This window comes from Vibrio sp. 1401 (genome assembly GCF_033340295.1).
Window position 1 is genome coordinate 115,344 of sequence record NZ_JAWOWF010000005.1, and the last position, 57,671, is coordinate 173,014.

Annotated in this window: 53 protein-coding genes (1 of these 53 only partly in view); 33 read left to right on the forward strand and 20 right to left on the reverse strand. The window is 44.4% G+C overall.

Features of this window, described 5'->3' with window-relative positions; genetic code table 11:
- The first annotated feature begins 106 nt into the window (after positions 1-106).
- Positions 107-787: a uracil-DNA glycosylase gene (gene ung, locus R7Z77_RS04590; protein ID WP_005382846.1), complete on the forward strand. Its 681-nt coding sequence runs from the start codon at positions 107-109 to the stop codon at positions 785-787.
- A 113-nt stretch (positions 788-900) separates the two neighbouring features.
- Positions 901-1,452 (forward strand): hemerythrin domain-containing protein, encoded by a 552-nt coding sequence (locus tag R7Z77_RS04595; protein ID WP_005381807.1) that lies wholly within the window; start codon positions 901-903, stop codon positions 1,450-1,452.
- Between the two features lie 236 nt (positions 1,453-1,688).
- Here R7Z77_RS04595 and R7Z77_RS04600 read toward each other — a convergent pair whose 3' ends face one another.
- Entirely contained in the window at positions 1,689-1,874 is a 186-nt protein-coding gene (locus R7Z77_RS04600) for a DUF3545 family protein (protein ID WP_005381805.1), read from the reverse strand.
- A 721-nt stretch (positions 1,875-2,595) separates the two neighbouring features.
- On the opposite strand from R7Z77_RS04600, the gene R7Z77_RS04605 reads away from it, so the two are divergent.
- Positions 2,596-4,029 (forward strand): alanine/glycine:cation symporter family protein, encoded by a 1,434-nt coding sequence (locus R7Z77_RS04605; protein WP_005381800.1) that lies wholly within the window; start codon positions 2,596-2,598, stop codon positions 4,027-4,029.
- Positions 4,030-4,139: 110 nt separating this feature from the next.
- A complete protein-coding gene (gene yaaA, locus R7Z77_RS04610; protein WP_017821506.1) occupies positions 4,140-4,916 on the forward strand; it encodes a peroxide stress protein YaaA in 777 nt (258 codons plus the stop codon).
- A 109-nt stretch (positions 4,917-5,025) separates the two neighbouring features.
- On the opposite strand, the gene srmB is transcribed toward yaaA, so the two are convergent.
- Together srmB and R7Z77_RS04620 are read right to left on the reverse strand one after the other, a co-directional pair.
- Complete coding sequence (srmB, locus tag R7Z77_RS04615; RefSeq protein ID WP_005381797.1) at positions 5,026-6,249, reverse strand: ATP-dependent RNA helicase SrmB; 1,224 nt, start codon at positions 6,247-6,249, stop codon at positions 5,026-5,028.
- A gap of 107 nt (positions 6,250-6,356) precedes the next feature.
- On the reverse strand, positions 6,357-7,076 hold the full coding sequence (locus R7Z77_RS04620; RefSeq protein ID WP_017635070.1) for a tRNA1(Val) (adenine(37)-N6)-methyltransferase: 720 nt from the start codon (positions 7,074-7,076) through the stop codon (positions 6,357-6,359).
- Between the two features lie 330 nt (positions 7,077-7,406).
- On the opposite strand from R7Z77_RS04620, the gene brnQ reads away from it, so the two are divergent.
- Complete coding sequence (gene brnQ, locus R7Z77_RS04625; protein ID WP_005381792.1) at positions 7,407-8,717, forward strand: branched-chain amino acid transport system II carrier protein; 1,311 nt, start codon at positions 7,407-7,409, stop codon at positions 8,715-8,717.
- A gap of 85 nt (positions 8,718-8,802) precedes the next feature.
- Here the strand turns inward: brnQ and fldB are convergent, their stop codons facing one another.
- Positions 8,803-9,321, reverse strand: a complete 519-nt coding sequence (fldB, locus tag R7Z77_RS04630; protein ID WP_005381790.1) for a flavodoxin FldB — start codon at positions 9,319-9,321, stop codon at positions 8,803-8,805.
- 157 nt (positions 9,322-9,478) lie between these two features.
- Between fldB and xerD the strand changes: the two genes are divergently transcribed.
- The 7 genes from xerD to R7Z77_RS04665 all read left to right on the forward strand — a co-directional run bounded on the left by xerD (position 9,479) and on the right by R7Z77_RS04665 (position 18,208).
- On the forward strand, positions 9,479-10,396 hold the full coding sequence (xerD, locus tag R7Z77_RS04635) for a site-specific tyrosine recombinase XerD (RefSeq protein WP_005381788.1): 918 nt from the start codon (positions 9,479-9,481) through the stop codon (positions 10,394-10,396).
- A 59-nt stretch (positions 10,397-10,455) separates the two neighbouring features.
- Positions 10,456-11,244, forward strand: a complete 789-nt coding sequence (gene dsbC / locus R7Z77_RS04640; RefSeq protein WP_213967410.1) for a bifunctional protein-disulfide isomerase/oxidoreductase DsbC — start codon at positions 10,456-10,458, stop codon at positions 11,242-11,244.
- Between the two features lie 43 nt (positions 11,245-11,287).
- Positions 11,288-13,027 (forward strand): single-stranded-DNA-specific exonuclease RecJ, encoded by a 1,740-nt coding sequence (gene recJ / locus R7Z77_RS04645; protein ID WP_225491975.1) that lies wholly within the window; start codon positions 11,288-11,290, stop codon positions 13,025-13,027.
- Positions 13,028-13,200: 173 nt separating this feature from the next.
- A protein-coding gene (gene prfB, locus R7Z77_RS04650; protein WP_100068604.1) for a peptide chain release factor 2 occupies positions 13,201-14,299 on the forward strand; the annotation gives its coding sequence in 2 pieces (ribosomal slippage) (positions 13,201-13,275 and positions 13,277-14,299; 1,098 coding nt in all).
- 34 nt (positions 14,300-14,333) lie between these two features.
- Positions 14,334-15,851 (forward strand): lysine--tRNA ligase, encoded by a 1,518-nt coding sequence (gene lysS, locus R7Z77_RS04655; protein WP_005382861.1) that lies wholly within the window; start codon positions 14,334-14,336, stop codon positions 15,849-15,851.
- A 242-nt stretch (positions 15,852-16,093) separates the two neighbouring features.
- Entirely contained in the window at positions 16,094-17,428 is a 1,335-nt protein-coding gene (gene vpsR, locus R7Z77_RS04660; protein ID WP_017635067.1) for a cyclic-di-GMP-binding transcriptional regulator VpsR, read from the forward strand.
- Between the two features lie 528 nt (positions 17,429-17,956).
- Positions 17,957-18,208 carry a hypothetical protein gene (locus R7Z77_RS04665; RefSeq protein WP_005381776.1) on the forward strand — a complete coding sequence of 84 codons (252 nt, stop codon included), beginning with the start codon at positions 17,957-17,959 and terminating at the stop codon, positions 18,206-18,208.
- Positions 18,209-18,339: 131 nt separating this feature from the next.
- On the opposite strand, the gene R7Z77_RS04670 is transcribed toward R7Z77_RS04665, so the two are convergent.
- A complete protein-coding gene (locus R7Z77_RS04670; protein WP_005381774.1) occupies positions 18,340-19,374 on the reverse strand; it encodes an NADP(H)-dependent aldo-keto reductase in 1,035 nt (344 codons plus the stop codon).
- A gap of 154 nt (positions 19,375-19,528) precedes the next feature.
- Here R7Z77_RS04670 and R7Z77_RS04675 point away from each other — a divergent pair, with 154 nt between their 5' ends.
- Positions 19,529-19,840 (forward strand): DUF6482 family protein, encoded by a 312-nt coding sequence (locus R7Z77_RS04675; protein WP_005381772.1) that lies wholly within the window; start codon positions 19,529-19,531, stop codon positions 19,838-19,840.
- Positions 19,841-19,855: 15 nt separating this feature from the next.
- On the opposite strand, the gene mutH is transcribed toward R7Z77_RS04675, so the two are convergent.
- Positions 19,856-20,536, reverse strand: coding sequence for a DNA mismatch repair endonuclease MutH (gene mutH / locus R7Z77_RS04680; protein WP_017821501.1), 681 nt, complete (start codon positions 20,534-20,536; stop codon positions 19,856-19,858).
- A gap of 620 nt (positions 20,537-21,156) precedes the next feature.
- Between mutH and rppH the strand changes: the two genes are divergently transcribed.
- The 5 genes from rppH (at position 21,157) to R7Z77_RS04705 (ending at position 26,495) form a co-directional block, all read left to right on the forward strand.
- The gene (gene rppH / locus R7Z77_RS04685; RefSeq protein WP_005381953.1) at positions 21,157-21,678 is read left to right on the forward strand and encodes an RNA pyrophosphohydrolase; all 522 of its coding nucleotides are present in this window, start codon (positions 21,157-21,159) and stop codon (positions 21,676-21,678) included.
- Positions 21,679-21,680: 2 nt separating this feature from the next.
- A complete protein-coding gene (gene ptsP / locus R7Z77_RS04690; RefSeq protein ID WP_033906109.1) occupies positions 21,681-23,927 on the forward strand; it encodes a phosphoenolpyruvate--protein phosphotransferase in 2,247 nt (748 codons plus the stop codon).
- A 6-nt stretch (positions 23,928-23,933) separates the two neighbouring features.
- Complete coding sequence (locus R7Z77_RS04695; RefSeq protein WP_005385965.1) at positions 23,934-24,725, forward strand: sulfite exporter TauE/SafE family protein; 792 nt, start codon at positions 23,934-23,936, stop codon at positions 24,723-24,725.
- 87 nt (positions 24,726-24,812) lie between these two features.
- Entirely contained in the window at positions 24,813-25,634 is an 822-nt protein-coding gene (gene lgt, locus R7Z77_RS04700; protein WP_005381948.1) for a prolipoprotein diacylglyceryl transferase, read from the forward strand.
- 9 nt (positions 25,635-25,643) lie between these two features.
- Positions 25,644-26,495, forward strand: coding sequence for a thymidylate synthase (locus R7Z77_RS04705; protein ID WP_005381947.1), 852 nt, complete (start codon positions 25,644-25,646; stop codon positions 26,493-26,495).
- A gap of 70 nt (positions 26,496-26,565) precedes the next feature.
- Here R7Z77_RS04705 and R7Z77_RS04710 read toward each other — a convergent pair whose 3' ends face one another.
- The gene (locus tag R7Z77_RS04710) at positions 26,566-27,708 is read right to left on the reverse strand and encodes a flavohemoglobin expression-modulating QEGLA motif protein (RefSeq protein ID WP_213967407.1); all 1,143 of its coding nucleotides are present in this window, start codon (positions 27,706-27,708) and stop codon (positions 26,566-26,568) included.
- Positions 27,709-27,855: 147 nt separating this feature from the next.
- On the reverse strand, positions 27,856-29,001 hold the full coding sequence (locus tag R7Z77_RS04715) for a Na/Pi symporter (protein ID WP_182016015.1): 1,146 nt from the start codon (positions 28,999-29,001) through the stop codon (positions 27,856-27,858).
- A gap of 386 nt (positions 29,002-29,387) precedes the next feature.
- Between R7Z77_RS04715 and nhaR the strand changes: the two genes are divergently transcribed.
- Together nhaR and R7Z77_RS04725 are read left to right on the forward strand one after the other, a co-directional pair.
- On the forward strand, positions 29,388-30,278 hold the full coding sequence (nhaR, locus tag R7Z77_RS04720; RefSeq protein WP_005381942.1) for a transcriptional activator NhaR: 891 nt from the start codon (positions 29,388-29,390) through the stop codon (positions 30,276-30,278).
- A 288-nt stretch (positions 30,279-30,566) separates the two neighbouring features.
- Positions 30,567-30,875 carry an ArsR/SmtB family transcription factor gene (locus R7Z77_RS04725; RefSeq protein WP_005381940.1) on the forward strand — a complete coding sequence of 103 codons (309 nt, stop codon included), beginning with the start codon at positions 30,567-30,569 and terminating at the stop codon, positions 30,873-30,875.
- 304 nt (positions 30,876-31,179) lie between these two features.
- Here the strand turns inward: R7Z77_RS04725 and rpsT are convergent, their stop codons facing one another.
- Positions 31,180-31,440, reverse strand: coding sequence for a 30S ribosomal protein S20 (gene rpsT, locus R7Z77_RS04730; RefSeq protein ID WP_005381938.1), 261 nt, complete (start codon positions 31,438-31,440; stop codon positions 31,180-31,182).
- 305 nt (positions 31,441-31,745) lie between these two features.
- Here rpsT and murJ point away from each other — a divergent pair, with 305 nt between their 5' ends.
- The 6 genes from murJ (at position 31,746) to ispH (ending at position 39,352) form a co-directional block, all read left to right on the forward strand.
- Positions 31,746-33,308, forward strand: coding sequence for a murein biosynthesis integral membrane protein MurJ (gene murJ, locus R7Z77_RS04735; protein WP_005381936.1), 1,563 nt, complete (start codon positions 31,746-31,748; stop codon positions 33,306-33,308).
- Between the two features lie 69 nt (positions 33,309-33,377).
- The gene (gene ribF, locus R7Z77_RS04740) at positions 33,378-34,313 is read left to right on the forward strand and encodes a bifunctional riboflavin kinase/FAD synthetase (protein WP_005381933.1); all 936 of its coding nucleotides are present in this window, start codon (positions 33,378-33,380) and stop codon (positions 34,311-34,313) included.
- A gap of 64 nt (positions 34,314-34,377) precedes the next feature.
- Complete coding sequence (ileS, locus tag R7Z77_RS04745; protein ID WP_182015940.1) at positions 34,378-37,206, forward strand: isoleucine--tRNA ligase; 2,829 nt, start codon at positions 34,378-34,380, stop codon at positions 37,204-37,206.
- A gap of 73 nt (positions 37,207-37,279) precedes the next feature.
- Positions 37,280-37,786 carry a signal peptidase II gene (gene lspA, locus R7Z77_RS04750; RefSeq protein WP_005385948.1) on the forward strand — a complete coding sequence of 169 codons (507 nt, stop codon included), beginning with the start codon at positions 37,280-37,282 and terminating at the stop codon, positions 37,784-37,786.
- A gap of 144 nt (positions 37,787-37,930) precedes the next feature.
- A complete protein-coding gene (fkpB, locus tag R7Z77_RS04755) occupies positions 37,931-38,362 on the forward strand; it encodes an FKBP-type peptidyl-prolyl cis-trans isomerase (protein ID WP_005381922.1) in 432 nt (143 codons plus the stop codon).
- A 24-nt stretch (positions 38,363-38,386) separates the two neighbouring features.
- Positions 38,387-39,352: a 4-hydroxy-3-methylbut-2-enyl diphosphate reductase gene (gene ispH, locus R7Z77_RS04760; protein WP_017636164.1), complete on the forward strand. Its 966-nt coding sequence runs from the start codon at positions 38,387-38,389 to the stop codon at positions 39,350-39,352.
- Between the two features lie 46 nt (positions 39,353-39,398).
- Here ispH and R7Z77_RS04765 read toward each other — a convergent pair whose 3' ends face one another.
- The 4 genes from R7Z77_RS04765 to R7Z77_RS04780 form a co-directional block, all read right to left on the reverse strand.
- On the reverse strand, positions 39,399-39,872 hold the full coding sequence (locus tag R7Z77_RS04765; RefSeq protein WP_017636163.1) for a low molecular weight phosphatase family protein: 474 nt from the start codon (positions 39,870-39,872) through the stop codon (positions 39,399-39,401).
- Between the two features lie 71 nt (positions 39,873-39,943).
- Positions 39,944-40,672 (reverse strand): two-component system response regulator BtsR, encoded by a 729-nt coding sequence (gene btsR / locus R7Z77_RS04770; RefSeq protein WP_005381917.1) that lies wholly within the window; start codon positions 40,670-40,672, stop codon positions 39,944-39,946.
- A 31-nt stretch (positions 40,673-40,703) separates the two neighbouring features.
- A complete protein-coding gene (locus tag R7Z77_RS04775; protein ID WP_005381915.1) occupies positions 40,704-42,374 on the reverse strand; it encodes a sensor histidine kinase in 1,671 nt (556 codons plus the stop codon).
- 193 nt (positions 42,375-42,567) lie between these two features.
- Positions 42,568-44,052, reverse strand: coding sequence for a carbon starvation protein A (locus R7Z77_RS04780; RefSeq protein ID WP_005381914.1), 1,485 nt, complete (start codon positions 44,050-44,052; stop codon positions 42,568-42,570).
- 280 nt (positions 44,053-44,332) lie between these two features.
- Here R7Z77_RS04780 and R7Z77_RS04785 point away from each other — a divergent pair, with 280 nt between their 5' ends.
- Entirely contained in the window at positions 44,333-44,674 is a 342-nt protein-coding gene (locus R7Z77_RS04785; protein WP_064368998.1) for a DUF2799 domain-containing protein, read from the forward strand.
- Positions 44,675-44,789: 115 nt separating this feature from the next.
- Positions 44,790-45,062, forward strand: coding sequence for a hypothetical protein (locus tag R7Z77_RS04790; protein ID WP_005381911.1), 273 nt, complete (start codon positions 44,790-44,792; stop codon positions 45,060-45,062).
- Between the two features lie 51 nt (positions 45,063-45,113).
- Here the strand turns inward: R7Z77_RS04790 and murQ are convergent, their stop codons facing one another.
- Positions 45,114-46,043 (reverse strand): N-acetylmuramic acid 6-phosphate etherase, encoded by a 930-nt coding sequence (gene murQ / locus R7Z77_RS04795; protein WP_047103912.1) that lies wholly within the window; start codon positions 46,041-46,043, stop codon positions 45,114-45,116.
- A gap of 36 nt (positions 46,044-46,079) precedes the next feature.
- Positions 46,080-47,192, reverse strand: a complete 1,113-nt coding sequence (locus R7Z77_RS04800) for an anhydro-N-acetylmuramic acid kinase (RefSeq protein ID WP_158157247.1) — start codon at positions 47,190-47,192, stop codon at positions 46,080-46,082.
- A 99-nt stretch (positions 47,193-47,291) separates the two neighbouring features.
- Here R7Z77_RS04800 and nagZ point away from each other — a divergent pair, with 99 nt between their 5' ends.
- The 3 genes from nagZ to tyrA all read left to right on the forward strand — a co-directional run bounded on the left by nagZ (position 47,292) and on the right by tyrA (position 50,708).
- On the forward strand, positions 47,292-48,275 hold the full coding sequence (gene nagZ / locus R7Z77_RS04805; protein ID WP_213896347.1) for a beta-N-acetylhexosaminidase: 984 nt from the start codon (positions 47,292-47,294) through the stop codon (positions 48,273-48,275).
- A 207-nt stretch (positions 48,276-48,482) separates the two neighbouring features.
- Positions 48,483-49,559 (forward strand): 3-deoxy-7-phosphoheptulonate synthase, encoded by a 1,077-nt coding sequence (locus tag R7Z77_RS04810; RefSeq protein ID WP_213967406.1) that lies wholly within the window; start codon positions 48,483-48,485, stop codon positions 49,557-49,559.
- A gap of 21 nt (positions 49,560-49,580) precedes the next feature.
- Positions 49,581-50,708, forward strand: a complete 1,128-nt coding sequence (tyrA, locus tag R7Z77_RS04815) for a bifunctional chorismate mutase/prephenate dehydrogenase (RefSeq protein WP_005381901.1) — start codon at positions 49,581-49,583, stop codon at positions 50,706-50,708.
- Between the two features lie 77 nt (positions 50,709-50,785).
- Here the strand turns inward: tyrA and R7Z77_RS04820 are convergent, their stop codons facing one another.
- The 3 genes from R7Z77_RS04820 to ettA form a co-directional block, all read right to left on the reverse strand.
- Complete coding sequence (locus tag R7Z77_RS04820) at positions 50,786-51,787, reverse strand: M23 family metallopeptidase (protein ID WP_005381900.1); 1,002 nt, start codon at positions 51,785-51,787, stop codon at positions 50,786-50,788.
- Between the two features lie 39 nt (positions 51,788-51,826).
- Positions 51,827-52,186 (reverse strand): PilZ domain-containing protein, encoded by a 360-nt coding sequence (locus R7Z77_RS04825; RefSeq protein ID WP_005381897.1) that lies wholly within the window; start codon positions 52,184-52,186, stop codon positions 51,827-51,829.
- Positions 52,187-52,416: 230 nt separating this feature from the next.
- Entirely contained in the window at positions 52,417-54,084 is a 1,668-nt protein-coding gene (gene ettA / locus R7Z77_RS04830; RefSeq protein WP_213967405.1) for an energy-dependent translational throttle protein EttA, read from the reverse strand.
- Between the two features lie 364 nt (positions 54,085-54,448).
- On the opposite strand from ettA, the gene R7Z77_RS04835 reads away from it, so the two are divergent.
- On the forward strand, positions 54,449-56,395 hold the full coding sequence (locus R7Z77_RS04835; RefSeq protein WP_411913197.1) for a transglycosylase SLT domain-containing protein: 1,947 nt from the start codon (positions 54,449-54,451) through the stop codon (positions 56,393-56,395).
- Positions 56,396-56,408: 13 nt separating this feature from the next.
- The gene (trpR, locus tag R7Z77_RS04840) at positions 56,409-56,717 is read left to right on the forward strand and encodes a trp operon repressor (protein ID WP_005381892.1); all 309 of its coding nucleotides are present in this window, start codon (positions 56,409-56,411) and stop codon (positions 56,715-56,717) included.
- A 110-nt stretch (positions 56,718-56,827) separates the two neighbouring features.
- On the opposite strand, the gene yjjX is transcribed toward trpR, so the two are convergent.
- Both yjjX and pheA read right to left on the reverse strand, forming a co-directional pair.
- Positions 56,828-57,361 (reverse strand): inosine/xanthosine triphosphatase, encoded by a 534-nt coding sequence (gene yjjX / locus R7Z77_RS04845; protein WP_005381891.1) that lies wholly within the window; start codon positions 57,359-57,361, stop codon positions 56,828-56,830.
- 24 nt (positions 57,362-57,385) lie between these two features.
- Positions 57,386-57,671 carry the 3' portion of a prephenate dehydratase gene (pheA, locus tag R7Z77_RS04850; RefSeq protein ID WP_017636154.1) on the reverse strand. 893 nt of this gene lie beyond the right edge of the window, so the window shows 286 of its 1,179 coding nt (coding positions 894-1,179); the start codon falls outside the window, past its right edge; the stop codon is at positions 57,386-57,388.

Sequence of the window (57,671 nt, forward strand, 5' to 3'; positions counted from 1 at the left end):
ACAGAAGCATTAGTCTTTTATTACTTGTCTCAAGTTCGTGGTAAGTTTTTGTTTGTTTGAGTTTCGCTCGTTAGAATAGAAGCAAAATTTAGGACAGGAACTTTCCATGAATCAGTCACCCACTTGGCACGATGTGATCGGCGAAGAGAAAAAGCAGAGCTACTTTGTAGACACCTTGAATTTTGTTGAAGCCGAACGCGCCGCAGGCAAAGCTATTTTTCCTCCCGCAAAAGATGTCTTTAACGCGTTTCGTTTTACCGAGTTCAAAGACGTTAAGGTCGTGATTCTAGGACAAGACCCATACCACGGCCCAAATCAGGCGCATGGCCTGTGTTTCTCTGTACTTCCTGGCATTAAAACGCCACCGTCACTGGTTAATATGTATAAAGAGCTGGCGCAAGATATTGAAGGTTTCCAAATCCCTCAGCATGGTTTTTTGCAAAGCTGGGCTGAACAAGGCGTATTGTTACTCAATACGGTATTAACGGTGGAGCAAGGTAAAGCGCATTCACATTCAAAGACAGGTTGGGAAACGTTTACTGATCGAGTGATTGAAGCCATTAATCAGCATCAAGAAGGTGTAGTGTTCCTGCTGTGGGGTTCACATGCACAGAAGAAAGGTCGTTTTATCGATCGCAATAAACACCATGTCTTGGCAGCACCGCATCCATCGCCGTTATCGGCACATCGAGGCTTTTTCGGTTGTAAGCATTTCTCTCAAGCAAACCAGTTGCTTACATCACAAGAAAAAGCACCAATTAACTGGCATTTGCCATTAACGGTATAAATGAAGAGACAGCGATCATGGATGCTATGATCGCTGTTTTTTTGAGCACGCTCGAGGCTGATAGTAAATTTCTCATGTACACTTACTAAAAGTAGGTGTTAAGGAGAGACGCTATGATGATCGAAAGAATTCGACGCGAACATGGTTATATGGTTCGTCTGTTGGCGATACTGCGCCATAAGCTTAATGAGATAAAAAAAGAACGTGTAATCAACTATGCGTTAGTAAGCGAGATTGTTGATTACCTCTCTAATCATTCGGAGAAAGTACACCACCCGAAAGAAGATATCCTCTATCACCACTTTCTTGAACACTATGGTAAGCAACAAACCATGGAAAATTTAGAGAAAGAACATCTAGAGTTAGCGAGTAAAACCAGAGAGTTTTCATCCGTGATAGAGATGATCCTTCAGGATGCTGTTGTGCCACAAGACATGTTTGTCGCTCACCTAGAAGATTTCATAGAATCGCAAAGGCACCACTTGGAGCTAGAAGAGCGAAAAATTTTGCCTCTCATTGAAGAGTTATTTACCACAGAAGATTGGCAGCATGTCGAGAGCTTATGGAGCGTCAGTGAGGATGACCCTGTGTTTGGTGACACGATTGCTGATCGTTATAAGCAGTTGGCCGAACGTGTTCGTCAAAGTGATACTGAGTATGTTTAAGACTGAATGATGAAACCTGAGCGAGCGAAAGTCGTATCTCGGGTTTGTGAGATACATTTCTTATTTATTGGGAATCAACCGAAAATTTCGTGTGCATATTTTTCGGCAAAAAGTACGGAAGATTCTCATTGAGTAATAATGGTATTCATACTTAAACCTTGGTACATAAACTCACGGTGTTTACGGTCACTGTAAACAAAAAACAAAAGGCACCCGTAAGGTGCCTTTTGTTTGAATTAGAGTTTAATGTCTTCCAAGTTATAATCGGTACAGACATCAAGTTCGCGCAGCTCTTTAAGCAAATTGCGTCTGTCGTTCATCTCTTCTATTTCACGCCACTTTCGCTTTACTGGTTTGGCACGAGATTTGGTTGTTGAGGTAGTATCCAGATTAAAAATGTCATCTAGTTGAAAGCCTTCCATAAGCCACCTTTACCTTTCTTAAGCTAAACTGTTGTAACCAGTCCTTGTGGAGTTTTTTAAGTACCACAATAGCCGTGAGAATAACCATGATATATTTCGCATTTGTGTCGGTAGCATGACATTTTCGTGCAAAAATATTCTCAAAATCACACTTTTTATTGCAACGATGTGGATAAAAAATGCACAAACGATCTCAAGAAAACGATTAAATAGAGAGATTTTCTATGTTAATTCGATTTGATGAATGGGTGCACTGCGCAAAGGTTAAAGTTGCATAAAATCAGTTTGATGGAATAGTGTTCAATTAGATGGTAAGTCACTAGCGTAAATTTATGTAACACCTTGTGAATACTAGCTTGTTCTTGTTTATACGGTTTACCATTCCATTTAATGAAGAATAATTATTTATGTTGGCGTTTGGTAATTGAAATGTTGCGCAGTTTGAGTGTTAAGTCTTCTATTTATGTTATTTTTTGGTGACTTTATAGTGAAAAATAACAATGTTATTCTTGTTGTTGCATATTGATTTTTGCGCTCCTAGGTTGCATTATCCGCCCGTCAAAAAATACGCTGGTACGTAAAATGGATGCATGAAGCGACGTTTACGATTCTAGATTGCCCATAAACATTACTTAAAAAGCTAAGCACACTTTGACACTTAGCAGGCAATTTGGTGGATGGCTAGGACGCATAGACTGGCGCAACTCACTTTGAGGTACACATGACAGACTTAATCAATTTGATGAACGATCTCCTCTGGGGCTCGATTCTGGTTTATCTTCTTGTTGGTGTTGGTATTTACTTCACCGTTCGATTAGGGTTCATTCAGTTCCGCCATTTCGGCCACATGTTCTCTGTTCTTAAGAACAGCCGTAAAGCAGACAAAGCTGGTATTTCCTCTTTCCAAGCGCTTTGTACTAGTCTTGCTGCACGTGTTGGTACAGGTAACATGGCGGGCGTTGCAGTTGCATTGACTGCGGGTGGTCCTGGTGCGATCTTCTGGATGTGGCTGATTGCAATGCTTGGTATGGCAACATCGTTTGCTGAGAGCACACTGGCGCAGCTATACAAAACCAAAGATGATGATGGCAACTACCGTGGTGGCCCTGCCTACTACATGGAAAAAGGCCTGGGCATGCGTTGGATGGGCGTGTTGTTCTCAGTTTTCCTAATCATCGCTTTTGGTTTGGTATTCAACGCCGTACAAGCTAACTCAATTGCCAATGCAATGAGCAACGCATTTGGTTGGAATAATCTGTATGTCGGTATTGCCGTTGTTTTACTGTCTGCAATTGTTATTTTTGGTGGCATCAAGCGTATCGCAAGAGTTGCTGAGATGATCGTTCCGATCATGGCACTACTTTATCTAGCTCTAGCGCTGTTCATCATGTTCTCTAACCTAGAGAAATTACCTGATGTATTGATGCTTATCTTTAAGAGTGCATTTGGTCTGCAAGAAGCAGCAGCAGGTGGTCTTGGCTACGCAATTGCACAGGCAATGATTAACGGTATCAAGCGCGGTCTATTCTCGAATGAAGCAGGTATGGGTTCTGCACCTAACGCGGCAGCTTCAGCAACACCTTACCCACCACACCCAGCGTCTCAAGGTTACGTACAGATGCTAGGCGTGTTCATGGATACGATCGTTATCTGTTCTGCAACAGTGGCTATCATCCTGATGTCTGGTGAGTATGTCGGTCAAGCAACAGAAGTGACGGGTATCGAGCTAACTCAGCGTGCATTGAGCTCACAAGTTGGCGATTGGGGCGGCATCTTTGTTGCTGTGGCAATCTTCTTCTTTGCGTTTACTTCAATCATTGCAAACTACTCGTATGCTGAAACGAACTTAATCTTCCTAGAGCACAATCATAAAGCGGGCTTAAGCATTTTCCGCGTTATTGTTCTTGGTATGGTGATGTTTGGTGCACTAGCTTCATTACCAGTCGTATGGTCGCTTGCTGATGTCTCTATGGGTCTGATGGCGATAGTTAACTTAGTGGCTATCATCTTGCTATCTGGCATCGTGATTAAACTGGCCAAAGATTACAACCGCCAGCTTGGTGAAGGCAAAGTGCCAACATTTGATGCGAATGATTTCCCAGAGCTGAAATCTCAGCTTGAAGAAGGCATTTGGTACAACGATAAAAAAGACTAAGTGAGCTATCACTCATAGTTGAAAGCTATTAGTACGATGTAAAAAGCCATGCAGACAATGCATGGCTTTTTTTGTACCCTATTAAAAACAAAATTAGAGAAGGGAAAGTCATGCTTATCGTAGTTTCTCCAGCGAAGACTCTTGATTACGAGTCTCCGTTAGCGACAGAAAAATTTACTCAACCTGAGTTGGTCGAATACTCAAAAGAGCTTATCGATGTTTGCCGCAAACTGACTCCTGCTGATGTTGCCTCTTTAATGAAAGTGAGCGACAAGATTGCCGATTTAAATGTAGGTCGATTCCAAGAGTGGAGTGAAACGTTTACCACTGAAAACTCACGACAAGCCATTCTTGCATTTAAAGGTGACGTTTACACAGGGCTAGACGCCGAAAGTTTATCTGAAGCGGACTTCGAATATGCTCAAGATCATCTGCGTATGCTATCGGGTCTTTATGGTTTACTAAAACCACTTGATTTGATGCAGCCATACCGTCTTGAAATGGGTACCAAGCTTGCAAACGACAAAGGTACGAACTTGTACCAGTTTTGGGGCAATGTTATTACGGACAAGCTTAACGAAGCGATTTCTGCTCAAGGTGATAATGTCCTTATCAACCTTGCATCAAATGAATACTTTAAAGCGGTTAAGCCAAAGAATTTAGATGCGCAAGTGATCACGCCAGTATTCAAAGATTGTAAGAATGGTCAATACAAGGTCATCAGTTTTTACGCGAAGAAAGCGCGCGGTATGATGGCGCGTTACATCATTGAAAACCGTGTTGAGAGCGTTGCAGACCTGACTAAGTTTGATACGGTGGGTTACTACTTTGTGGAAGATGAATCGACGCCAACAGAGTTAGTATTTAAACGCGAAGAGCAAAAATAAAGCTGATTGAGACGTAGTCTACGTTAATCTCTATCAGCACAAACGAAAAAGGGTTGGCATTGCCAACCCTTTGTTATTTTCTAGCTTGAGCTACTTGGCCCCAACAAGATTACTTCTTCTTAGCGGTTTTCTTTTTCGCTACTTTTTTCTTGTCGTCTTTTTTCTTTTTCTTCTTAAACACAGGCTTTTTGTGTTTAGGACGCATCTCTTTCACGAAACGCTCTTTGATGTCTTCTTTCACATAACGTGCAACGCGATCCATCATTGGTTGGTCGTGTGCTTCTACGATTGAGATAGCGTTACCTTTCTTACCTGCGCGAGCCGTACGGCCGATACGGTGAAGGTAAACATCAGCCGTGCGCGGCATGTCGTAGTTGATAACGTGTGATACATCCGGAAGATCGATACCACGCGCAGCAACGTCCGTCGCGAGCAGCACGTTCACAGTTCCATCGCGGAAGCGAGAAATCGCATTGTTACGACGATCTTGCGGCATTTCACCTTGAATCCAAGAACATGGAATCTGTGCACTTTCAAGCTGCGCTCGTAGCTCAGCCAAACGCTCACGAGTCTTTAAAAAGACGATAGTGCGCTCAGCTTGCTGAGTAATAATGTGTTTTAGTAATTCCAGTTTGTGTTCAGCATCATCAGCTCGGTGGTACCACTGAGCAATTTTCTTACGCTCACGCAGCGGCGATTTTGCATCAATCTCTGCTGGGTCATTCAACAGATCAGCGGTAAAGCCTTCTACGCCTTTCCCTTCTAACGTTGCTGAGAACAGAAGGGTTTGCTTACGCCAGCGACATTCGTTAGATAGGCGATCGACAGTAGGAGCAAAACCCATATCTAGCATACGGTCTGCTTCATCAAGGATTAACCATTCGATTGCACGACAATCAAAGCGTTCTGCATCAATGTATTCTTTTAAACGGCCAGGTGTCGCAACCACAATGTCTTGTGTTGTTGCAAGGATGTCGGCGTGCTCTTGGTACTGAACACCACCAGTGATGGTGAAAATGTTGAGTTTGGTATTTTTTGCCAAAGCACGTGCTTGATCGGCAATTTGCATCGCCAGTTCGCGAGTAGGCGTTAGGATCAAAATACGCGCAGGCCCAGGCTTACGACGAGGGAAGTCTTGCAAGTATTGCAATGCTGGCAGGACGAAGGCGGCCGTTTTACCAGTTCCTGTTGGCGCTGACGCTAGAATGTCACGACCGTCCAACGCTTGTGGAATCGCTTCTGCCTGAATTTTTGTTGGGCGTTCGTAACCCATCTCTTCAATGGCTTCAAGTAGGTTTTGGTCTAGATCAAGTTCAGCAAAGGTTCTGATCACAATGAGTTCTCCACAAGCAAAGCTTGGTTAATGGTTCGCCACAACAGCATAGAATACAAAAAGGTCGCACATTATAAAGTGATTGGTGATAAGGATCACATGTTATTTCACATCTTAAGATAAAACTCGCGAGTTAACTGTATGAAATCATCACTATAGCCGTCATTTGAACGGATAATTAAATGTGACGTCTGCAAATCGCAAGGTCGTTTTGACAGTTCAAATAACAGTCGGTGTACTGGTTTCTTTTCTGATGGTTGCACACGACAGATCCGCGATAGATACCAACTTTGGTTTAATGCTAGCTCAATGAACTGCTCGCCTTCGGTGATTGGCAACACAAAACTAGCTCTCCCTTCGTCATCAAGCAAATGATAGCAACGCTGTAGCAATGCGTTATGGCCTAGCGTATCAGTGTGCCTCGCGGTTGCACGTTGACTGTGTTTCGATTGCTCGCCGCTGTTGAAGTAGGGCGGGTTACAAATGATGCGTTGGAATGGATGTGTCGGCGTAAAGTGCAGTATGTCGGTGTGATGCACACTTACACGATCTGACCAAGGAGACTGGGCCATATTTTTTTGCGCGGCAGCAACGGCTGTTAATTCGATATCGACCGCGGTTATTTGAGCTTCTGTAAAGCGTTGAGCACACATCAGGGCAAGCAAGCCAGTGCCAGTGCCAATATCGAGAATTTTAGCGTCGTTAGGGCTTTGAATCCAAGCACCAAGCATTACCCCATCTGTGCTGACTGGCATACCACTCTCGCCGCCCTCAATACAAAATTGCTTAAAATTGAAGCCTTTAGTTTTCAGTTTTTTGTTCTTCATGATTGTTTTATATTTGCTCAATAATTAAGTGGATTGCTCTATTGTTTATTAATTGTATAGATTGTTGTTTTGTTGGTTATTAAATTGTATTGTTAATTGATCGAGATAAAGAACTGGTCTGTTATTTGGATCTGGTTATATCCACTGCTTTTAAGTTTGAAAACTAAATTAATATGGTGTTTTTTTCTTAAAGGTTGCCAAATGATGAGTCTTTCGTCATTATGCGGCGAAAATTTTATAGATTGAACCACGTGTACTTATTGACTTTAGGTATACAAAAAGTGGTCTAAGCATACACAACATTCATTAATTAAAAGACAAGGGTTATCTGTGAAGCAGACGTTAAAACTAACAGATATTATCGCAGTAGGCTTTATGCTATTTGCGTTCTTTTTAGGTGCGGGCAATATTATCTTTCCACCTCTAGCGGGTCAGTTAGCGGGTGAAAACTTAATGCCAGCTATGTTTGGTTTCTTGCTAACAGCGGTAGGTCTACCTCTTATTACTATCGTTGCTATTGCTGTTGCTGGTGGTTCTTGGGATCACTTGACGCAAGATCTTCCGAAAAAAGCGGCAGTTCTTATGGCTGCACTGATTTTCATCATCATTGGTCCTGCGTTTGCAGCGCCTCGTACTGGCCTAGTGGCTTACGAGATGGCGGTGAAACCTTTCTTCCTTGAGGCGTCACAAACGCATCTGACAGCGTTCTCAGTGATCTTCTTTATCGCAGCAATGATGTTCTCATGGTTCCAAGGCCGTTTGATCGATCTCATCGGTAAAGTACTGACACCAGCATTGTTCGTTGGTTTGATCATTCTTGCTGTCGCTGTCTTCCTTGATCCTCAGGGCGATATGATTGGCGCGCACGGTGAATACCTAACGCAGCCTCTGACCAAAGGCTTCTTAGAAGGCTACAACACAATGGATACGTTCGCGTCATTGATGTTTGGCATGCTGATGGTTGATGCACTGCGCGGTAAAGGCATTACTGAGCGCTCTGCAACTACTAAATATCTGATCTATGCAGGTTGTATTGCTGCTGCTGGTCTTGCGTTTGTTTACATCTCACTATTTTACTTAGGTGCGACGAGTGCAACGGTTGCTGCTGGTGCTGATAATGGTGGCCTAGTGCTTAGCCAATACGTTCAAGCGTTGTTTGGTCCATACGGTCAAATCGTTCTGTCTGTCATCGTATTGCTAGCGTGTCTGACAACCGCGATTGGCTTGATTTCTGCGTGTTCAGATTTCTTCAGCTCGAAAACACCACTGTCATACAAGCAATGGGTACTGATTAATGGTTCTGTTTGTGCATTGGTTGCAAACGTTGGTCTTGCGCAGCTGATTTCTCTGTCAGTGCCAGTATTGTTTGCGCTGTACCCTGTGGCGATTGCGTTGGTTGCACTAACATTTGTGCGCAGCAAACTGCCGAATCCACGCTTTGCTTACCGTGCAGTACTGCTTGTATCTCTGCTGTTTGCGTTGGTTGATGCGGCAAAAGTATCGGGTATTGATGTTTCTGCGTTTAACATGTTGCCATTATTCGAAGTCGGCATGGGTTGGGTGCTTCCAACATTTGCGGCTATCGTGTGCATGTTCTTCATCGCGAAACCTCGCCCAGAGCTAGCACAAGAAACCGCGTAATCACTTCGCGTTATCAAGATAATAAAAAGCCCGATGAATTACTTCATCGGGCTTTTTACTTTTTAATGATGACGTGTTTGCGCTATTAAAGCGTGTCGTGGAATTCCACAAGAACTTGTTCACACCATTTTTCGATGCGTTCATCACTCAGTTCGTACTGTGAGTCTTCATCTAACGCAAGTCCAACAAACTTGCTGCCATCTTCGATCAATGCTTTCGATGCTTCAAATTCGTAGCCTTCATTTGGCCAGTAACCGATAAAGGTTGCGCCTGTGGCTTGCAATTCATCGTGAAGTAAGCCCATCGCATCTAAATACCACTCTCCGTAACCTTCTTGGTCACCCAGACCAAACAGCGCTACAACTTTGCCTTTCAGTGGTGTGGTCGCGATGTCTTGCCAAATCGCGTTCCAATCTTCTTGAATTTCACCAAAATCCCAAGTTGAGATGCCAAGGAGTAATAAGTCGTAGTCCGCCATTAGTGATAACGGTGTCTCTTTCACATTGTGAATGTCGACAAGGTCTTCACCAATAAGGGTACGAATTTTCTCTGCTGCCATTTCGGTGTAGCAGGTCGTTGAGCCGTAAAAGAGTCCGATTTTCATTATATTCGTCGTTATTTGTGTTGCTGTTGTGGAAGATTCTAACCATAAATTGAGGAAGATTGCAGCGAATATCCTATGTGGGATGATTTTTTATGGTATTGGATTGGCAGGTGCTTTAATCTAAATACTGTAAATATAAACAGATAAGGAAGCATTCATGACGGCACAACAGCCTGTCAATCAACAAGATTTTTCGCTTGTTGAGCAATTCTTAGATGCGATGTGGATGGAGCGTGGTCTATCAGAGAACACGTTGGCTTCCTACCGAAACGATTTAATGAAGCTGCTCGTGTGGATGGAAAAACATCGATACCGTCTTGATTTTATCAGTTTGTCTGGCTTGCAAGAATATCAAAGCCACCTTGTAGACTTAGATTACAAACAGACGTCCCGTGCGCGTATGTTGTCGGCTATTCGTCGTTTATTTCAATACCTGCATCGTGAGAAGGTGCGCGCTGATGACCCGAGTGCGCTCTTGGTTAGCCCTAAACTGCCACAACGTTTACCCAAAGATATTAGTGAAGAGCAAGTGGACGCGTTGCTCGAAGCGCCAGACCCGAATGACCCTATAGAATTGCGCGATAAAGCGATGCTAGAGCTACTCTACGCGACAGGGTTGCGTGTGACAGAGCTCGTCAGTTTGACCATGGAAAATGTTAGCTTGCGCCAAGGGGTGGTGCGCGTGACTGGTAAAGGTGGTAAAGAACGCCTGGTTCCTATGGGGGAAAACGCGGTCGATTGGATCGAGACGTTCATTCAACAAGGGCGCCCTGCGTTACTTGGTGATACATCATCTGATATTGTTTTTCCTAGTAAACGCGCAAGACAGATGACTCGTCAGACGTTTTGGCACCGTATTAAATACTATGCTTTGATAGCAGGGATTGATACTGATCAGCTGTCGCCGCACGTACTGCGTCATGCCTTTGCCACGCATTTATTGAACTATGGCGCAGATCTCAGGGTCGTACAGATGCTTTTAGGACATAGTGACTTATCGACCACGCAAATTTATACTCACGTGGCGACTGAACGATTGAAGCAGATCCACAGTCAACACCACCCAAGAGCATAACAATGGTTAGATTCATCCATGTCCTCTTGGAAAAACGATTTTACATTAAGGTGAATTTCATGAGCGTATTACGCCGACTAACTCTGCTGACTTTACCATTTTTTGTTACCGCTTGTGGTGCAGAAGAAAGTCAGGCTCAAACGGAGACTCCTGCGCAACAAGTGGCGCCAGCTGCACAAAGCGGCTTTGATGAAGCAGCATTAAAAACTAAGTTCTCAAAGCTTGGTTTATCTATCGTTGATATTCAACCATCAGACGTCGCTGGCTTATTGGAAATTCAAACCAATGGCGGGATCCTGTTTGCTTCAAATGATGGTAGCCATTTTATCGCCGGTACGCTTTATGTCATTAATGATGATGGCAGTTACAAAGATGTCATAGCAGAGCGTCAAGCGCCGCTTAACGCCGAGAAAATTGCGCAGTTCTCCGATAGCATGATCGAATACAAAGCCGACGATGAAAAGTACGTTGTGACCGTATTCACCGATATCACATGTGGTTACTGTGTGCGTCTGCATAGCCAAATGCAAGGCTATAATGAGCTAGGTATTACAGTGCGTTACATGGCTTACCCTCGCCAAGGTGCAACTGGCCCTGTGGCAGAACAAATGGCAACGATTTGGTGTGCTGAAGATCCGGCGTCGGCAATGCACAACGCGAAAGTGAATCGTACATTTGATAACCCTGCGAAAGACCTGAAACAGTGTAAAGAAACCATCCAGGCGCATTACAATCTAGGTCGCCAATTGGGTATTTCTGGTACGCCAGCAATCTTCTTACCGAATGGCGAAATGGTTGGTGGCTACCTACCACCTGCAGAGCTATTGAAACGTTTAAAGCAACTATAATCCATTAGGAGCAGAGTCGGCAAAGTTGTCGGCTCTTTTAAGCATGATAGAAATTCAACGACGTCCTGAACCTGATCTTTCCCTTCTTCCTGATTCCATTCCTCCGATTCTTAAACGTATCTACATCAACCGTGGGATAACGGATCTTTCACAATTAGAAACGTCGGCCCGTGGGTTGCATTCATATCAAAAACTCGGGGGGATTGAGCAAGCTGTCGATCTTTTGTTTCAGGGGATAAAAGAACAAAAACGCATCATCGTTGTCGGTGATTTTGACGCTGATGGTGCGACAAGCTCAGCATTATCAGTACTCGCGCTGCGTATGCTTGGTAGTCACAATGTGGATTACCTAGTGCCAAATCGTTTTGAAGACGGTTATGGGTTAAGTCCAGAAGTCGTTGACCAAGCCTTAGAGCTTGGCGCTGAGATGATCATGACGGTGGATAACGGCGTCTCATCAATCGAAGGCGTGCGTTACGCAAAAGAAAATGGCATTACTGTGCTTGTTACCGATCACCACTTGCCAGGACAAGTGTTGCCTGATGTGGATGCAATGGTGAACCCAAACCTTGAGAGCTGTAGCTTTCCATCTAAAGCGCTTGCGGGTGTGGGGGTCGCGTTTTATCTCATGATGGCACTATGCGTTCATATGCGAAAACACAATTGGTTTGCAGAACAGGGGATGCAAGAGCCCAAGTTGATGGAACTGATTGACCTTGTTGCACTGGGTACCGTCGCCGACGTCGTTCCATTGGATGAAAACAACCGCATTCTTGTACACCAAGGTTTGCAACGTATTCGTGCGGGCAAAGCGCGTCCCGGCATCCAAGCGTTAATTGAGGTCGCGAAGCGCGATGCGCGTCGTTTAGTTGCGTCCGATTTTGGCTTTGCTTTAGGTCCACGTATTAATGCTGCAGGTCGTCTTGATGACATGTCTTTCGGTGTTGAACTGCTGATGTGTAACAACATCCACGCTGCTCGTCGCATGGCAAGTGAATTGGATGGCTTGAACCAAACACGTAAAGAGATTGAAGAAGGCATGAAGCAAGAAGCGATGGCTTTCTGTGAGCGCCTTCAGTTTGGTGAAGGCAATGAGCTTCCTTATGGCCTAGCCTTGTTCCAACGTGATTGGCATCAAGGTGTGATTGGTATTTTGGCTTCGCGTATTAAAGAGAAGTTTCACCGTCCAGTCATTGCATTTGCTGATGGCGGAGAAGGGACGATTAAAGGCTCGTGTCGTTCTATTCCGGGGCTACACATGCGCGATGCGTTGGATTTCATCGACACGCAAAACCCGGGTTTGATCATCAAGTTTGGTGGACACGCCATGGCAGCAGGCTTAACGATTAAAGAGCAGGATTTTGAGCGTTTCAGTCGTTTGTTTGATGAAGTGGTAAAAAAGGAGCTCGATGAAGCGGCGCTAAAAGGCGTGATCATGTCAGATGGTGAACTTAAGCCGGAAGAGTTCTCTATGCATGTTGCTGAACAGCTGCGATCGGGTGGCCCTTTTGGACAAGCTTTCCCAGAGCCAATCTTTGATGGTGAGTTTAAAGTACTGCATCAAAAGCTGGTGGGTGAGAAGCATCTTAAATTGATGTTAGAGCCGCTTTATAAAGGTCACCCTACCAATATGATGATCGACGGCATTGCATTCAATGTTGATCTACGCCGATGGCCAGATGCATCGGTTAAAACAGTACGTCTCGCGTATAAGTTGGATGTGAATGAATTTCGTGGTAATCAATCATTGCAATTGATGATCGATCATATCGAAGCTAAGTAATACCTAGATTAACCTTTCTTATAGAGTACGGTTGCCCCGAAGTGGGTGTAAAATTTTATGACCGTGCTCTCTCTCACCGCAATCTGATTTCTCATCCGAAATTTTCCTGTATCTCGGTCACATTTTTCAGTAGAATTTCTCGGTTAAATTCTATTCTAAAATGTTGAGTAAACATGTTTGAAATCAATCCAATTAAAAACCGTCTGCAGGACGTGTCTCAGCGCACAAATGTCCTGAGGGGGTATCTTTGACTATGACGCGAAGAAAGAGCGTCTAGAAGAAGTCAACGCAGAACTTGAACAACCAGATGTATGGAACGAACCTGAGCGTGCGCAAGCACTGGGTAAAGAGCGTGCATCACTAGAAGCGGTTGTTGAAACCATTGATCAACTAGAGCAAGGTGTGGAAGATGTAGAAGGTCTTCTTGAGCTGGCTGTAGAAGAAGAAGATCAAGAAACATTTGACGAAATTGAACCAGAACTTGCTGAGTTGGAAGAGAAGCTAGAAAAGCTTGAATTCCGTCGTATGTTCTCTGGCGACCACGATAGCTCTGATTGTTACATCGATTTGCAAGCTGGCTCTGGTGGTACAGAAGCACAAGACTGGACTAACATGCTGCTGCGTATGTACCTACGTTGGGCAGAAGCGAAGGGCTTCAAAGCTGAAGTGATTGAAGTCTCTGAAGGTGAAGTCGCGGGTCTTAAGTCGGCAACAGTTCGCATCTCTGGTGAGTATGCGTACGGTTGGTTACGCACTGAAACGGGCGTTCATCGTCTTGTTCGTAAATCTCCGTTCGATTCAGGCGGTCGTCGCCATACGTCATTTGCTTCTGCGTTCATCTATCCAGAGATTGATGAAAACATCGACATCGACATTAATCCTTCCGACCTACGCATTGACGTTTACCGTGCGTCAGGCGCAGGTGGTCAGCACGTAAACACCACAGAATCTGCGGTACGTATTACGCACGTACCTACGAACACAGTGGTTCAGTGTCAGAATGACCGTTCTCAACATAAGAACAAAGATCAGGCAATGAAACAGCTTCGAGCGAAGCTATTTGAGCTTGAATTGCAAAAGCAAAATGCGGAAAAACAAGCTAATGAAGACGCTAAGTCTGACATTGGCTGGGGTAGCCAGATCCGTTCTTACGTATTGGATGACTCACGTATTAAGGACCTCCGTACGGGCATTGAAAACCGTAATACTCAAGCGGTTCTTGATGGCGATCTGGACAAATTTATTGAAGCTAGCCTGAAATCAGGTCTATAAAGCTTTTCACCGACAAAAACAGGATACATCGAAAATGACTGATGCTGTTCAAAACGAAACTGTACTAGAAGAAAATAAGCTGATTGCTGAACGCCGCGCTAAACTGGATGCAATCCGAAAGAGCTGCAAAGCGAACGGCCATCCAAACGACTTCCGTCGTGACGCACTAGCGGGCGACCTTCAGAAAGAGTTCGGTGAAAAGACGAAGGAAGAGCTAGAAGAGCTTAACCACGTAGTAGCAATCGCAGGCCGTATCATGGCTAAACGTGGTCCATTCTTGGTAATTCAAGAAACTTCTGGCCGTATCCAAGCTTATGCTGACAAAGCGGTTCAAAAAGTACTTAAAGAAAAATACCAAGGTCTAGATATCGGTGACATCATCGGTGTTAAAGGTGCACTTCATAAGTCTGGTAAAGGTGACCTATACGTGAACATGGAAGAGTACGAGTTGCTAACCAAAGCACTACGTCCACTTCCAGAGAAGTTCCACGGTCTAACTGACCAAGAGATGCGTTATCGCCAACGTTACGTTGACCTGATCGTTAACGAAGACTCTCGTCAAGCGTTTGTAGTACGTTCTAAAGTAATGTCTGCAATCCGCAACTTCATGATCTCTAAGCAGTTCATGGAAGTTGAAACGCCAATGATGCACGTTATCCCTGGCGGTGCGAGTGCGCGTCCATTTATCACGCACCACAACGCACTAGACATGCCAATGTACCTACGTATCGCGCCAGAGCTATACCTGAAGCGTCTAGTTGTTGGTGGTTTTGATCGCGTATTCGAAATCAACCGTAACTTCCGTAACGAAGGCCTTTCTCCACGCCACAACCCAGAATTCACAATGATGGAATTCTACATGGCGTACGCAGACTACAAAGATCTGATGGACCTAACTGAAGAACTACTAAGCTCAGTGGCGCAAGAAGTTCTAGGTTCAACGTCAATGCCTTACGGTGATGAAACGGTTGAGTTTGGTGGTACTTACACTCGTATGAGCATGTTCGAAGCAATCAAGCACTACAACCCAGACCACGCGCAAATCCAAGCGCTAACAGAAGAAGACCTACAAAACCGTGATCTAATGGTTTCTATCGCGAAATCTGTTCACGTTGAAGTAGAACCTTTCTGGACATGTGGTCAGCTTCTTGAAGAGATCTTTGGTGAAACAGCAGAACCTAAGCTAATGCAGCCTACGTTCATCACTGGTTACCCAGCAGATATTTCTCCACTAGCTCGTCGTAGCGACGATAACCCGTTCTTTACAGACCGCTTTGAGTTCTTTATCGGTGGCCGTGAAGTAGCGAACGGTTTCTCAGAGCTTAACGATGCTGAAGACCAAGATGCACGCTTTAAAGCACAGGTTGAAGCGAAAGAGTCTGGTGACGACGAAGCAATGTTCTACGATGCAGACTACATCACTGCTCTAGAGCACGGCCTACCGCCAACAGCAGGCCAAGGTATCGGTATCGACCGTTTGGTTATGCTACTGACTAACACGCACACTATCCGTGACGTGATCCTATTCCCTGCAATGCGTCCGCAAGCGTAATTCGATAGGATGAGTAAAAAACCACCTTCGGGTGGTTTTTTTTGCCTTTTAGTTAAGTTAATTCAAGTTGTTGCATTTGCTTTTTAATGGGATATGCAAATAAACATTCGCCAAATCTCAATCTATTGCATAGTCTTAATACTGAGACAGACGTGAGGGGGCGGAGTCTCGATAATGTTACCCGCTCGCAAAGATAAGTTTGTGGCACAAAATTTCTATTAACAATGAAAAAGGGTTAGAGAATGGCTGGGCAGTTTAAGATGGATTCCATCCCGGGATCGCTTGTGGTAGTTGGCGGTACTTATGAGCCTTGGTTATCGGTACTGGAGCAAGTGGGCTGGAAGTGTCACCAAGTAGGTGATTTACGCAAAGCTAATACGCTGTTAGAAGATATTGGTCCATGTATCGGTATTGTTGATCTCAGCCATGACGAGTTCAGCTTGAATGGCTTGGCGAACTTAGTCAGCTCTCACAAACACGTACGTTGGTTAGCGTTTATTCGTGAATCTCAGCTTGGCACTGACACCATATGCCAGTTCATTGTTAACTTTTGTATCGATTTTTTCACAGCGCCGATCCCAGATGCACAGTTATTAAGCACAATAGGTCACCAGCTTGGCATGCTTAAGTTGGAGAAAAAAGTTTGGCCTAGTTTTGGTAGCAGTTTAGATATGGGTTTGATCGGTGAATCTATCCCGATGAAACGTTTACGCGATCAAGTGAAGCGCATTGGTCCAACGGATGTCAGCATTCTGATTTCTGGGGAAAGTGGGACTGGTAAAGAGGCGGTTGCTAGGGCCATCCATAAAGTCTCTTCACGCTCTCATAAACCGTTTATGGCAATTAACTGTCGCGCACTCAATGAACAACGTTTCCAAGCTGAAGTATTTGGTATTAACGCCGATGAAGATATGGAAGCATGCCTGCTTGAACAAGCAGATGGTGGCACCGTGTTGTTTAATGACATTCTTACCATTTCAAAAGAGCAGCAAATGAATCTGCTGAGATTCTTGCAAGAAGGCACCATTGATACTAAAGATGGCGTAAAAGCGGTTAACGTGCGTATTCTTGCTGCTAACTCGTCGGATGTTGAAAAAGCTTTGATTGACGGTGACTTCAATGAAGAGCTTTACCATTACATCAACGTTCTGCGCATCAATGTCCCTAGCTTGAAAGAACGTGCGAGTGACATCGCATTGCTGGCTCGTTTCTACTTACAAGAGTTCTCAAAAGAGTACAACTCGCAAGCAAAAAGCTTTTCTGAGGATGCATTCAAGGCACTGACACGTTATTTCTGGCCTGGAAATGTGCGTGAGCTGATGAACCAAGTGAAGCGAGCGGTATTAATGTCCGACAGCGTAATGATTGAAGAGCATCACTTAGATTTACCTCAACGTAATGACTCAAAGCGCAGCTTGAAATCAATCCGAGAGAAGAGTGAACGTGATGCGTTGCTGGTTGTTTTGGAATCTCATTCTGGTCAAGTTTCAAATGCGGCGAAAGAGCTCGGAGTTTCGCGTGCAACCATGTATCGACTACTTAATAAACATAACTTGATTTCCGAACAAGCCATGTAGTTGGCCTTTCCCTGTGTTAAATAGGCGAATAAATACAATAAAAGAGAGTGGCCACAGAGCCGCTCTTTTTATTTTTGTTTGGTTTGATTTATAAAATCCGCAAATTTATATATTCCTCAGGTGAATATGTTATACATAAAAGTATATGAAACTAAATTGCGGTGTATTGATTTGTTTTTAATCAAAAAGGCAAAAAATGTTTGATATATATTCATCAAAGCTTACAATTTAACCGTAACTCAATGAGTTATACCTTTCATAAACGGATTAATTTTTAGCTAGGAGGCGCAAGATGAAACATTACGTTGTTAACACCACTGCTTGCGCTGATCGTATGCCTATCGCTCCGATAACCCTTAAATCGGATGATACCAATACCACTGGCTCACAAGATAAAAATTAATCCGTAACCTATCATATTTATTACTAGGCTGCGGGAAAGTAGCGGCTTAGTATCAACAGAATATTTCTGTTCATTTTACGCACTATTTTTCCCAGTCGAATACATCGATAATCGGAGAAAATATTATGCGTCACTCTATTTACTTACAATTGGCCACTTTGCTATTGAAAGCAGACCTTAAACGCGAAGAAAAGCAATGGCAGCGTACCATACGCCGAACTGCTCATGATATTCCATGGACGAATGTTCATCTATTGAGGGATATTGGTTTAGATCGCGATGGTCGTTCTACACGTGCCAATGTTCCGGATGCAGTAAAAGTTGAACGTCGAGTTCGTCATCTTCGTCGAGTTTTAACGTCGCGAATAATGACGTAATCGTTAGCGTGTTGGACTGACTGAGTTGCTAACGAGTCATTCAACACGCTTAACTTTTTATATGAAGTATGACTTCATTGGATAAACAGCTGATCTTGAAGGTCAGCTGTTTTCGTTTGAGGGGGGTACCGTTAAGGGCAAGGATTCGAGTAAGTTGTACCTATTGCTTGAATTTCAGTAAGTAGTTCGTCGCTAAGTTGCAAATCAATACTGTCGATATTGGCTTTTAATTGGTCTAGGTTTGTTGCACCGATAATGTTAGAAGCAACAAATGGACGCTGATTGACAAACGCGAGCGCCATTTGTGCAGGGTTTAGACCATGCTCTTGAGCTAAATTGACGTAAGCTTCGGTCGCTTTAACACCTTGCGGAGTGAAGTAGCGCGCAAAACGCTCCCACTTAGTGCATCGAGCGCCTTCAGGTTTTGCCCCGTTTAGGTATTTACCACTCAGGCAGCCAAATGCCAAAGGAGAGTAGGCAAGTAACTGAACGCCTTCGTAATGGCTGATTTCAGACAAGCCAACTTCGAAGCTGCGGTTCAATAAGTTATATGGGTTTTGAATGGAGACAATTCTTGGCAAATCGTGTTTTTCTGCCAAACGCAATAGCGACATCACACCCCACGGCGTCTCGTTGGATACGCCGATATAGCGCACTTTACCTGCATTCACTAATTCAGTAAGCGCTTCCAACGTTTCAATTAACGTGACTTCTTCTTGTTTGTCAGGGTATGGGTAGTTGAGTTGACCAAAGCAGTTGGTTTGACGCTGCGGCCAATGTAGTTGGTACAAATCGACATAATCGGTTTGTAGACGATTAAGGCTGTCATCAATTGCTGTATGGATGTGGCGACGATTAAGGCTCATGTTGTCTCTAATGTGAGGAACATTGCGAGGGCCTGCCACTTTTGTTGCCAGTACTACTTTCTCTCTTTTGCCGCTTTTTGCTAACCAATTACCGATGTATTGCTCGGTGAGCCCTTGTGTTTCCGAGTTTGGCGGTACAGGGTACATCTCTGCGGTATCGATGAAGTTCACCCCATGATCGAGGGCAAAGTCGAGCTGTTCAAAGGCGTCCTTTTCTGTGTTTTGCTCGCCAAACGTCATAGTGCCGAGGCAGATTTTACTGATCTCAAGTGATGAGTGCGGTAGTTTTGTGTATTGCATATCACGTCCTTGAAGAGTTACCGACTAAATAAGTGACTCCAATATAGGGGATTTGTAGCCGCAATCGCAAATGATTTACGTATAAAGGATGAGCAAACTCGAAAGCTACAGTTAGCCTAACTACACTTAAATGATCGTGTGAAGGAGGTATGTTATGCAGAAGCATCAATTGGACATGTGGCTACATGGTCCACATAAAGATACTTATAAAACTCCCAAAGTATTTGTGATTGGGTGTTCTGATGTCTCTGACTATCTTTTAGCTGTGGAGTACAAGCATCAACTTGAGCCGATTAAAGACGGTGAAGACCCGATACATTTTGGCTCTCTAGACTTAGTAAAAGAAGAACTATTGAGGTTAGGGGTCGATAAAGCGTATTTAAGGCTGCGCAATGCGTATGACGAATGTGGCACTGAAGAGGCAGCCTCATACTGCGATATTGAGTTATCGCTCGTGACGCACTAAATAGCTGATATAGTTTTATTCTGGTTGAGTGTTAATGTAGTGCTTGAGTAAGATCTGTTCAGTAAACTGTGTTCTAAGGTAAAAGCCTCGGGGCAGAGTTTTCATCGGCTTACCATTTGAGTTATATGCTTCGGTGAGCGCTTTTGCATTTGCGGCTTTAGGGCGAAGATGCAGCGCTTCTCCGTGTCTGGCGGAAATTTGATCAAATCTTCCCAAGACGATCATCTCCATTAACTCTTCCCAGTCATTTCGCAAAATCCGTTCTTCTTCTTCATCTGGTGACCAAATGAGTGGACTGCCCACACGTCTTTCAGCGAGTGGGATTTCTCGTTCTCCTTCTACGGGTACCCAAAGCACACGAGATAGCTTGTTTCGAACATGACTTGTTTCCCATGTAAGACCATGAACACCAGTGAGGGGGGCCACAGAAACAAAGGTTGTTTCTAAAGGTTTGCCAGAGTAACTGATCGGAATACTTTTCAACTCGATCCCTAGTTTTGCGAAATCTTGTTGAGGTTTACTGCCAGCTGGAGCGCCCAAGTGCCATTCGAGTAATTGACCCACCCAACCTTTATCACGTTTTAAGTTTTCAGGAACAATCATATTCGCCTCGGCGGCCAACTCAGCAAAACTGAGTCCTGCCATATCATGCGCTCGTTCCAATAGCTCTGCTTCTGTTTGTGGTTCTGGTTTCATAGTTACAAGGTGGTATTACAAAAAATATAGTTTATCAAACTCCGACCAAATCTACTGTTTAAGATTTCACCGAGGCGGTGTAAGAACGATCAATTCATAACTTATCCACAGGTGGAGGAGATATAGATAAGATCCTGACGAGGTCTGTATGAATAAACAGGGGTTAAAATGCATTTTTGGGGTTGATTTTGTTGTAATCATCTAAACGAATAGCAGGTAAGTGTGGATAAATAGCCTGTTGGTGGATCTTTGACCGATCTGAGTTTGGTGAAAAGATCATCAAGAAATTGAAGATCGAATTATCGTTGTTTTTAAAAATAAATACTTTTTTATCAATGTATTATGTTTGTTTTTTTTGTTTATTCATTTGTTTTTCATTTGATGGGATTGAACTGAATTACTCATTTGAATTGAATTCTTCACAAAGTTATTCACAGAAAAGGTGAATAAATGTGGGCAATGTCTCACTCTTGTGTTGATAAGGTATGGTTTGATTAAAAGATATCCAAAAATGCTGAAAAGGTAATAAATCTTGCTCATATCACATCAGTAAGTTTGCTAGTAATGGGGATATGTGGAAAAATCACGGTAATAAAAAATTTATTCATAGAGGTTAGCCAGTGATAGATGGCGATGGTTACCGACTTAATGTTGGTATTGTGATATGTAATAACCATGGTCAGGTCTTCTGGGCTAAACGATACGGGCAACACTCATGGCAATTTCCACAAGGTGGGATTGACGAAGGTGAAACCCCTGAACAAGCCATGTTCAGGGAGTTATACGAAGAAGTCGGTTTAACGAAAAAAGACGTTAAGATCATTGCAACAAGTCGTCATTGGTTAAGATATAAGCTACCAAAGCGATTGGTGCGTTGGGACTCCAAGCCTGTTTGTATCGGCCAAAAACAGAAATGGTTTCTGCTGAGATTAGAATGCGATGAGTCTCGCATTAATATGCAACGCGGAAAATCCCCTGAATTTGATGGTTGGCGCTGGGTAAGTTACTGGTATCCAGTTAGGCAAGTTGTTTCTTTCAAGCGAGATGTTTATCGACGAGCGATGAAAGAATTTGCATCCTTAGCCATGCCTTTTCGAGAGAGAAAAGCGAAAGGGAAAAGAAAAAAGCAACGTAGAGGATAATCATGCTCAGTCAGCTAAGGGAAATAGTTGAGAAAGTCTCCAGGGTCGATGATGTGCATCTGGCACTCGATATATTGGTGAAAGAGACTTGTGCTGCCCTTAGTACTGAGTGCTGTACTATCTATCTTGCTAATGAAGAAATGCAGCGCCTTGAGTTAATGGCAACTCAAGGCCTTATTTTTGAAGGTGATAGTATTCATATCAACTTCAATGAAGGCTTGGTTGGGTTGGTAAAACGAAGCGCTGAACCCCTTAACCTTGCCGAAGCCTCAAAACACCCCGAGTTCAAATTCTTTCCTCAACTCGGCGAACAGATTTACCACTCTTTTTTAGCTACTCCAATCATTCATCGTAAACAAGTTTTAGGTGTGTTGGTGATCCAACAAAAAACACCGCGCTTGTTTAGTGAAATGGAAGAATCGTTTCTTGTTACTTTATCCGCTCAGTTAGCGGTGCTCATTGCACATGCGCAGAGTCTTGGGCATTGGCAGTTAGCATCTAAACCCACGGTATTAAAAGGTTTGCCTGCGTCTACTGGTGTCGCGATTGGAGAGTTTTGGTTCGACAATACCCAGCCGAGTTTATCGGATGTTTTCCCTTCGTCCACGTTAGATAAGGAACGCGAGCACGAGACATTACTGGTGGCCATAGAGCGAGCGTTAAATGACTTTCGCCGTATGCGGAAAAAGCTGGACAGTGAAATCAACAAAGATGCGCTTGCGATCTTCGATCTGTTTACTCACTTACTGAATGATCCGATGCTTCGCGGTGATTTGAAGAAGCAGATTGAAAAAGGAGATAGGGCAGACTGGGCGTTACGCCAAGTTGTAGAGTCATACTCGAATCGATTTGCCAGAATGTCGGATGTATACATGCGTGAAAGAGCGCAAGATATCCGAGAGTTAGGGCAAAGGCTGCTCTATTTTCTACACAACAGCGAGCAAGAAAATTCTGCAATTGATCGTCCCATTATTTTGGTGGCGAATGAACTCACTGCCACCTTGCTCGCTTCTGTACCTAAAGAGTTTTTGTTAGCTGTCGTATCATTAGAGGGAGGCGCTAACTCTCACGCTGCCATTTTATCTCGAGCTCTTGGGGTCCCTGCAGTCATGGGCGCCAACATTAATCCGGATGTGGTGAATGGCAAACTCGGGATAGTCGACGGCTATACGGGTGAGATCTTCTTAGAGCCAAACCGCCAGTTGTTGCGAGAGTATCGCAGCTTAGTAAGCGAAGAGTCTGAACTGTTTGCCATGGTAAACAAGGACCTCGCACTCCCTGCGGTTACGCAAGATAATCACCATATCGAAATTATGCTGAATGCGGGACTCAGTGCAGACAGTAATATTGCCATCAACACAGGTGTTGATGGTGTTGGGTTGTACCGAACTGAGATTGCATTTTTACTTCAGCATCACTTTCCTTCGGAAGATGAGCAGTATCATCAATACCAAGCAATACTTAACAGCTATCCGAATCAACGAGTAGTGATGCGTACTTTGGATATTGGTGGTGACAAACCTTTGCCGTATTTGCCCATCGAAGAAGATAATCCGTTTCTAGGCTGGCGTGGCATTCGTTTTACATTGGATCATCCAGACATTTTCTTGATCCAGCTGCGTGCAATGTTAAGAGCGAGTGCAGAAAGCGGAAACTTAAGTATCTTATTGCCAATGGTGTCAGGGGTAAAAGAGCTAGACGATGCCATTAGCTTGATTAATCAAGCTCACAGCGAAGCCGTTTTGCTTGATGATAGAATTCAATTCCCACAAATTGGGGTCATGATTGAAGTACCATCGATGGTGTATCTGTTGCCAACGATTGCTCACCGTGTTGATTTTGTTTCTGTCGGGACAAACGATTTAACTCAGTATTTATTAGCGGTAGATAGGAACAATTCGCGCGTAGCGGATGTCTATGAATCTATGCATCCTGCGGTACTGTTAGCGCTTAAGCAAATCCATGAGGTGTGTGATAAATATCAGGTGCCCGTGTGTATTTGTGGTGAGCTAGCGGGTGATCCATTTGGCGCTCTTCTCTTACTTGGGTTAGGGTATACCAGTTTGAGTATGAACACCTCCAACGTGGCTAAGGTGAAATATTTGATTCGTCATAGTCAACAAGAAGAATTAGAAAAATTAGCGGAGCAAGCAATGACAAAGTCCTATGGGGAGGACATTCATCAAATGATGCATGACTTCTTCATTCAACAGGGCTTTGCGGGCTTTATCCGTGCAGGTAAAAAGTAGGAAATCGTGACCGTCTCTTTATTTTTGTTATTGTTGGCGCTAGGCGCTTTTGTGGGTGTGATGGCGGGGTTACTCGGTATCGGTGGTGGTTTGATTGTTGTTCCTGCCTTGTTGTATTTGCTTCCTCTTGCTGGGATCTCTCCAGAAATGAGTATGCACATGGCCTTAGCCACTTCGTTAGCGAGTATTATTGTCACGTCTGGCTCATCGGCGATGAATCACCTTAAGCTCGGCAATGTCGATATGTTTGTCGTAAAATGGTTGATGCCTGGTGTGGTCATTGGTGGCTTTGTTGGTGCCAATATTGCTGAGTGGATCCCTACACACTATTTGCCGAAAGTGTTTGGTGTCATTGTTCTTTGCCTGTCAGTACAAATGTTTCGTTCCATTAAAGTTACGAGCAGTAAACCTATGCCGAGCAGCCCTGTGACTGTAGTTTACGGCACGGGAATTGGTGTCGTATCAAGCCTTGCTGGTATTGGTGGTGGCTCACTGTCGGTACCATTTTTAAATAAACATGGGATAGAGATGCGTAAAGCGGTGGGCTCATCCTCCGTTTGTGGTTGCGTGATTGCTATTTCTGGTATGATCGGCTTCATCTTACATGGCTATAAAGTGGAAGGCTTACCTTCATACAGTATTGGTTATGTTTATCTTCCCGCTTTATTAGCGATTGCTATGGCCTCGATGCTCACAACAAAAGTGGGTGCGAAGCTGGCAACTAACCTTCCAACTGCGGTATTAAAAAAGATATTCGCGGTGTTCTTAATGTTTGTTGCAGCGACCATGCTGCTCTAAGTTTGTACCCAAGTCATTCTCGCTGAACCAAGCATCTAGAGGTTACTTGGGTATATTTATTTTGTTGTGATAAGAAGAGAATGATTTATGTCTCAGGGATATATTGAATTTCCCAATATTGATCCGGTTTTAATCTCTATTGGTCCTGTTTCGGTTCGTTGGTACGGTTTGATGTACCTTGTGGGCTTTATGTTTGCTCTATGGTTAGCGAACCGACGTGCGGATAAGCCTGGAAGTGGTTGGACACGAGAGCAGGTTTCTGATTTGTTGTTCGCAGGCTTCCTTGGCGTGGTGATTGGTGGCCGTGTAGGCTACGTGCTTTTCTACAATTTTGAGCTCTTCCTGGCTGACCCTTTGTATCTATTTAAAGTGTGGACCGGTGGTATGTCTTTCCACGGGGGCTTACTGGGTGTGATTACTGCGATGTTCTGGTATGCACACAAAAACGGGCGAACTTTCTTCGGTGTTGCTGACTTTATCGCGCCGCTTGTGCCATTTGGTTTGGGTATGGGGCGTTTAGGTAACTTCATGAACAGCGAGTTGTGGGGCCGAGTAACGGATGTGCCTTGGGCGATCGTTTTCCCAAATGGCGGTCCACTGCCACGTCATCCATCGCAGCTTTATGAAATGGCGCTTGAAGGTATCGTACTTTTCTTCATCTTGAATTGGTTCATCAAGAAACCTCGTCCTCTAGGTTCTGTTTCAGGGCTATTTTTAGCTGGATATGGTACATTCCGCTTCTTAGTTGAGTACGTGCGCGAACCAGACGCTCATTTGGGTTTATTCGGTGGCTTTATTTCCATGGGACAGATTTTATCCCTGCCAATGGTGGTTATCGGTGTCCTCATGATGGTTTGGGCATACAAACGTGGTCATTACAAAGACGAATTACCACAAAAGACGAAGTAAGGTATTGGTGTGAAACAGTATTTAGATTTGTGTCAACGCATCGTTGACCAAGGTGTTTGGGTTGAAAATGAGCGTACAGGCAAGCGCTGCCTGACCGTAATCAACGCGGATTTAACCTACGATGTTGCGAACAATCAATTTCCGTTGGTCACCACACGTAAAAGTTTTTGGAAAGCGGCCGTTGCAGAGCTATTAGGGTATATTCGTGGTTACGATAATGCGGAAGATTTTCGTAAGCTGGGCACGAAAACCTGGGATGCCAATGCCAACCTAAATGATGCCTGGTTGAATAACCCATACCGTAAAGGCGAAGACGACATGGGCCGTGTCTATGGGGTTCAAGGGCGCGCCTGGGCGAAACCTGATGGTGGTCATGTTGACCAGCTACGTAAGATAGTGGATGACTTAACGCGTGGTGTTGATGATCGCGGTGAAATCCTGAACTTCTACAATCCGGGTGAGTTCCACATGGGGTGCTTGCGTCCTTGTATGTACAGTCACCATTTTTCATTGCTGGATGATACGCTTTACCTGAATAGTACTCAGCGTTCGTGTGATGTACCGCTTGGCTTAAACTTCAATATGGTTCAAGTTTACGTATTCTTGGCGATTATGGCGCAAATTACGGGCAAGAAACCTGGTCAGGCATTTCATAAGATTGTGAATGCTCACATTTATGAAGACCAGCTTGAACTGATGCGCGATGTTCAGTTGAAGCGTGAGCCATTAAAAGCGCCGACGTTCCATATCAACCCAGAGATTAAATCTCTAGAAGATTTGGAAACTTGGGTAACACTGGATGACTTTTGGGTTGAAGGGTACGAGCATCACGATCCTATTCGTTACCCATTCTCAGTGTAACGAGTATCGTTCTTCAAGATATAGAAAAAGCTCCGAATGGAGCTTTTTTCTTTTTTGTACTTAGAAGGTATTATTTTAGTGCACTGACAATATAACGGTGAATTGGGTTGGTCTGCATCGGTGTGGACAGTGCCGGGCTAATAAACTTAGGTTGAGTGAATATTTCTTTACTCACTAATGAACGGATAAGCTCAAAGTACTTCAGCTCTGTTTTCCCGCACAACAATAGTGAAAAGTCATCGCCCAATTTATCATAGGCATTGAGCACCTCTCGGAATCCTCTAAGATACAAGTAATCCTTCGTTAAACCTCCACCTCGATAGACTCGGGCAGTCGTTGTAAATGCTTGAAGATCAGAAGCTTTATACTGTTCTTTTAATAGCATGAACGTATGGCGGAAATCGCGATCCTTGATCATCGACTCTACTGCCAGAACTCGTAAGGCTAAGGTTCTTAGGCGCTTGATACTGAAATGTCCTGACAGATACTCACATAATATAGCCAGCCCTTCTTGAGTGTTGGTATTGGCAAGACAACCTAAGCTCAGGACTTTTAGCGGTTGTTGACGACCGTTAAGCGTAGTTAGGAGATGTACTCCCATTTCATGATGTGCAAGAGCCTCCAGCTCATCAGTGGTGATGTACGCCGCGTGGTTAATTTTGACTCTAGATCCTGAAACTAGTGCGTTTGCTAACATCCCGTCCAACACCTGTATTTCACATTCATACCCATTGCGTTGAGCAAAATTTTGCATGAAACGTGCTATTGCACGGCTATCGTGCTGAGGTTCTTTTTCTTCTTCTGTAGGAAGGTGCAATATGAAATGGGCGTTGGCAATATCTTTGGCGCTCGGTTCCCCATAATAGCGTAAGGAGTTATAAAGAAACTCTTGCGTACCTATGGTATTCACTTGATCCAGTTTATCTGCATAAGACTGAATTACATCCGCGTACAGCCTCTGCAGTTGGGTGTCTTGAATGTTTTCTAGAGGTAGCTCATATAGGCGTCGCTTTGCGCTGTGGGTATCTACGTTAGTAATTGAATATTGAAAATTAGGCTCTTGAGAATATTTGTTTTTAATGAAACGTTCTCTTTCTTGAGCATAATTAAGAGGATTCACGCTACTGAGGATATCAATATCAGCAACCAGTTGGGTTAGGTTTTCGTCTATTGCGAGTAGCTGATCAGAAATAGCGTCATTAAGCTGCGTCATGTTGTCGACTCCAAATGAGATAGCTCAGCATAAGCATGCTGATGTGGCTCAAATTATCACCGGACAATCGATTTGAACAGTTTAATTATCATAAAAAAGGCTCCACGATGTGGAGCCTAAACAATAAGCGATGGTATGTCGTTGTTGTTACGTTGTTAGGGCTAGAATTGCACCTGGTAGAATAACGAATACTGACATTAGGTAACCACCAACAACTGCTTTATTCTTAATAGCCATTTCAGAAATCATCTCAGCGCCTTTAACCGGAATCTCACGTAGGAATGGAATTCCAAAGATAAACAGCGTCGCCATGATGTTAAATACTAAGTGGACTAGAGCGATTTGTAGTGCGAATACTGCAAACTCTCCAGATACCGCTGTCGCTGCTAGTAGTGCCGTAATACAAGTACCAATGTTAGCACCCAGAGTGAAAGGGTAGATATCTCGTACTTTCAACACGCCAGTACCAACCAACGGAACCATTAAACTTGTCGTGGTTGAGGAAGATTGTACTAGAACGGTCACGATTGAGCCTGATACGATACCGTGAATAGGACCACGACCGATGGCGTTTTTCAAAATTTCACGTGCGCGACCAACCATTAGGCTCTTCATCAATTTACCCATCACTGTGATTGCAACGAAGATAGTCGCAATACCCAAAGCAATAAGCATGACGCCGCCAACAGTATCACCGAAGGTAGAAAGTGGCCCTTTAATTGCGCCTACGACTGGCTTTGTAATTGGTTTAATAAAGTTGAAGCCTTTAATGCTCATATCACCAGTAGCAAGCAGTGGAGAAACAAGCCAGTGAGAAACTTTCTCTAAAATGCCGAACATCATTTCCAACGGAAGGAAAATAGCGACAGCAAGCAAGTTGAAGAAGTCGTGAATGGTTGCACTTGCAAATGCACGTTTGAACTCTTCTTTACAGCGCACGTGGCCAAGAGACACAAGCGTATTGGTCACTGTGGTACCAATGTTAGCACCCATCACCATAGGGATAGCGGTTTCTACAGGTAAGCCACCTGCAACCAAGCCTACAATAATAGACGTTACAGTACTTGAAGACTGAATTAAGGCTGTTGCCACCAAGCCGATCATGAGACCTGCAACTGGGTGTGCGGCAAATTCAAATAGCACCTTAGCTTGATCGCCAGTTGCCCATTTAAAGCCACTACCAACCATAGATACTGCTAGAAGAAGCAGATATAACATGAATGCCAAGTTAGCCCAGCGTAACCAACGAGCTGTGCTCGAAATTGGTGCCACTGTTGAAGTAGCTTGGTTCATCATAATTTTCTCCGTTGACCTTTCAGTTCATTTTTCGGTCTGTAGTTGAATCTGCGGGCGATGTTAGAGAATAAATATTTCAGTAATATTACAGATTTCTTGCTGTGAGAGATTTTTATTGTTCTTTTTGATAATGGCGTAAAAGAGGAAGAAAATTAATTTTTAAATTGTTGATTTTAATGGTTAAATTTTGATTTCGTTTTGTTTGGTTTTTGCGTTTTTTTTGTAGAGAAAATGCGCCTCAGTTCAACTTTTATGACAGTATTGACTTTATACTTTCGGTAAAACTTATGCTTTTGTAAGGTATTGTATGGTTTTGTCGAGTTTATTGTTTGTCTCTGTCACATTTGGTATAAAAAGTATCACTTTCTTTTCGGGACTCGATCATGTCACATCTAAACTACAACCATCTCTATTATTTCTGGATGGTGTGCAAACAGGGCTCTGTAACTAAGGCGGCTGACGCGCTCTTCCTGACACCGCAAACCGTGACAGGACAGATTAAAGCGCTTGAAGAGCGCATGAAAGGAAAGTTAACCAAGCGCAATGGTCGTACAGTTGAGCCCACTGAGTTAGGTCAGCTTGTGTTTAAGTACGCCGACCGGATGTTCGGTTTGAGCTATGAGATGTTAGATATCGTCAATTACAGCCAGCACTCGAACATTCTATTTGAAGTTGGTGTAGCCGATGCATTATCTAAACGCTTGGTCAGTAAAGTACTGATGACGACCGTCCCGGAAGATAACAGTATTCATTTACGCTGTTATGAATCGACCCACGAACTGCTACTTGAACGCCTTTCTCAGCACAAGCTAGATATGATCCTTTCGGATTGTCCCGTTGATTCTACTCAAAGTCCTGGCCTTTATAGCAAAAAGTTGGGTGAAAGTAGCATGAGCTTTTTTGCTTCTTCTGAAATTGAAAATGTGCGATTCCCTGAGATCTTGGAACAAAAAAAACTTCTGATTCCCGCGAGCCGAACGGCTATGGGGCGTAAAGTTATTCAATGGTTTGATCGTCAAGGCCTTCAACCCAATGTGCTAGGGGAGTTTGATGATGTTGCGTTGATGAAAGCTTTTGCTCGGTACCACGACGATGTGATTTTCTTGGCACCGACCGTATACATGTCGGAGATTGAAGACGACCGAAATTTACAGCTAATTGGCCATGTCGATGGGCTAAAAGAAGAGTACTACGTGATTTTTGCGGAACGAATGATCCAACACCCCGCGGTAAAAAATGTTTGTGATGCTGATTTCAGTCAAATGTTTGAGTAAACCCGTATCGTTGCGTAAATAAATAGATTACTATCAATAAAAATATAATTCTAAATAATATCTAAGTAAGCAAGATACTTGTTTTAGTGAGCAAAACTATTAATTATTGATGGCGCACCAATTAAAATCCTTGGTGGATAATATTGGTGTATCACTAACAACTAAATTAGAGGTTCTAATAATGAAGACTCTGGAAGTGTATCTTGATTTTCTTAGATATATAAATCAGTGCAACACAACAAGCTGGCCAGGGTTGGAATAAGTAAGTTGTAGCTAGAGGTCCAACACATGAATCTACAAGAAATGGAGCAGAACTCCGCAAAAGCCGTCGTGTTGCTCAAAGCGATGGCAAACGAGAGACGCCTACAAATCCTTTGTATGCTGCATAACCAAGAGCTGTCCGTGGGAGAGCTGTGTGCAAAGTTAGAGCTAAGCCAGTCGGCATTATCTCAGCATCTTGCTTGGCTTCGCCGTGATGAGTTAGTCACGACAAGGAAAGAAGCACAGACGGTGTACTACACATTAAAGAGTGATGAAGTGAAAGCGTTAATAAAAACACTGCATAGTCTTTATTGTGCTGAGAGTGCTCAACATTAATTAAATAGTCCTAATATACTGCTCATCTTAGAGTGTGAATCTAACTTGTTGGAATATTTGAGAGTGGCGTTAAACTTTTGATGATAGGGTACTACTCATCGACCAATTTGCTTTGTTCTCAAGTGTTTTATTAGTGCTTTCTAGTATGAGCGTTATATGGGTAATGAATAAGCTGATGTCTTTAAATGGGACATTCAGAAAAAGAAAAGCTGGCATTGCCAGCTTTTTTTATTAAGAAAATTTTTTAGATATAAAAAAACCGACACAAGGTCGGTTTTTTCTTCACTGTAAAATCAGGACTCTATTAAAGAGCTTTGATTTGTGCAGCGAAACGAGACTTATGGCGAGCTGCTTTATTCTTGTGAATAAGGCCTTTAGTTGCCATGCGGTCTAGGATAGGTGTAACTACAGCGAATGCAGCAGTTGCAGCTTCTTTGTCGCCTGCTTCGATAGCAGCAACAGTTTTCTTCATGTAAGTACGCATCATTGAGCGACGGCTAGCATTGTGCTGACGACGTTTCTCAGCTTGGATAGCGCGCTTCTTAGCAGATTTACTATTTGCCAAGGGTCTAACTCCCAAAAACTTAGTTCTGTGACAATTTAAGGGCGAGGAATATCCCTCATTTGCGCTTAAATGTCAAATGATTTGTGCAAAAACCGATCTAAGCCAAAACAAATTTTGGTAAGAGAGGTTATCGCGGTTAAGATGGCGGGGATTCTAACAGCATTTTTATACCAATGCTAATAATTATCCGCGAAAGGCACACTTATTCCTTACAACCCGCGGATAGATTTTTGACGTCTATTTACAGCACCTGTCAGAGAAACAGTATAGAGTTAGCTGTCTTATGGTGATATTCCGAGGTTACAGTGAGTAAACGACTACTCAAGTCTGGCATGATCGTCAGTGCTATGACATTTATTTCCCGCGTTCTTGGCCTAGTTCGTGATGTTGTAGTGGCAAATTTAATGGGGGCAGGAGCAAGCGCAGACGTCTTTTTCTTCGCCAATAAAATTCCTAATTTTTTACGACGTTTGTTTGCTGAAGGTGCTTTTTCCCAAGCGTTTGTACCTGTTTTAACGGAAAGCCATGCTCAAGGCGACATGGATAAAACTCGGGAGCTCATTGCTCGTGCGGCGGGTACATTAGGGGTGATAGTCTCAATTGTTACCATCTTAGGTGTTCTAGGTTCCGGAGTGGTGACTGCACTGTTTGGTTTTGGTTGGTTCCTAGACTGGATGCATGGTGGTCCCGCGGCTGAGAAGTTCGAACTTGCTAGCGTGATGCTCAAGATTACCTTTCCTTATTTATGGTTCATCACTTTTGTTGCCCTATCGGGAGCCATTCTTAATACACTAGGTAAGTTTGCGGTTTCTTCGTTTACTCCCGTCTTCCTCAACGTAATGATCATTTTGGCAGCATGGTTTATCTCGCCGCAGATGTCACAGCCAGAGATTGGTCTTGCCATCGGTGTTTTCCTTGGTGGTTTGGTTCAGTTCTTATTTCAAATCCCTTTCCTTATTAAAGCGGGGGTTATGGTTAAGCCAAAATGGGGCTGGCGCGATCCGGGCGTGGTGAAGATCCGAACCTTAATGATTCCTGCTTTGTTCGGTGTGTCGGTAAGCCAAATCAACTTGTTGTTTGATACTTTTATTGCCAGCTTTCTGCAAACCGGTTCGATCAGTTGGTTGTACTATTCAGATCGCTTGTTGGAATTCCCGTTAGGTCTGTTTGGTATTGCTATTGCAACGGTGATTTTACCAGCATTATCACGCAAACATGTTGACGCACAAAATGAAGGATTCGCACAAACCATGGACTGGGGGGTGCGCATGGTGATCTTACTTGGCCTTCCTGCAATGCTTGGTTTGATGGTACTGGCAAAACCTATGTTGATGGTGTTATTCATGCGAGGTGAGTTTTCGCCACAAGACGTACATCAAGCATCATTGTCACTCTTTGCTTACGCTTCAGGCTTGTTGAACTTTATGCTGATTAAAGTGCTCGCTCCGGGTTATTACTCGCGTCAAGACACTAAAACGCCAGTGAAATACGGCATCATTGCGATGGTGACCAACATGGTATTTAATGCAATTTTTGCGTACTTCTATGGCTACGTTGGCTTGGCTATCGCGACGGCACTATCGGCATTTGTGAATATGGCACTGCTGTATCGTGGCCTGCACATCGCAGAGGTATACCAAATCACTAAGCGAACCGTCTTCTTTATTATACGTTTAGCTATTGCTGGCGCGGCGATGGTGGCGGCAATCTTATGGCAACTGGAAGATATGTCAGTATGGCTGGGCTGGAGCTTTGCTCACCGAAGCGCGGTGCTAGGGATGTTGATCGGTTTAGGAGCCGTAGTTTACCTAGTGGTTCTATTTTTAACTGGTGCGCGTTTAAAAGACCTAAAAGCTGGGACAGACTGAGGGTGATTAGTATATAATCCGTCAGTTTCACACAGTGTAAAGTAAAACAGAGGCAGAAAGCAGTATCCAATGGAACTGATTAGAGGCATTCACAATATCAACCCGCGACATCATGGTTGTGTGCTGACTATTGGCAATTTCGATGGTGTCCATAAAGGCCATCAACAAGTATTGCAGCAAGTGTCTGAGCAAGCGGACAGGCTATCCTTGCCTTCTGTTGTGATGACCTTTGAACCTCAGCCGATGGAGCTGTTTGCCAAAGACAAGGCACCTGCAAGGTTGACGCGATTACGCGATAAGTTCGTGCAATTGAGTAAGCTCGATATTGACCGCTTACTGTGTGTCAATTTCAATCGCCATTTTGCAAGTTTAACCGCGGAAGAGTTTATCCGTGACTTGTTGGTCGAGCGTTTGGGTGTTAAGTTTCTTGTCGTTGGTGATGATTTCTGCTTTGGCAAAGGCCGTACAGGTAACTTTGCAATGCTGCAGGAAGCAGGGGAAAAATACGGCTTTGATGTCGTAAGTACCCAGAGCTTTTGTTTACAACAATTACGTGTCAGCAGTACGGCTATCCGTCAAGCGCTGGCGCGTGACGATTTGCATTCCGCGCAACAGATGCTGGGAAGAAACTACAGCATCAGCGGTCGTGTTTCTCACGGAAGAAAGCTAGGTCGAACCATTGGGTTCCCTACTGCAAATATTCCTTTGAAACGCTGTGTTTCTCCGGTTTCCGGAGTCTATGTTGTTCAAGCGCTTGGCTTAGGAAATAAGCCAGTTGGTGGTGTTGCTAATATTGGTCAAAGACCAACCGTCAATGGTGTTCGCCAACAGTTAGAAGTGCACTTATTCGACTTTCATGCCAATTTATATGGCAAGCAACTAGAAGTGGAACTTTTGCATAAACTTCGAGATGAGCAAAAGTTTGAGTCGTTTGAAGCACTTAAACAACAAATCGAATTGGATGCTGAAGCAGCAAGGGTGTGGCTGCGTCAGCTTAAGCGTTGAGCGGTTTATTCCACCGTTCAACATAATGTCTAATTTTCGCCCAATATAACGGAATTAAGAATCGATGAGTGAGTATAAAGATACCCTGAACTTACCTGAAACAGGGTTTCCAATGCGCGGCAACCTGGCCAATCGTGAGCCAGAAATGCTTAAGCGTTGGTACAAAGAAGATCTTTACGGTGAAATCCGTAAAGCTAAGAAAGGCAAAAAGTCATTCGTATTGCACGATGGCCCTCCTTACGCAAATGGTGACATTCATATTGGTCACGCACTAAACAAGATTCTTAAAGACATTATTATTAAATCCAAAACACTTTCAGGTTTTGACGCACCTTACATCCCAGGCTGGGACTGCCACGGTCTACCAATCGAATTAATGGTAGAGAAGAAAGTAGGTAAGCCAGGCCAAAAAGTGACAGCATCGGAATTCCGCGAGAAATGTCGTGAATACGCAGCAGGTCAGGTTGAAGGTCAGAAAGAGAGCTTCAAACGCCTTGGTATCATGGGGGAGTGGGACAAGCCATACCGCACTATGGATTTCGCAACTGAAGCGAACATTATTCGTGCTCTTGGTAAGATCGCAAGCAATGGTCACCTGCTAAAAGGTTTCAAACCTGTTCACTGGTGTACAGACTGTGGTTCTGCTCTTGCTGAAGCGGAAGTAGAATACAAAGATAAAGTATCGCCATCTATCGACGTTCGTTTTAAAGCGGCTGACGAAGCGGCACTGCTATCTAAATTTGAACTGACAGAAGGTCATGAAGGTCACGGTGACGTATCTATCGTTATCTGGACAACAACACCTTGGACACTGCCTGCAAACCGCGCAGTATGTCTACGTGATGATCTAGAGTACGTGCTTATCCAAACAGAAGGCAACAACGCTGAGCGTATCATCGTTGCTGCTGAGCTAGCGAAAGACGTAATGGACCGTGCGGGTATCGAGCACTTCCACAACCTTGGCTTTGCTAAAGGTGCGGACCTAGAGCTTTCTCAATTCCAACACCCATTCTACGATTTCACTGTACCGGCGATCCTTGGTGATCACGTTACGACTGATTCAGGTACTGGTGTTGTTCACACTGCTCCTGGTCACGGTCAAGAAGACTTCGCGGTTGGTAACAAGTACAACCTAGAAGTAGCAAACCCAGTTGGCTCAAACGGTGTTTACCTACCAGATACAGAGCTATTTGCTGGTCAGCACGTATTTAAAGCGAACGATGCAGTAGTAGAAGTACTAAAAGAAAAAGGTGCACTACTACACCACCACGCTTACGAGCACAGCTACCCACACTGTTGGCGTCATAAGACCCCAATCATCTTCCGTGCTACACCTCAATGGTTCGTTTCTATGGACCAAGCTGGCCTACGTGCTAAAGCATTAGAGTCAATCAAGAATGTAGAGTGGATGCCTGAGTGGGGTCAAAGCCGCATCGAAGGTATGATCGAAGGTCGCCCTGAGTGGTGTATCTCTCGTCAACGTACTTGGGGTGTGCCAATTGCTCTGTTTGTTCATAAAGAAACAGCAGAACTTCATCCAAACACGCTAGAGCTGATCGAGAAAGTCGCTAAGCTGGTTGAAGAGAAAGGCATCCAAGCATGGTGGGATGTAGATGCCGCTGAACTACTAGGTGCTGACGCTGACCAATACGAAAAAGTGCTAGATACGCTAGACGTATGGTTCGATTCAGGTGTCACTCACTTCTCTGTTGTTGATGCTCGTGAAGAGTACAACGGCAACAGTGCAGACCTATACCTAGAAGGTTCTGACCAACACCGCGGTTGGTTCCAATCTTCTTTAATTTCATCTATTGCGATGAAAGACGAAGCACCTTACAAACAAGTACTGACACACGGTTTCGTGGTTGATGGTCAGGGTCGTAAGATGTCTAAATCTATCGGTAACGTGGTTGCGCCAAAAGACGTAACCAACAAGCTAGGTGCTGACATTCTTCGTCTATGGGTTGCTTCTACAGACTACACTGGTGAAGTTGCGGTTTCTGATGAAATCCTAAAACGCAGCGCAGATGCGTACCGTCGTATCCGTAACACAGCGCGTTTCTTCCTAGCTAACTTGAGCGGCTTCAACCCTGAAACAGACATCGTTCCTGTTGAAGAGATGGTTGCGCTAGATCGCTGGGCGGTTGGTCGTGCACTAGCAGCACAAGAAGAGATTGTTAAAGCATACGAAGAGTACAACACACACGGTGTAACTCAGCGTCTAATGCAATTCTGTTCAATCGAAATGGGCTCTTTCTACTTAGACGTAATTAAAGACCGTCAGTACACAGCAAAACGTGGCGGCAACGCTCAACGTAGCTGTCAGACTGCACTTTACTACATCGTAGAAGCGCTAGTTCGTTGGATGGCGCCAATCATGTCGTTCACTGCAGATGAAATCTGGAACGAAATGCCAGGTCAACGCGACAAGTTCGTATTCACTGGTGAGTGGTTCGACGGTCTATTCGGTCTTGCTGAAGGTGAAGAGCTGAACAACGAATTCTGGTCTGAGATCCAAGCGGTTCGTGGTGCGGTAAACAAACTTCTAGAAGATGCGCGTAAAGAGAAAACCATTGGTGGTGCACTACAAGCTGAAGTGACTCTATTTGCTGATGACGCACTAGCGGCGAAGATCAACAAACTTGAAGATGAACTGCGCTTTGTTCTACTAACCTCTGCGGCGAAAGTTAAGCCTCTAGGTGAGAAGACGGATGCAGCACAAGCGACAGATATCGAAGGCTTGTTTGTTGAAGTAGCAGCAGCTGAAGGCGAGAAGTGTGACCGTTGTTGGCACCACACGCCAGACGTAGGCACAATCGAAGGTCACGAGAAGATCTGTGGTCGTTGTGTGTCTAACGTAGACGGCGAAGGTGAAGTACGTAAATTCGCGTAATTGCCTAGAACGACTGAACTTTTTTTAAAATTAACAGCCCCAGTATTTACTGGGGCTGTTTGTAGGTAAAGTAATGAGTGAAAAAGCACTGACGTTAAAGCAATCTGGAGTTCGCTGGCTGTGGTTAGCAATTCTGGTATTTATTGCAGATATTGGCATCAAATTGGTGGTGATGGACAACATGGGCTACGGATGGGCAAACCGAATTGAGGTGTTGCCATTCTTCAACCTACTTTATGTTCATAACTACGGTGCTGCATTCAGCTTCTTGAGCGATCAAGCCGGTTGGCAGCGTTGGTTATTTACCGGTATCGCGTTTGTTGTGACGGGTCTTTTGACCTACTGGATGAGCAAGCTTCCAGCTAAAGAAAAATGGAACAACATCGCTTACGCATTGATTATTGGTGGTGCAGTGGGCAACGTGTTTGACCGCGTCGTTCATGGCTTTGTTGTTGATTACCTAGACTTCTTCTGGGGTAACTACCACTGGCCAGCATTCAACCTTGCTGACATGGCGATCTGTATTGGTGCGGCAATGATTATTCTGGATGGCTTCCGTAAAAAAGACGCTGACAAGTAATCTTTTGCGGTATATCGAATAACCCTAAGCGTCGTCCGTTGATTCGAGCGACGCTTTTTATTATGTTGGAGCGCCAATCAGCATTTCAATGTATAAAAAGACCAAGCTGACAGCGTAATAACCCAAGAACAAGGAAGCATTAACGTGACAACAATAACCAATGAATCGGTAGTAACCCTTCACTTTACGATTAAAATGAAAGACGGATCGGTTGCAGATAGTACTCATAACATGGGTAAACCAGCGAAGTTTGTTATGGGTGATGGCAGCTTGAGTGAAAACTTTGAGCAATGCTTGATCGGCCTCGAAACAGGCGCACAAAAAGCGATTGAGCTAAAGGCAGAAGACGCGTTTGGTATGCCAAACCCTGATCATATTCACTATATGGATCGCACTAAATTTGTAGGTGATGCAGAAGTGGAAGTTGGTACAATCATGGCCTTCAGTGGCCCTGATGGCATGGAAATCCCGGGCATTATTACAGAGATTGCAGGCGATTCAGTCACTGTGGACTTCAACCATCCTCTAGCGGGACAAGACGTGACTTTCGAAGTTGAAATTTTGTCAGTAGAATAGCGAACCAAATAAAAGATAACTTCCATGAGCAATGAAATGAAAATCCTGTTAGCTAACCCACGTGGTTTCTGTGCTGGTGTTGACCGCGCGATTAGCATCGTAGAGCGTGCGCTAGAGATGTATCAGCCACCGATTTATGTGCGTCATGAAGTGGTGCATAACCGTTTTGTGGTTGAAGGTCTAAAACAGCGTGGTGCTATCTTCGTTGAAGAACTGCACGAAGTGCCAGACAACAACATTGTGATTTTCTCCGCTCATGGTGTATCGCAGGCAGTTCGTCAGGAAGCGAAGCTGCGTGATTTGACCGTATTTGACGCAACGTGTCCTTTAGTAACCAAAGTGCATATGGAGGTGGCGCGTGCGAGCCGTCGTAATATGGAAGTGGTTCTGATTGGTCACGCAGGTCACCCTGAAGTCGAAGGTACGATGGGGCAATACGCCAGTGAAACCGGTGGTATGTACTTGGTTGAAACTCCAGCCGATGTTGAGAAACTGAAGGCGATTGTGAAAGATCCATCCGATCTTCATTACGTAAGCCAAACGACGCTTTCTGTCGATGAAACTGCCGATGTTATCGAAGAGCTACGCCGCGTGTTCCCAGATATCCAAGGTCCACGTAAAGACGATATCTGTTACGCGACACAAAACCGCCAAGATGCCGTACGTGAATTAGCTGGTGACGTAGATGTGATGGTTGTGGTGGGTTCTAAAAACTCATCAAACTCTACACGTCTTAAAGAGCTAGCTGAAAAGCTAGGGACACCTGGCTACTTAACCGACTGTCCGGAAGATATCAAACCTGAGTGGTTCGAAGGCAAAACAAAGGTCGGCGTGACTGCGGGAGCATCTGCTCCGGAAGAGCTCGTTAATCAGATTCTAGAGCGAATCAAAGAACTCGTTGGTGCCGAAGCGGTTGATGAAGTACTTGGCCGTGAAGAGAATATGTTCTTTGAAGTACCTAAAGAACTGCAAATCAAGCAAGTGGATTAGTCTCCATTTATCGAATATTCAAAAGGCGACCTGTGGGTCGCCTTTTTTACATCTCTCTTAACTCATTTAGGTAATCACGAATTTGGTCTTTTCCTAAACCATCGATAATCATATCAGACATCTTCGTGATTCTTCGCTCAAGCGATTGAGCAACCTTTTCGCAATGTGCGTACATGTCTTCATCAGAACCATCGGTCGGAAAAGCATCAACTTGCCAGTTTACTCGAACACCACCTGCAAGCCACTGAGGAGCGGTTTCTTGATGTAAAGAATCACAGAGAATAATAACGATGTCGGGAAGAAACTGAGTTCGCTCCTCCCATGAATGCGTGTGGATATGCGGAATGGGGAGTTGGTGGTCATCTAAATATTTTTGCACCACTGGGTGCACCTTGCCTGTGGGATGTGAGCCTCCACTGGTGACACTAAAATCTGCTGGCAGGATATTGGTTGCGATTGACTCCGCGAGGACGCTTCGTCCAGCGTTGTGCTTACATATGAATAAAACTTTATACATCATCGCCTCGTCTTTTCAGAGCGTCCTATTTATACGCTAGCGGAAACTCAGCGATGATGTGTGAAGTTTTTGTGTTAGTGGCTAATGCCGAGCATCTCTTTGAGCACCTTTAAGTAGCGGCGGCTTACTGGTATCTCAAAGCCTGTTTTGGTGATGATTTCCGCTAACCCATTTTCCAGTAACTTGATTTCGCTAATCGCTTTAATACTGACTAAGTATTGACGATGGCAGCGGACTAGAGGGGTTTTCTCTTCCAACGTTTTTAATGTCAGTTGGGTGCTCGCGGTTTGGCTGGTGGAGCGTACATGCACGCCGCTGATATCACTGTAAGCACATTCCACCGTGTCGGTGGCCATGATAACGATGCGGTTGTGTCCGATGCACGGTATTTGATCCAACGTGTCAGGTGTAATAGCAGACAGTTGTTGCGTTAGGGCGGATTGGCTAATGACTTTGTTTAGTCGTTTTACCGTTTTAGTTAGCCGGCATGGGTCGACAGGTTTGAGCAAGTAATCAAAGGCATTGTCTTCAAATGCTTGAATCGCATACTGATCATAAGCCGTGACAAAAACCACATAAGGCATGGTTTCTGGATCAAGCATCCCTAGTAATTCAATCCCCGTGACTTGAGGCATTTGGATATCGAGAAACACCACATCAGGCTTGAGTTCATTGATTTTTTTTAGGCCGAGGATTGCGTTTGAGGCATCGCCCACGACCTCAACTTGGCCTGTTTCATCCAGTAACTCTGCTAGCTCTTCACGAGCAAACTGTTCATCATCAATGACGAGTGCGGTTAACATCCAACATTACCTTTATTGCTTCAGCGTGCTTTTATGATTTTGGGGGAATGATAAAGCTCATTTTAGTAAATTGATGTGGCTCGCACGTAATTTTTAGCGCTGCATCACGTCCAAATTGATTAGTGAGACGCTTGTCGACAATTTCTAAACCTAGCCCTGAGTGGTTTTCTTTTGGCGGCTCAAAACTGCCTGCGTTGTCTTCGACGGTAATCAAGTGACCTTGTGGGTGTGCTTCGCTGTATATATGAACTTTACCACCTTCAAGCATGTTTGAAATGCCATGCTTAATGGCATTCTCAACCAAAGGCTGGAGTGTAAAGCTTGGTAATTTGATGTCCAGCAATTCAGGTTGAATATCGATTTCAACCTCTAAGCGGTCCGTAAAACGCGCTTTTTCGATGCTCAAGTACGAGTTCACATGTGCAAGCTCTTCCTTTAACGTCACGGTATTAATGTTCTGCTTTAAATTGCTGCGGAAGAAGTGCGATAGATTTTGGATTAGCTCGCGCGCTTTGTCAGGGTCACGACGAGTAATCGCACTAATAGTATTGAGTGCATTAAACAAAAAGTGTGGATTCACCTGAGCGTGAAGCAATTTTATTTCTGCTTGGGCGAGTAAGGCTTGTTGTTGTTGGTAATCGCCATAAAGGATTTGGCTAGATAGAAGCTGGGCTATTCCTTCCGCCATCGACATGTTGGCCGTCGAGAACAATTTACGCTTCGGTTCATACAGCTTTATGGTACCAATGACCTCTTTCCCTGCACGCAGTGGGATGATCAGCGCAGATCCGAGCTTGCAATCTTTTGCAATGGAGCATTGGTATGGACGCTCCGCACCATCAAGATAAATGATGTCGTTTTTCTCCATGGAGTCTAATGTGCTTTGCGATGAAATCGGCGTGTTCGGTTTATGGTGATCATCGCCAATGCCCACAAACGCCAAGATCTTTTCTTGGTCAGTAATCGCGACAGCGCCCACTTTGGTTTCTTCGTAAATAATACGTGCGATTTTCTCTGCGTTTTCGGTGTTGAAGCCGTTGCTTAGAATTCCCACTGAGCGATCAGCAATGGTGAGCGCTCGACGCGAAAACGTCGCAGAAAACTTTTCAAAGATTGCTTTTCTGTCTTGCAGGATACTCATGAACAACGCCGCACCAAATGAGTTCGCGATGATCATAGGCGCTGCAATAGCGGACACCAGTTCATAGGCTTGATCAAAAGGTTTCGCGACGGCGAGCAGCAAAATCATTTGCACCACTTCTGCAACAAACGTGACGCTGAATACGACGCTTGGATTAAACAGCAATGCGCCTTTATTTCGCTTGATAAGGTAAACGTGGAGCAAGCCACCAATTACGCCCTCGGCGGTGGTTGAAATTGCGCAGGCTAGGTCAGTAAAGCCACCAAGAGAGTATCGATGGATGCCACCAGTAAATCCGACGGCGAAACCTACAACAGGTCCACCAAACAGCCCGCCCATAACTGCGCCGATCGCACGAGTATTGGCAATAGCATCGTTGATGTGCAGACCGAAATAGGTGCCGAGAATACAAAAGCCAGAGAAGAGTACGTAACAAATTAGGCGGTGGCTTAAGCGCGAAGAAATACTCAGCAAAGGTAAGATGATTGGCGTTTTACTTAGCATGTAAGCCAAAACTAAGTACACACACATCTGTTGTAAAAGGGAGATGACCAGTTCCATAGTGAACCTAACCTAGAATCAATGTTGTTATTGTATACCTAAGTAACCTCAAGATGCTTGGCTCAGATAGATAAGAACAGCTAAGTAAATGATGCTGCGCTGTGCTTTCTGAACCTTAAAGTGACTTGGGTATAAAACAAAAAGAGCCTGCAATTGGCAGGCTCCTATCTTAGTCACTCAGATGTGACGAGTATTACGCTGTTTCTGATACGGCTTGTGGTTTCTCTTCGTCAGCCAGTTCAGTTTCACCTTTACCCTTAGAGGTTTTGATAACGTAACCTGTCACAGCTAGGGCAAACACAATACCTACGATAGTTGATAGTTGCATTGGCAGACCAAAACCTAGCGAGCTGTTGTTTAAGATGAACGTGACACATACCGTGGTCATGAAGATAGCTGGGATAGTGGTAATCCAGTGCAGCTTGTTGTGACGCAGTAGGTAAGCGGACGCAGTCCAAAGCATCATTACCGCTGTTGTTTGGTTTGCAAAACCGAAGTAGCGCCAGATAATGCCGAAGTCTACTTGAGTTAAGATACCGCCGATAACGAACAGTGGAAGTGCCATCAGTAGACGGTTACGTAGCGTTTTTTGTTCCATGTTGAAGTATTCAGCAAGGATCAAGCGGCTTGAACGGAACGCTGTATCGCCAGACGTAATTGGTAGGATAACCACCCCCAGGAACGCAAGGATACCACCGAACACACCTAGCAGACCAAATGATGCGCTGTATACCACGTTACCAGGACCACCGTTTTTCACAGCTTCGGATAGAGCGTCTAGAGAGCCGAAGAAAGACAGAGCGATAGCACACCAAATTAGCGCGATAACACCTTCACCAATCATTGCACCGTAGAATACGAAGCGACCGTTTTTCTCATTTTCCATACAACGCGCCATCAGTGGAGACTGAGTTGCGTGGAAGCCAGAGATAGCGCCACATGCGATAGTGATGAACAATGCAGGCCATAACGGCATGTCATTTGGGTTGAGGTTAGAGAACATGTCCGAAACTTGGAAGTCACCCATTACTGTGTGTTCGCTAGAGAAAGCAACGGCTGTCATTAGGCCAACAGACATAAAGATAAGTAGGGCGCCAAACAGTGGGTAGAAACGACCAATGATTTTATCGACGGGAACAATCGTCGCAATGATGTAGTAAGCAAATATAGCAATAACCATTGTAGTCATGCTTACGCTCAAGCTTGTTTGATCATTGATGAGGTTAGTAATCATGCCAGCAGGGGCTGAAACGAACACTACGCCAACTAGAAGTAATAGGACAATGGCAAAAATATTCATAAAGTGTTTTGCGCCATTACCTAGGTAGCGACCTGTAATGGTAGGTACAGATGCACCGCCGTTACGCACTGAAAGCATGCCTGAGAAGTAATCGTGTACTGCACCAGCAAAAATACAACCGACTACAATCCAAAGCATCGCCGCAGGACCGTATAGTGCCCCCATGATCGGGCCAAAAATTGGACCAACACCTGCGATGTTAAGTAGTTGAACTAGGTAAACTTTCTTTGTTGACATTGGAACGAAGTCAACACCGTCCGATTTGGTGTGAGCTGGCGTTTGGCGTTTTTCATTGATGCCGAAAATCTTCTCGACGAAAGCGCCGTAGATGAAGTATCCGCCGATTAGGGCTGCGACACAGGTTAGAAACCACATCATAGCAATTGTCCTTGGTCTTAGTTGGGTAGGGTAATTTTTTAATCTCAGGATGCATGTTATGCGTCACTTGTGTTAAATGCATTCGGTTAGTAGATGAGTGGTCGAATAGAGCACTGAGTGGTCGATATGCTGCTTGAGCGGTTTTTAAAAATGGCGAAAGGTTGATGACAGTCTTGAGCGGCTGATTTGAGTCATCAGTGGTTAAATCTGCAAGCTCAGCGGCAAGCGCCAATAATTAGTGGTAAGCTTATTTTTGAAAACAATTACTTAAGGAAGAACCATGAAAAAGGTAACGGTAGGTCTGGCACTGGCTTTACTTGCAGGATGCACAGCAACGACAGCAGATCTTGCCAAGTCGGGAGATTGGCATCAGATCGGATATCAAGATGGCATAACCGGACACACATCGCGCACGATGAGCGAGCTTCGTGAGTTGGGTAGTGTTAAGCAAAATGACTACGACCAAGGTTATTTAGAAGGTTTACGTGAGTACTGTAATCCTGCTTTTGCGTATCAAATGGGGTTATCTGGTCAGTATTACGAAGGGGTTTGTGAAGGTACTGAGCAAGCGCAAAAATTCCGCATGGAATGGCAACGTGGTTGGAATGAATACTCAAATTAATAGTCAATAAAGCCGTTGTTACACTGTCTGCATCACATAAATGTGGCAAAATCTTCCTTATTAAACTATGTTCATATTGCTTGATAGTGAGCACAGCAAAAAAAGGAATCACATTATGTCAACGCAAATGGCTGGTGGCTGGAGTCCATTTCATGAACTCACAGCAGAGAATAAAGAAGTATTTGCTAAAGGTATCGAGGGGTTTGTCGGTGTCAAATACTCCCCTTTGGTTGTGGCTACTCAAGTCGTAGCCGGACAAAACTATGCGTTTTTCTGTAATGCAGAAGTTGTCTACCCTGGAGCACAACCATACCCAGCAATGGTTCATATGTTCAGTGACCTTGAAGGTAAAGTCGGTATTACTCACATTGAACGATTGAACTACTAAATTGAGCCATAAAAGGCGCCTGACTTTTAAATAAGTGAGGCGCTTTATTGATTAAGATTGATTAGTTTGCGCGATCACGACTTTTCTTAAATATCCTTGCTTGGCGTTCAGTTGCTCAGTCGCGCTTTCTCTATCCAGCCCGGTTAAAATCATCAAAATCGCTAACTTGGCGTCGTAGTCCGTTTCTTTGAGCGCCGTTTTAGCCTCTTGGTTAGTACAATCTGTTGCTTGCATAACAATACGAGTCGCTCTTGCAACTAGCTTTGCATTCGTCGCTTTCACATCTACCATTAAGTTCTGATAACTTTTGCCCAGGCGAATCATGCTTGCGGTAGTGAGCATGTTTAGTACGAGTTTTTGTGCCGTCCCTGATTTTAAGCGAGTGGATCCCGTTAACGCTTCAGGTCCAACAACGGGGCTAATCGCAATATCAGCAATATCTGCAATCGGAGAGTCAGGGTTACAAGATAGTGCTACAGTGGTGGCACCAAGCTCGTTCGCATACTCTAAGCCACCAATCACGTAAGGTGTTCGTCCACTTGCCGCAATACCAACGACGACATCGCGTTGTGTTAGCGTATTCTCTTTAAGATCTTGCTCACCCAATGCTGGATCGTCCTCCGCCCCTTCTTTTGCACGGAACATTGCCTCTTTTCCACCAGCAATAATACCAACGACCATCTCTGGATCTGTGCCAAAAGTTGGTGGGCATTCTGAAGCGTCCAAAACGCCAAGTCGACCACTGGTACCCGCACCGATGTAAAACAACCGACCTCCGACCTTAAATGCTTCCGTGATCTTATCAACGGCTTCAGCGATCTCAGGCAACACTTTTTCAACGGCAAGAGGAACGAGTTTGTCCTGTTGGTTGATGCGTTGAACAATATCGAGAGAAGGCAGCAAGTCGATGTCCATGGTGTCTGGGTTTCGCCCTTCAGATACCAGATGGGATAAAGCTGCGATAAGTGCATCGTTCGTCATAATGAATTAAGCCTTTTTGTTTAGGATCTATTGCCCTTAATTTTTTGAATAGAGTACACCCAGTGAAGCGAGACGACTTGCCCCCGTAACTTCCGGTAAGTTGCTAGGGAGGCCGTGAATATGGCGCTGCGCAAGCCAAGCAAACGCCATTGCTTCCATGTAGTCGCCATCAACGCCTTTTTCTGCCGTTGTCGCAACGCTCCATTGTGGCAATAACTTAGCTAGTCGCTGCATCAAAAGTGGGTTTCTTGCTCCACCGCCACAGACCAATAGTTGAGGTGTGATGCCATGAGAAAACTTGTCGACTTCGTTGGCAATGGTAATTGCAGAATACTCGCAAAGTGTACGTTGTACGTCTTCGATTGGTAAATTGTGATGGGCCAGTTGTAGATGCAGCCAGTCAATATTGAACAGTTCTCGCCCGGTACTTTTAGGGGCAGGCATGGCGAGGTAAGCTTCTTTGAGTAATTGAGTCAACAAAGTAGCGTTTACCGTTCCTTTAAGTGCAAATTGTGCATCTTCGTCGAAGCTTTGCCCAGTATGCAGCGCACACCATGCGTCCATCAACATATTGCCCGGGCCTGTGTCATAGCCAATGACTGGTTGTTCTGGATGCAGTACCGAGATATTGGCAATGCCTCCAATGTTAAGTACCACAGTTGTGGAATCCTGCATCGCAAAAATGCTTTTATGGAAAGCAGGGACGAGTGGGGCACCTTGTCCACCTAGCGCCATGTCTTTACGACGAAAATCCGCTACCGTATCAATGCCTGTCTTGACCGCGATAATGTTGGCATCGCCCAATTGAGTGGTAAACGGCAAGTTTCCGGTAGGCTGATGGAACACTGTTTGACCGTGATTACCAATCGCACGAATTTGCTCTGCGACGTAACCAGACTTATTGAGCAGCTGTAACACGGCATCTGCAAATAGGTGGCCGAGCTGGTGGTCAAGTTCACCTATGGCTTTTAAATTTGTTGCTTGACCGGTACAAACAGATAACAGCATGTCTTTTAGTGCTGCGGGCATTGGGTAGTCGTCGTGCGCAATCAGACGAACGTGCTCATCGCTTATTTCAACTAGAGCGGTATCAACACCATCCATACTCGTTCCAGACATCACACCAATGTACAGTTCGTTAAATTTCATAGCCGATCTCGTCAATTCTTCATTCACTTATTGTAAAGCAAATCTGAAGCGAATAACCTCATCGAATACGAGATATTCAGCCGATTTTGAGGAGAAAACATGGGACCGTTATGGGTTGACGTTGCGGGGTATGAACTGACCGCTGAAGACAAAGAAATCTTGGAGCATCCTACGGTTGGTGGCTTAATTCTATTTGCTCGCAACTATCATGATAGCGAACAGCTTCAAGCACTTACTCAATCCATCCGAAAGGCGGCTAAGCGCCCGTTTTTGATCGGTGTGGATCAAGAAGGCGGCCGAGTGCAGCGCTTTCGTGAAGGTTTCTCATTAATTCCTGCTGCTGATGAGTACGCTAAACATCAAAATGGTGAAGAGCTTGCTCGTATGGGCGGTTGGTTAATGGCAGCAGAGCTGATTGCCCATGATATTGATTTAAGCTTTGCCCCGGTACTTGACCAAGGCCATCAATGTAAAGCGATCGGTAACCGTGCATTCGGTGAAGATGCCGATACCATTCTTCGCTATAGCACTGCTTATATGCAAGGAATGAAGAGTGTTGGCATGGCAACGACAGGCAAACACTTCCCTGGACATGGTGGCGTGATTGCAGACTCACATCTAGAAACACCATACGACGAGCGCAGTGATATTTTTGAACAAGATATGGCGATCTTCAAAGCGCAAATTGATGCCGGTATTTTAGATGCCATGATGCCTGCTCACGTGATTTTCCCATATTATGATGCTCAACCAGCCAGCGGTTCTGAATACTGGTTAAAACAGGTTCTGCGTCAGCAATTGGGTTTTAAAGGTTTGGTTTTTTCGGATGACTTGACCATGGAAGGCGCTGCGATTATGGGCAGCCCAGCCGAGCGAGGTGCTCAAGCATTGAGAGCTGGCTGCGATATGTTGTTAATGTGTAATAAACGAGAAGCGCACGTTGAAGTATTAGACAACTTACCGGTTTCAACCGTGCCACTCGCGGATGCATTACTGAAAAAACAGTCATTTTCTCCAAGCGAACTTAAGCTATCTCAAGAGTGGAAAGCGGCGAGTGAAGCGATGAAACGCTTGACTAGCTAAACCTCTTGTAAAAGATTCAAAACAGCGATGAGAAGCCAAAGTTAATTATGCTTTGGCTTTTTATTTAACTGTAAACTGTAATTTACACTAAATGTTTTTTATTGTGTACGCTTGTTTTTCTTTTTTAGCCTGTTATCTTGTCGTTAAAGCTTAGTTGTCTCACCAAGGGTTTGGTTGGGTGTAAAAATAAATATACAGGTTAGAGTTATGCAGAAAAGTGAGTTGAGCAATATTAATATTATCGAAGAACAGGTTCTTATTACTCCGGAGGAACTAAAAACCAAGCTTCCTTTGAGTGAAAAAGCACGTCGCTTTATTCAAGAGTCTCGTCAAACTATCGCTAATATTATTCACAAGAAGGATCACCGCCTGCTTGTTGTATGCGGTCCATGTTCTATCCACGACGTAGAAGCGGCGAAGGATTACGCAAAGCGCCTTAAAGCACTCTCTGAACAACTAAGTGACCAACTGTATATTGTTATGCGTGTTTACTTTGAGAAGCCGCGCACCACGGTCGGCTGGAAAGGCCTGATCAATGACCCACACCTAGACGGCAGTTTCGATATTGAACACGGTCTGCATGTTGGACGCGAACTTCTGGTGGAGCTGGCAGAGATGGAAATCCCGCTCGCGACTGAGGCTCTAGACCCAATTAGCCCACAATACTTGGCGGATACTTTTAGCTGGGCAGCCATCGGTGCTCGTACGACGGAGTCACAAACTCACCGTGAAATGGCAAGCGGCCTGTCTATGCCAATCGGTTTTAAGAATGGCACCGATGGCAGTTTGGCAACCGCAATTAACGCGATGCAAGCTGCGTCCTCTAGCCACCGTTTTATGGGAATTAACCGTGAGGGACAAGTCGCACTGTTAACCACCCAGGGCAATGCTAATGGACATGTGATCTTACGTGGCGGCAAGCAAACTAACTACGATTCGGTATCCGTCACTGAGTGTGAGCAAGAGATGGCGAAATCTAGTCTTGATGCTTCATTAATGGTGGATTGCAGTCACGCCAACTCACGTAAAGATTACCGTCGCCAGCCATTAGTCGCGGAGGATGTGATTCATCAAATCCGTGAAGGCAATAAATCTATTATCGGTCTTATGATTGAAAGCCATATCAATGAAGGAAATCAATCTTCTGACTTAGCTCTTGAAGAGATGAAATACGGTGTATCTATCACTGACGCATGTATCAATTGGGATTCAACTGAGGCACTATTACGTCATGCACATGAAGAGCTAGTGCCTTTCTTAGAAAATCGTCTAAAGGCTAATTAATACAGGATTTAAGGAACATCAATGGCAGTTGAACTTAACGCATTACGCGATCAGATTGATGCAGTCGACAAGCAAATGTTGGAGCTATTGGCTCAGCGTTTAGCGCTCGTAGAGAAAGTTGGGGAAGTAAAAAGCGAACATGGTTTGCCAATTTATGCTCCAGACCGCGAAGCGGCGATGTTAGCTTCTCGTCGCGCTGAAGCTGAAAAAATGGGAATTCCTCCACAGCTTATTGAAGATATTCTGCGTCGAACAATGCGTGAGTCTTATGCCAGCGAGAAAGATTCCGGTTTTAAGTGTTTGAACCCTGATTTACGCTCAGTTGTTATTATTGGTGGTAATGGTCAATTGGGTGGCCTGTTTGGGCGTATGTTTAAATTGTCGGGCTACCAGGTCAAAGTTCTCGGTAGTAAAGACTGGGATCATGCGGATGAGATTCTAGACAACGCGGGTTTAGTCGTGGTCACGGTGCCGATTCATCTAACGGAAGGGGTGATCGAAAAACTGGGGAACTTGCCGCAAGACTGCATTCTGTGTGACCTGACTTCTATCAAGTCGAAGCCTCTGCAAGCAATGTTGAATGTGCACCAAGGTCCTGTAGTTGGTTTACACCCAATGTTTGGCCCAGATGTTCCGAGCCTTGCCAAGCAGGTTATTGTGTACTGTGATGGTCGTGGTCACGAGCATTACCAATGGCTATTGCAACAGTTTGGAATTTGGGGCGCAAGCTTGTGCCAAATCGATGCACAAGAGCACGATCATGGCATGACGTTGATTCAGGCGTTGCGCCACTTCACGTCGTTTGCTTACGGTATGCACCTAAGCAAAGAGAACCCGAACATCGATCAGTTGTTGAAGTTAAGCTCGCCAATCTACCGCCTTGAATTGGCGATGGTGGGACGACTGTTTGGTCAGGATCCGAACTTGTACGGTGATATCATTTTCTCTTCTCAAGAGAATATCGATATGATCAAGCGATTCCATCAGCGTTTAGGTGATGCGGTAGCGATTTTGGATAGCAGAGACAAAGCTCGATTCATCGAAAGCTTTAAGCAGGTGAGTGATTGGTTTGGTACTTATTCTCAACAATTTATGAATGAGAGCCAAAACTTACTCAAACAGGCGAATGATAATATTCATCGCGGCTAATCACGGGTCATTTAGCCGTGCAGAGTCCGAAACAAAAAGAGCAGCGTAAGCTGCTCTTTTTCGTGTTGATGGACAAATCAGTTCGTCGCAGTATTACTCGTATCTTCACTTGATACTGTGTTGATACTGGTATCGCGATAGGGTGAATTGGTTAAATTGACTTGTAGGCGTACAACGTTATCAATCAATTGAACCAAAGGTCCCCATTTCACTTTTTTCTCTTTTTCAAAGACGTCATTGAAGTTTTCTGGCGTCCACTCCATTAAGTATTGAGGGTTGAGTGCTCGTCCGAGGAAGCGTACTTCATAGTGCAAGTGTGGCCCTGTGGAGTTGCCAGAGTTACCGCATTGAGCAATGATGTCGCCTTTACTAACAAACTGACCGCTTTTCACTTTGAAGCGTTGTAGATGAGCAAAGGAGCTCATAAAGCCAAATGAGTGACGAATGGTGACATAGTTACCATAACCACGATTGCTCGGGCGAACGGTTTCCACCACACCGTCAGCCGGTGCCAGGATCTCTTCTCCTCTTTTACAAGTCAGATCGATACCAGTATGAACATGCCTCTTACCTGAAATCGGATTAATACGACTGCCGTAAGAAGAAGAAATACGTTGGTATGTGACTGGACTGTCATTTGGTATCAAACGGAACATCGTCGCGCGAACAGCAGAATCGATAGCGGCTGCGTCAATTCGCTCCTCTAACCCCATGCTGTTCTCATCGATCATCAACTCTTCGTCTGCGAGACCTAAAACCGATTCAACGTCGAATACCCGTTTGCCCAATAGCTGAATTTGATTGTTTTTGTCCGTCAAAGACTGGGAAAGTGAATGATTGGTATCAAGCTGCTCTTCGTAAAGAGCCGTCACTTCGGCCTTTTCACTTTCCAGTTTGGCGATGATTTGTGTTAGTTCGTCTTTATTGTGCATCTGCTGCTGATTAAGGTACCACGCGCCACCAACGACGGCGGGTAATGCCAATACTGAAGCAAATACTGCTAGGACCGAACTGCGGCCCAAATAGAACTGCTGATCGCCGTCTTTCGTCGGGATCTGCATGATGATTTTTTTAGACATAGTTATTGTTACTTAAATAGGCGTTCATTTATTTTTCTCCTAAAAACCTGAGAGGTGCTCTAACTCTCGATTCAGAAGGTCGTTATTGCCTACATTCAATTCTATAAATCGTTTTAGTTGGCTAATGCTTTCGATGTCTATCTTAGCGATCTTCAACCTAATCTCACACTTAGAGACATTCACAATTTGCGCTTTTAACGTAATCACTTGTTCGGATTGATCAAATGAAAAAGTCACATGGACTGGAAGGGTTGGATCCAAAGCCTCAGTCTCTTCCACTTTCATGAGTAAACCATGCAAGGAAAGATCTTGAATCCTAGCTTCAATTGCCAAGTCACGTTGTTCTATCTTAGCTGGAGCTTGATGGAGAATACGTGAAAAGCGTCGTCTCTCTGTCATATGAATATTCTCGTCAGGTCGTCAAACAGAATTGAATAGTATATCAATACGAACAAAAAATGTTCGATTGTTGTTTGAAAAGTGTCGAGGTCGCTACAGAGTGACGTAAGTGCTATGTCATGTTCTTAACGAACGAGACGGGCTAATGAGCTCTTTTTATAACAAAGAAAACAAAGGCCGCTATGATAGCGGCCTTTGTACAAATTACAATCAAACTTTGTGGGTTGCGATTACTTTGCAATACGCTTGTATTTGATACGGTGTGGTTCTGCGGCTTCAGGACCCAATGTTTTCTTCAACCAATCCATGTACTCTGTGTAGTTACCTTCGTAGAAGTTAACTTGGCCTTCGTCACGGTAGTCAATGATGTGAGTCGCGATACGGTCAAGGAACCAACGGTCGTGCGAGATAACCATTGCACAACCAGGGAACTCTAGTAATGCTTCTTCTAGAGCACGCAGTGTTTCAACGTCAAGGTCGTTGGTTGGTTCGTCGAGTAGCAACACGTTACCGCCCGCTTTAAGAAGCTTCGCAAGGTGGACACGGTTACGCTCACCACCCGATAGTTCACCAATAATCTTTTGTTGGTCACTGCCTTTAAAGTTAAAGCGTGAACAGTATGCGCGAGCTGGGATTTCGAAGTTGTTGATCTTAATGATATCAGCACCTTCAGAGATCTCTTGGAATACGGTTTTAGAATCGTCCATGCTGTCACGGAACTGATCGACCGATGCCAGTTTTACTGTATCGCCCATCTCAATTGTGCCCGAGTCTGGTTGTTCAGTACCACTTAACATCTTGAATAGCGTCGATTTACCTGCGCCGTTCGCACCGATGATACCAACAATCGCACCTTTAGGGATGCTGAATGACAGGTCATCAATCAGAACACGACCGTCAAATGACTTAGTCAGGTTCTTCACTTCAATAACCTTATCACCTAGACGCTCACCAGGTGGGATAAACAGTTCATTGGTTTCATTACGTTTTTGGTGATCAGAGCTTTGCAGTTCTTCAAAGCGAGCCATACGTGCTTTTGACTTCGCTTGACGACCTTTAGGGTTTTTACGTACCCACTCAAGCTCTTTCTCGATAGTCTTTTGGCGAGCACTCTCTTGGGAGGTTTCTTGTTGTAGACGAGCGTCTTTTTGCTCCAGCCATGAGGTGTAGTTGCCTTCCCATGGGATACCTTCACCACGGTCCAGTTCTAAGATCCAGCCCGCAGCGTTATCTAGGAAGTAACGGTCGTGGGTGATGGCTACTACGGTACCTGTGTAATCCACTAAGAAGCGCTCTAGCCAAGCAACTGATTCTGCATCTAGGTGGTTGGTAGGTTCATCAAGCAATAGCATGTCTGGCTTAGAAAGTAGCAAGCGACAAATAGCCACACGGCGGCGTTCACCACCTGATAGGTGCGCAATTTTTTGGTCCCATTCAGGTAAACGAAGTGCGTTTGCCGCACGCTCAAGCGCATTTTCTAGGTTATGACCATCTTTCGCTTGGATAAGGGCTTCTAGCTCGCCTTGCTCTTTTGCAAGTGCGTCGAAGTCTGCATCTGGTTCAGCGTATGCTGCGTAGACTGCGTCCAAACGTTTCAGAGCGTCAGCAACGTCAGCAACCGCTTCTTCAACAACTTCACGAACGGTTTTTGATTCGTCTAATACTGGTTCCTGAGGTAGGTAACCTACGTTTAGACCAGGTTGTGGACGCGCTTCACCGTCGATATCCGTGTCGATACCTGCCATGATACGTAGCAGTGTGGATTTACCTGCACCGTTCAGACCTAAAACACCGATTTTCGCACCAGGGAAGAAGCTCAGAGAGATGTCTTTAAGAATTTGACGCTTAGGTGGCACAATTTTGCTCACCCGCGACATGGTATATACGTATTCAGCCATTGCCGATCGTTCCTAAATTAACTGTCATTCAAACCCATCATTTTATACCAAGTGCTTTGTTTTTGTTACCGCATTGCAAGAATTTCCCTAACGAATGGATTTCTTATTTTGAGCTGACCGGAAACTTACACGGTTAGGGTATACACTTTTGTTATTCGTTAAGAATGACGAAGTGTTTTCTATGCGAGTTAGAAACGCTTTGTCTCCATCGTCTTAAAAGTTTGACGAGTACAATTTTTAATACACTAAGTTGCTTTACATGGACATCTGCATTCTGTGTAAATAGATGCATGTGTGAAAATTGCCTTAACATCACATGAACTCTAACAAAACTAGGCTTTAGGGCAGTATATGTCTGGGGAAAATGACACAAATGAGATTCAACGTATCTGAATTGGCTAAAAACGTATGCTGCGCCGCCGCGTTGTGTGCTATGAGTTTGAGTGCTAATGCCGCGCTGAGTTTGGAAAAGCAGCGCGAAGTATATGAGCAAGCTCAAGATTTATTAGATAAAAATGACATCGACGGATACCTTTCGATTCGTCCTAAAATTTCTGACTATCCACTAACGCCTTATGTGGATTACCGCACTTTTATTAGACAGTTACCGGAAAAGTCACCACAACAGGTGAACGAGTTTATTTCTGAGCACGAGTCTTTTCCATTTTCTCGTCGAGTTCGCGCTCCATACCTCAATCATCTTTATAAGCAAAAAGATTGGAAAACCATTACTGAGTTTCAAAAAGTCATTCCTAGTGGTGAGCGTTACCAATGTATTTTCTACGTCGCTCAATTAAAGCAAGGCAAGAAAGTCGCGGCGTTTAAAGGGGCTGAACATATGTGGTTACGTGGCATCAGCATTGCTGATGAGTGTGACCCATTATTTGAAGCATGGGACAAGGCGGGTGAGCGTACCGATGAACTGATTCTACAGCGTATGTTACTGGCGTTTGATGCTCGTAATGGCGGTTTGATGAGTTACTTGCTCAAACTGCCTAAATCAGCGCAGGCAAAGCAACAAGCCAAAGAAATGAAAGCGTTGTTTGATAATCCTTCAAGTGTTGCGGAATTCGCGAAGAAAAAACCTGCGAATGATTTTAATCGAGCGCAAAGTGAATATGCGTTAGAAAAGTTGGCTCGCATGAACACTAGCCAAGCACAAGGTGCGTACGATGTCGTCATTAAAGGACAGAAGTTTTCTCCAGAAAAAGCGCAAGAACTTGCCGACTATATTGCATTTCGATTGACTCGTACGGAGTCTGAGTCATTAGCTAAATTGCGCGATGATAAAACGAAAACCAGTCAGTACTTACCGTTGATTGAAACGCGCATCCGCTTAGCGATTCAAAATGCAGATTGGAAAGGCGTACAAGAGTGGATTGCTGTTCTAAATAAAGAAGAGCAAGCCACGCTACGCTGGCAATATTGGCTTGGAAGAAGTGAAATAGCGTTAGGTGATGACATCGCGGGGAAACAGCGTTTAGCAACTCTGCTTGGGCAACGAAACTTCTACAGTGTGGCTGCCGCCAATGCAATCGGACAATCAATCAAATACCCAACGCATACGGTTAAGTTGGATAAGAAAGTTGTTCAACCCTATCAAGACTCGCTAGCTCGTATCGAAGAGTTGATCGCGACGGATAAAATCGCAGCAGCGAAGAGTGAATGGGCACACTTACTGCGCCGCGTAGGGAAAGATGAAAAGGCGATGTTGGCGGCTTATGCATCATTTAAACGTTGGCATCACCTAACGGTGACCGCGAGTATTCAGGCGCAGATGTGGGATAATATCGAACTTAGGTTCCCAATAGCACACCGCTGGTGGTTTAACTTTTATGCGAAAAAGCACAACATTGATCCCATCACGATGATGTCTCTCGCTCGACAGGAAAGTGCGTTAGATGTTGAAGCCCGCTCTCCAGTCGGCGCTCGTGGTCTTATGCAGATTATGCCTGCGACGGCGAAGTACACGGCACGTAAATATAAGTTGAGTTATCAAGGTACGCAGGATCTCTACAATGTAGGAAAAAATATCGAAATTGGTAGCCATTATTTGCAAGGTTTATTAGAGGATTACGATAATAATCGTATTTTTGCTCTTGCTGCTTATAATGCAGGTCCTAACAGAGTAAAAACGTGGCGAGAGCGTACCCAAGGAAAAGTGGATGCTTATGCCTTTATTGAGGCAATTCCATTTAAAGAGACGCGCGGTTATGTACAAAACATCTTGATGTTTGAAACATACTATCGTGATCTTTTGGGTATCGATGGCGCGTTCTTGAATCAACATGAGATCAATACCAAGTATTGAGTGAGGTAACTTGATGTCGCACGAACCCGAGTACAAAGACTGGCAACAGATTATTGAGCTAATTCGAACAAGTATGGGCACCCAGCAAGATGACATGCTGTTAACTATGCTGATGTCACGTGATGAGAGAGAGTCATTAATATCACGCGTTAATATAATTAACGAACTTCTTAAAGGAGAATTATCTCAACGTCAGATCAGTCAGATGCTTGGTGTGGGCATTGCCACCATTACTCGTGGCTCTAACGAACTAAAGTCGAAATCTGATGAAGAAAAAGACAAGTTGAAAGTCTTGTTAGAACAAGTTGCGGTATCTAAGTAGACAGTATATCCAATTTGCTTTTAGGCCTTGGTGTTACAAGTGACTAAGATAACGTATTACAAAGGGCGGAAATATCCGCCCTTTTGCGTATCTAAAGAATAGGCTGAGTGTTATAAATTTGAAGGAAAGTGCTCAGGGTTTGTGAATGGAATTAAAGCCAGAATCAAGGCTTGGTGATAGACTGAGCTTCGAGTTAGCTGGTTTTGGGTTAGCAGGCTAATAGCGCCACCTTTCTGTTTGATGTTATCAGTACCAAACACTTCGTCCATTACATCTCCCAACTCATTCGCATCCTTGAGTTTTTCCAAGACTTTTGGCGGCAACATTAAGCTTGCAGAACGAGATTCACCGCGGTGAGTCTCTGATTCAACAACCATCCAAGCAAACGTCACGTTTGCTTCAATTCCCGCTTCGAGACCGACATAGTAATCCGCGTTTGGCATCTCTACTTTTGCGTTTTTAACGCGGTTTAGCGCACCACGATGAGTTTCTTCATTCGTCATGGGCTGATCTGCGACCTCACTCGGTACACTGATGCCAACGAAGTTGAACTCTTGATGCGGAAATGCATTACGAAATGCACTTTGAACTGCATTAATTTTGGCTGGGTTTAGCGATGCGATTACGACTTTTTGGGTTGCCATGATCTTTTTACTCACTGGTGTCTATTAACTCAATTTTACTTGCGTAGGCTTTACGTTCTCACTCGGGTAACAGCCTAATACTTTCAAGTGCTTAGTGATTTTTGTCAGCTCTTCAAGTGCCTGTTGCATTTCTGTCGAAGCAAGATGTGATGTCAAGTCTACGTAGAACATTTCTTCCCACGGGTTCCCCATAATTGGGCGTGATTCTAGCTTGGTCATATTGATGCCGTAACGTTGCAGCACTAATAGTGTTTCAACCAATGAGCCTGCCTCTTGGGAGGTCGACATGATCAATGTGGTTTTTGCTGGA

Excerpts from the sequence above, each read along its gene's own strand:
- R7Z77_RS04820 (WP_005381900.1), bottom strand. The coding sequence starts at position 51,787 with ATGTCTAAAAAAATCATCATGCAGATCCCGACGAAAGACGGCGATCAG.
- R7Z77_RS04810 (WP_213967406.1), top strand. The coding sequence starts at position 48,483 with ATGCAGAAAAGTGAGTTGAGCAATATTAATATTATCGAAGAACAGGTT.
- trpR (WP_005381892.1), top strand. The coding sequence starts at position 56,409 with ATGTCGCACGAACCCGAGTACAAAGACTGGCAACAGATTATTGAGCTA.
- R7Z77_RS04785 (WP_064368998.1), top strand. The coding sequence starts at position 44,333 with ATGAAAAAGGTAACGGTAGGTCTGGCACTGGCTTTACTTGCAGGATGC.
- R7Z77_RS04605 (WP_005381800.1), top strand. The coding sequence starts at position 2,596 with ATGACAGACTTAATCAATTTGATGAACGATCTCCTCTGGGGCTCGATT.
- tyrA (WP_005381901.1), top strand. The coding sequence starts at position 49,581 with ATGGCAGTTGAACTTAACGCATTACGCGATCAGATTGATGCAGTCGAC.
- R7Z77_RS04780 (WP_005381914.1), bottom strand. The coding sequence starts at position 44,052 with ATGATGTGGTTTCTAACCTGTGTCGCAGCCCTAATCGGCGGATACTTC.
- R7Z77_RS04670 (WP_005381774.1), bottom strand. The coding sequence starts at position 19,374 with ATGCAATACACAAAACTACCGCACTCATCACTTGAGATCAGTAAAATC.
- R7Z77_RS04595 (WP_005381807.1), top strand. The coding sequence starts at position 901 with ATGATGATCGAAAGAATTCGACGCGAACATGGTTATATGGTTCGTCTG.
- yaaA (WP_017821506.1), top strand. The coding sequence starts at position 4,140 with ATGCTTATCGTAGTTTCTCCAGCGAAGACTCTTGATTACGAGTCTCCG.
- R7Z77_RS04715 (WP_182016015.1), bottom strand. The coding sequence starts at position 29,001 with ATGAACCAAGCTACTTCAACAGTGGCACCAATTTCGAGCACAGCTCGT.
- xerD (WP_005381788.1), top strand. The coding sequence starts at position 9,479 with ATGACGGCACAACAGCCTGTCAATCAACAAGATTTTTCGCTTGTTGAG.
- R7Z77_RS04710 (WP_213967407.1), bottom strand. The coding sequence starts at position 27,708 with ATGACGCAGCTTAATGACGCTATTTCTGATCAGCTACTCGCAATAGAC.
- fldB (WP_005381790.1), bottom strand. The coding sequence starts at position 9,321 with ATGAAAATCGGACTCTTTTACGGCTCAACGACCTGCTACACCGAAATG.
- vpsR (WP_017635067.1), top strand. The coding sequence starts at position 16,094 with ATGGCTGGGCAGTTTAAGATGGATTCCATCCCGGGATCGCTTGTGGTA.
- R7Z77_RS04665 (WP_005381776.1), top strand. The coding sequence starts at position 17,957 with ATGCGTCACTCTATTTACTTACAATTGGCCACTTTGCTATTGAAAGCA.
- R7Z77_RS04835 (WP_411913197.1), top strand. The coding sequence starts at position 54,449 with ATGACACAAATGAGATTCAACGTATCTGAATTGGCTAAAAACGTATGC.
- lgt (WP_005381948.1), top strand. The coding sequence starts at position 24,813 with ATGTCTCAGGGATATATTGAATTTCCCAATATTGATCCGGTTTTAATC.
- R7Z77_RS04600 (WP_005381805.1), bottom strand. The coding sequence starts at position 1,874 with ATGGAAGGCTTTCAACTAGATGACATTTTTAATCTGGATACTACCTCA.
- ptsP (WP_033906109.1), top strand. The coding sequence starts at position 21,681 with ATGCTCAGTCAGCTAAGGGAAATAGTTGAGAAAGTCTCCAGGGTCGAT.
- R7Z77_RS04620 (WP_017635070.1), bottom strand. The coding sequence starts at position 7,076 with ATGAAGAACAAAAAACTGAAAACTAAAGGCTTCAATTTTAAGCAATTT.
- recJ (WP_225491975.1), top strand. The coding sequence starts at position 11,288 with ATGATAGAAATTCAACGACGTCCTGAACCTGATCTTTCCCTTCTTCCT.
- btsR (WP_005381917.1), bottom strand. The coding sequence starts at position 40,672 with ATGTTAACCGCACTCGTCATTGATGATGAACAGTTTGCTCGTGAAGAG.
- R7Z77_RS04775 (WP_005381915.1), bottom strand. The coding sequence starts at position 42,374 with ATGGAACTGGTCATCTCCCTTTTACAACAGATGTGTGTGTACTTAGTT.
- dsbC (WP_213967410.1), top strand. The coding sequence starts at position 10,456 with ATGAGCGTATTACGCCGACTAACTCTGCTGACTTTACCATTTTTTGTT.
- nagZ (WP_213896347.1), top strand. The coding sequence starts at position 47,292 with ATGGGACCGTTATGGGTTGACGTTGCGGGGTATGAACTGACCGCTGAA.
- ettA (WP_213967405.1), bottom strand. The coding sequence starts at position 54,084 with ATGGCTGAATACGTATATACCATGTCGCGGGTGAGCAAAATTGTGCCA.
- ung (WP_005382846.1), top strand. The coding sequence starts at position 107 with ATGAATCAGTCACCCACTTGGCACGATGTGATCGGCGAAGAGAAAAAG.
- murQ (WP_047103912.1), bottom strand. The coding sequence starts at position 46,043 with ATGACGAACGATGCACTTATCGCAGCTTTATCCCATCTGGTATCTGAA.
- R7Z77_RS04800 (WP_158157247.1), bottom strand. The coding sequence starts at position 47,192 with ATGAAATTTAACGAACTGTACATTGGTGTGATGTCTGGAACGAGTATG.
- lysS (WP_005382861.1), top strand. The coding sequence starts at position 14,334 with ATGACTGATGCTGTTCAAAACGAAACTGTACTAGAAGAAAATAAGCTG.
- R7Z77_RS04725 (WP_005381940.1), top strand. The coding sequence starts at position 30,567 with ATGAATCTACAAGAAATGGAGCAGAACTCCGCAAAAGCCGTCGTGTTG.
- lspA (WP_005385948.1), top strand. The coding sequence starts at position 37,280 with ATGAGTGAAAAAGCACTGACGTTAAAGCAATCTGGAGTTCGCTGGCTG.
- R7Z77_RS04765 (WP_017636163.1), bottom strand. The coding sequence starts at position 39,872 with ATGATGTATAAAGTTTTATTCATATGTAAGCACAACGCTGGACGAAGC.
- ispH (WP_017636164.1), top strand. The coding sequence starts at position 38,387 with ATGAGCAATGAAATGAAAATCCTGTTAGCTAACCCACGTGGTTTCTGT.
- R7Z77_RS04790 (WP_005381911.1), top strand. The coding sequence starts at position 44,790 with ATGTCAACGCAAATGGCTGGTGGCTGGAGTCCATTTCATGAACTCACA.
- R7Z77_RS04825 (WP_005381897.1), bottom strand. The coding sequence starts at position 52,186 with ATGACAGAGAGACGACGCTTTTCACGTATTCTCCATCAAGCTCCAGCT.
- ileS (WP_182015940.1), top strand. The coding sequence starts at position 34,378 with ATGAGTGAGTATAAAGATACCCTGAACTTACCTGAAACAGGGTTTCCA.
- ribF (WP_005381933.1), top strand. The coding sequence starts at position 33,378 with ATGGAACTGATTAGAGGCATTCACAATATCAACCCGCGACATCATGGT.
- mutH (WP_017821501.1), bottom strand. The coding sequence starts at position 20,536 with ATGAAACCAGAACCACAAACAGAAGCAGAGCTATTGGAACGAGCGCAT.
- nhaR (WP_005381942.1), top strand. The coding sequence starts at position 29,388 with ATGTCACATCTAAACTACAACCATCTCTATTATTTCTGGATGGTGTGC.
- R7Z77_RS04675 (WP_005381772.1), top strand. The coding sequence starts at position 19,529 with ATGCAGAAGCATCAATTGGACATGTGGCTACATGGTCCACATAAAGAT.
- yjjX (WP_005381891.1), bottom strand. The coding sequence starts at position 57,361 with ATGGCAACCCAAAAAGTCGTAATCGCATCGCTAAACCCAGCCAAAATT.